The 56,357-nt window shown below is 72.2% G+C and carries 50 protein-coding genes and 2 pseudogenes (2 of these 52 only partly in view); 23 read left to right on the plus strand and 29 right to left on the minus strand.

What is annotated here, in order from left to right:
• The 4 genes and pseudogenes from HHX30_RS32080 to HHX30_RS32090 all read right to left on the minus strand — a co-directional run.
• Positions 1-1,937 carry the 5' portion of a DEAD/DEAH box helicase family protein gene (locus tag HHX30_RS32080; RefSeq protein ID WP_169986690.1) on the minus strand. It extends 1,504 nt beyond the left edge of the window, so only the first 1,937 of its 3,441 coding nucleotides appear in the window; the start codon lies at positions 1,935-1,937; its stop codon lies off the left edge, out of view.
• Positions 1,938-1,960: 23 nt separating this feature from the next.
• On the minus strand, positions 1,961-2,662 hold the full coding sequence (locus HHX30_RS42115) for a restriction endonuclease subunit S (protein ID WP_249350678.1): 702 nt from the start codon (positions 2,660-2,662) through the stop codon (positions 1,961-1,963).
• Positions 2,663-3,178, minus strand: a pseudogene (locus tag HHX30_RS43850) (restriction endonuclease subunit S); the annotation flags it as partial.
• On the minus strand, positions 3,175-4,692 hold the full coding sequence (locus tag HHX30_RS32090) for a class I SAM-dependent DNA methyltransferase (protein WP_169986694.1): 1,518 nt from the start codon (positions 4,690-4,692) through the stop codon (positions 3,175-3,177). The pseudogene HHX30_RS43850 and the gene HHX30_RS32090, both read right to left, overlap by 4 nt.
• Before the next feature lie 170 nt (positions 4,693-4,862).
• On the opposite strand from HHX30_RS32090, the gene HHX30_RS32095 reads away from it, so the two are divergent.
• From HHX30_RS32095 to egtD, 5 genes are all read left to right on the plus strand, one after another.
• Positions 4,863-5,516 (plus strand): hypothetical protein, encoded by a 654-nt coding sequence (locus tag HHX30_RS32095; RefSeq protein WP_169986696.1) that lies wholly within the window; start codon positions 4,863-4,865, stop codon positions 5,514-5,516.
• Positions 5,517-5,623: 107 nt separating this feature from the next.
• Positions 5,624-6,748 carry an ergothioneine biosynthesis glutamate--cysteine ligase EgtA gene (egtA, locus tag HHX30_RS42120; RefSeq protein ID WP_169986698.1) on the plus strand — a complete coding sequence of 375 codons (1,125 nt, stop codon included), beginning with the start codon at positions 5,624-5,626 and terminating at the stop codon, positions 6,746-6,748.
• Positions 6,745-8,055, plus strand: a complete 1,311-nt coding sequence (egtB, locus tag HHX30_RS32105) for an ergothioneine biosynthesis protein EgtB (RefSeq protein WP_310742294.1) — start codon at positions 6,745-6,747, stop codon at positions 8,053-8,055. The genes egtA and egtB overlap by 4 nt, the downstream gene beginning before the upstream one ends.
• Before the next feature lie 4 nt (positions 8,056-8,059).
• A complete protein-coding gene (gene egtC / locus HHX30_RS32110) occupies positions 8,060-8,761 on the plus strand; it encodes an ergothioneine biosynthesis protein EgtC (protein ID WP_169986700.1) in 702 nt (233 codons plus the stop codon).
• Between the two features lie 9 nt (positions 8,762-8,770).
• Positions 8,771-9,751: an L-histidine N(alpha)-methyltransferase gene (gene egtD / locus HHX30_RS32115; protein ID WP_169986702.1), complete on the plus strand. Its 981-nt coding sequence runs from the start codon at positions 8,771-8,773 to the stop codon at positions 9,749-9,751.
• Between the two features lie 54 nt (positions 9,752-9,805).
• Here the strand turns inward: egtD and HHX30_RS32120 are convergent, their stop codons facing one another.
• From HHX30_RS32120 to HHX30_RS32130, 3 genes are all read right to left on the minus strand, one after another.
• Positions 9,806-11,119, minus strand: a complete 1,314-nt coding sequence (locus tag HHX30_RS32120; RefSeq protein WP_169986704.1) for a HAMP domain-containing sensor histidine kinase — start codon at positions 11,117-11,119, stop codon at positions 9,806-9,808.
• A gap of 202 nt (positions 11,120-11,321) precedes the next feature.
• The gene (locus HHX30_RS32125) at positions 11,322-13,739 is read right to left on the minus strand and encodes an ABC transporter permease (protein WP_211592871.1); all 2,418 of its coding nucleotides are present in this window, start codon (positions 13,737-13,739) and stop codon (positions 11,322-11,324) included.
• Entirely contained in the window at positions 13,736-14,494 is a 759-nt protein-coding gene (locus HHX30_RS32130; protein ID WP_169986706.1) for an ABC transporter ATP-binding protein, read from the minus strand. Before HHX30_RS32130 ends, HHX30_RS32125 begins: the two co-directional genes overlap by 4 nt.
• A 125-nt stretch (positions 14,495-14,619) precedes the next feature.
• Between HHX30_RS32130 and HHX30_RS32135 the strand changes: the two genes are divergently transcribed.
• Together HHX30_RS32135 and HHX30_RS32140 are read left to right on the plus strand one after the other, a co-directional pair.
• Positions 14,620-15,858: a histidine kinase gene (locus tag HHX30_RS32135; RefSeq protein ID WP_169986708.1), complete on the plus strand. Its 1,239-nt coding sequence runs from the start codon at positions 14,620-14,622 to the stop codon at positions 15,856-15,858.
• Positions 15,846-16,493 (plus strand): response regulator transcription factor, encoded by a 648-nt coding sequence (locus HHX30_RS32140; RefSeq protein WP_169986710.1) that lies wholly within the window; start codon positions 15,846-15,848, stop codon positions 16,491-16,493. The genes HHX30_RS32135 and HHX30_RS32140 overlap by 13 nt, the downstream gene beginning before the upstream one ends.
• A gap of 55 nt (positions 16,494-16,548) precedes the next feature.
• On the opposite strand, the gene HHX30_RS32145 is transcribed toward HHX30_RS32140, so the two are convergent.
• The 3 genes from HHX30_RS32145 to HHX30_RS32155 form a co-directional block, all read right to left on the minus strand.
• Positions 16,549-17,166: a DedA family protein gene (locus HHX30_RS32145; protein ID WP_169986712.1), complete on the minus strand. Its 618-nt coding sequence runs from the start codon at positions 17,164-17,166 to the stop codon at positions 16,549-16,551.
• Between the two features lie 220 nt (positions 17,167-17,386).
• Entirely contained in the window at positions 17,387-18,034 is a 648-nt protein-coding gene (locus HHX30_RS32150; RefSeq protein ID WP_169986714.1) for a response regulator transcription factor, read from the minus strand.
• Positions 18,031-19,152, minus strand: a complete 1,122-nt coding sequence (locus HHX30_RS32155; RefSeq protein ID WP_311922959.1) for a histidine kinase — start codon at positions 19,150-19,152, stop codon at positions 18,031-18,033. Before HHX30_RS32155 ends, HHX30_RS32150 begins: the two co-directional genes overlap by 4 nt.
• A gap of 110 nt (positions 19,153-19,262) precedes the next feature.
• On the opposite strand from HHX30_RS32155, the gene HHX30_RS32160 reads away from it, so the two are divergent.
• On the plus strand, positions 19,263-20,366 hold the full coding sequence (locus tag HHX30_RS32160; RefSeq protein ID WP_169986716.1) for an alpha/beta hydrolase: 1,104 nt from the start codon (positions 19,263-19,265) through the stop codon (positions 20,364-20,366).
• Between the two features lie 18 nt (positions 20,367-20,384).
• Here HHX30_RS32160 and HHX30_RS32165 read toward each other — a convergent pair whose 3' ends face one another.
• The 4 genes from HHX30_RS32165 to HHX30_RS32180 form a co-directional block, all read right to left on the minus strand.
• Complete coding sequence (locus HHX30_RS32165; protein ID WP_211592873.1) at positions 20,385-20,909, minus strand: DUF6789 family protein; 525 nt, start codon at positions 20,907-20,909, stop codon at positions 20,385-20,387.
• A 443-nt stretch (positions 20,910-21,352) separates the two neighbouring features.
• Positions 21,353-21,640 (minus strand): hypothetical protein, encoded by a 288-nt coding sequence (locus HHX30_RS32170; protein ID WP_169986718.1) that lies wholly within the window; start codon positions 21,638-21,640, stop codon positions 21,353-21,355.
• Positions 21,641-21,748: 108 nt separating this feature from the next.
• Positions 21,749-22,702, minus strand: a complete 954-nt coding sequence (locus HHX30_RS32175) for a glycosyltransferase (protein ID WP_169986720.1) — start codon at positions 22,700-22,702, stop codon at positions 21,749-21,751.
• A 60-nt stretch (positions 22,703-22,762) separates the two neighbouring features.
• On the minus strand, positions 22,763-23,341 hold the full coding sequence (locus HHX30_RS32180; RefSeq protein WP_311922960.1) for an HAD family hydrolase: 579 nt from the start codon (positions 23,339-23,341) through the stop codon (positions 22,763-22,765).
• A gap of 186 nt (positions 23,342-23,527) precedes the next feature.
• Here HHX30_RS32180 and HHX30_RS32185 point away from each other — a divergent pair, with 186 nt between their 5' ends.
• The 9 genes from HHX30_RS32185 to HHX30_RS32225 are packed head-to-tail and all read left to right on the plus strand — an operon-like array spanning position 23,528 to position 32,991.
• Positions 23,528-25,168 (plus strand): carbamoyltransferase C-terminal domain-containing protein, encoded by a 1,641-nt coding sequence (locus tag HHX30_RS32185; RefSeq protein WP_169986722.1) that lies wholly within the window; start codon positions 23,528-23,530, stop codon positions 25,166-25,168.
• A gap of 8 nt (positions 25,169-25,176) precedes the next feature.
• On the plus strand, positions 25,177-26,208 hold the full coding sequence (locus HHX30_RS32190) for a glycosyltransferase family 2 protein (protein WP_169986724.1): 1,032 nt from the start codon (positions 25,177-25,179) through the stop codon (positions 26,206-26,208).
• Positions 26,205-27,257, plus strand: a complete 1,053-nt coding sequence (locus HHX30_RS32195) for a glycosyltransferase family 9 protein (protein WP_169986726.1) — start codon at positions 26,205-26,207, stop codon at positions 27,255-27,257. Before HHX30_RS32190 ends, HHX30_RS32195 begins: the two co-directional genes overlap by 4 nt.
• Positions 27,254-28,447 (plus strand): glycosyltransferase, encoded by a 1,194-nt coding sequence (locus tag HHX30_RS32200; protein WP_169986728.1) that lies wholly within the window; start codon positions 27,254-27,256, stop codon positions 28,445-28,447. Before HHX30_RS32195 ends, HHX30_RS32200 begins: the two co-directional genes overlap by 4 nt.
• 3 nt (positions 28,448-28,450) lie before the next feature.
• Positions 28,451-29,002, plus strand: coding sequence for an SIS domain-containing protein (locus tag HHX30_RS32205; RefSeq protein ID WP_169986730.1), 552 nt, complete (start codon positions 28,451-28,453; stop codon positions 29,000-29,002).
• Entirely contained in the window at positions 28,999-30,381 is a 1,383-nt protein-coding gene (gene rfaE2 / locus HHX30_RS32210) for a D-glycero-beta-D-manno-heptose 1-phosphate adenylyltransferase (protein ID WP_169986732.1), read from the plus strand. Before HHX30_RS32205 ends, rfaE2 begins: the two co-directional genes overlap by 4 nt.
• A 32-nt stretch (positions 30,382-30,413) precedes the next feature.
• On the plus strand, positions 30,414-31,094 hold the full coding sequence (locus HHX30_RS32215; protein WP_169986734.1) for an SDR family oxidoreductase: 681 nt from the start codon (positions 30,414-30,416) through the stop codon (positions 31,092-31,094).
• Positions 31,085-32,032, plus strand: a complete 948-nt coding sequence (locus tag HHX30_RS32220; protein ID WP_169986736.1) for a glycosyltransferase family 9 protein — start codon at positions 31,085-31,087, stop codon at positions 32,030-32,032. The genes HHX30_RS32215 and HHX30_RS32220 overlap by 10 nt, the downstream gene beginning before the upstream one ends.
• 14 nt (positions 32,033-32,046) lie before the next feature.
• Positions 32,047-32,991, plus strand: a complete 945-nt coding sequence (locus HHX30_RS32225; protein ID WP_310742292.1) for a UDP-glucuronic acid decarboxylase family protein — start codon at positions 32,047-32,049, stop codon at positions 32,989-32,991.
• 39 nt (positions 32,992-33,030) lie between these two features.
• On the opposite strand, the gene HHX30_RS32230 is transcribed toward HHX30_RS32225, so the two are convergent.
• Positions 33,031-35,538: a LuxR C-terminal-related transcriptional regulator gene (locus tag HHX30_RS32230; RefSeq protein ID WP_169986740.1), complete on the minus strand. Its 2,508-nt coding sequence runs from the start codon at positions 35,536-35,538 to the stop codon at positions 33,031-33,033.
• A gap of 134 nt (positions 35,539-35,672) precedes the next feature.
• Between HHX30_RS32230 and HHX30_RS32235 the strand changes: the two genes are divergently transcribed.
• Entirely contained in the window at positions 35,673-36,275 is a 603-nt protein-coding gene (locus tag HHX30_RS32235) for a carboxymuconolactone decarboxylase family protein (protein WP_169986742.1), read from the plus strand.
• 111 nt (positions 36,276-36,386) lie between these two features.
• On the opposite strand, the gene HHX30_RS32240 is transcribed toward HHX30_RS32235, so the two are convergent.
• From HHX30_RS32240 to HHX30_RS32260, 6 genes and pseudogenes are all read right to left on the minus strand, one after another.
• Positions 36,387-37,007, minus strand: coding sequence for a DUF6461 domain-containing protein (locus HHX30_RS32240; protein ID WP_169986744.1), 621 nt, complete (start codon positions 37,005-37,007; stop codon positions 36,387-36,389).
• A 175-nt stretch (positions 37,008-37,182) separates the two neighbouring features.
• Positions 37,183-37,842 (minus strand): hypothetical protein, encoded by a 660-nt coding sequence (locus HHX30_RS32245; RefSeq protein WP_249350680.1) that lies wholly within the window; start codon positions 37,840-37,842, stop codon positions 37,183-37,185.
• 106 nt (positions 37,843-37,948) lie between these two features.
• Positions 37,949-38,110: pseudogene (locus HHX30_RS42125) on the minus strand (MerR family DNA-binding transcriptional regulator); the annotation flags it as partial.
• A gap of 40 nt (positions 38,111-38,150) precedes the next feature.
• Entirely contained in the window at positions 38,151-39,116 is a 966-nt protein-coding gene (locus HHX30_RS32250) for a pirin family protein (protein ID WP_169986746.1), read from the minus strand.
• Positions 39,117-39,189: 73 nt separating this feature from the next.
• The gene (locus tag HHX30_RS32255; protein ID WP_249350681.1) at positions 39,190-39,924 is read right to left on the minus strand and encodes a Mut7-C ubiquitin/RNAse domain-containing protein; all 735 of its coding nucleotides are present in this window, start codon (positions 39,922-39,924) and stop codon (positions 39,190-39,192) included.
• Between the two features lie 4 nt (positions 39,925-39,928).
• The gene (locus HHX30_RS32260; RefSeq protein ID WP_169986748.1) at positions 39,929-40,390 is read right to left on the minus strand and encodes a MarR family transcriptional regulator; all 462 of its coding nucleotides are present in this window, start codon (positions 40,388-40,390) and stop codon (positions 39,929-39,931) included.
• Positions 40,391-40,459: 69 nt separating this feature from the next.
• Here HHX30_RS32260 and HHX30_RS32265 point away from each other — a divergent pair, with 69 nt between their 5' ends.
• Entirely contained in the window at positions 40,460-41,335 is an 876-nt protein-coding gene (locus tag HHX30_RS32265) for an alpha/beta fold hydrolase (protein WP_169986749.1), read from the plus strand.
• A gap of 1 nt (position 41,336) precedes the next feature.
• Here HHX30_RS32265 and HHX30_RS32270 read toward each other — a convergent pair whose 3' ends face one another.
• Together HHX30_RS32270 and betA are read right to left on the minus strand one after the other, a co-directional pair.
• Positions 41,337-42,794, minus strand: a complete 1,458-nt coding sequence (locus HHX30_RS32270; RefSeq protein ID WP_169986751.1) for an aldehyde dehydrogenase family protein — start codon at positions 42,792-42,794, stop codon at positions 41,337-41,339.
• Position 42,795: 1 nt separating this feature from the next.
• On the minus strand, positions 42,796-44,430 hold the full coding sequence (betA, locus tag HHX30_RS32275; protein ID WP_169986752.1) for a choline dehydrogenase: 1,635 nt from the start codon (positions 44,428-44,430) through the stop codon (positions 42,796-42,798).
• Between the two features lie 29 nt (positions 44,431-44,459).
• Between betA and HHX30_RS32280 the strand changes: the two genes are divergently transcribed.
• Complete coding sequence (locus HHX30_RS32280) at positions 44,460-45,302, plus strand: IclR family transcriptional regulator (protein WP_169986754.1); 843 nt, start codon at positions 44,460-44,462, stop codon at positions 45,300-45,302.
• Positions 45,303-45,308: 6 nt separating this feature from the next.
• On the opposite strand, the gene HHX30_RS32285 is transcribed toward HHX30_RS32280, so the two are convergent.
• The 5 genes from HHX30_RS32285 to HHX30_RS32305 form a co-directional block, all read right to left on the minus strand.
• Positions 45,309-46,475, minus strand: coding sequence for an NAD(P)/FAD-dependent oxidoreductase (locus HHX30_RS32285; RefSeq protein WP_169986755.1), 1,167 nt, complete (start codon positions 46,473-46,475; stop codon positions 45,309-45,311).
• A gap of 7 nt (positions 46,476-46,482) precedes the next feature.
• Complete coding sequence (locus tag HHX30_RS32290) at positions 46,483-46,839, minus strand: bifunctional 3-phenylpropionate/cinnamic acid dioxygenase ferredoxin subunit (protein ID WP_169986757.1); 357 nt, start codon at positions 46,837-46,839, stop codon at positions 46,483-46,485.
• A 267-nt stretch (positions 46,840-47,106) separates the two neighbouring features.
• A complete protein-coding gene (locus HHX30_RS32295; protein WP_169986759.1) occupies positions 47,107-47,451 on the minus strand; it encodes an SPW repeat protein in 345 nt (114 codons plus the stop codon).
• 300 nt (positions 47,452-47,751) lie between these two features.
• Positions 47,752-50,487: a M14 family metallopeptidase gene (locus HHX30_RS32300; protein WP_169986760.1), complete on the minus strand. Its 2,736-nt coding sequence runs from the start codon at positions 50,485-50,487 to the stop codon at positions 47,752-47,754.
• A gap of 221 nt (positions 50,488-50,708) precedes the next feature.
• A complete protein-coding gene (locus tag HHX30_RS32305; protein ID WP_169986762.1) occupies positions 50,709-51,371 on the minus strand; it encodes an SDR family oxidoreductase in 663 nt (220 codons plus the stop codon).
• A gap of 140 nt (positions 51,372-51,511) precedes the next feature.
• Between HHX30_RS32305 and HHX30_RS32310 the strand changes: the two genes are divergently transcribed.
• The 3 genes from HHX30_RS32310 to HHX30_RS32320 are packed head-to-tail and all read left to right on the plus strand — an operon-like array spanning position 51,512 to position 53,849.
• On the plus strand, positions 51,512-52,279 hold the full coding sequence (locus tag HHX30_RS32310) for a DUF4239 domain-containing protein (protein ID WP_169986763.1): 768 nt from the start codon (positions 51,512-51,514) through the stop codon (positions 52,277-52,279).
• A 1-nt stretch (position 52,280) separates the two neighbouring features.
• Positions 52,281-52,943 (plus strand): hypothetical protein, encoded by a 663-nt coding sequence (locus tag HHX30_RS32315; protein ID WP_169986765.1) that lies wholly within the window; start codon positions 52,281-52,283, stop codon positions 52,941-52,943.
• Between the two features lie 45 nt (positions 52,944-52,988).
• The gene (locus HHX30_RS32320; protein ID WP_249350682.1) at positions 52,989-53,849 is read left to right on the plus strand and encodes an SAM-dependent methyltransferase; all 861 of its coding nucleotides are present in this window, start codon (positions 52,989-52,991) and stop codon (positions 53,847-53,849) included.
• A 52-nt stretch (positions 53,850-53,901) separates the two neighbouring features.
• Here the strand turns inward: HHX30_RS32320 and HHX30_RS40935 are convergent, their stop codons facing one another.
• Positions 53,902-56,357 carry the 3' portion of a helicase HerA domain-containing protein gene (locus HHX30_RS40935; RefSeq protein ID WP_249350683.1) on the minus strand. 982 nt of this gene lie beyond the right edge of the window, so 2,456 of the gene's 3,438 nt are visible here — the last part of the coding sequence; its start codon lies beyond the right edge, outside the window — the gene reads right to left on this strand; it ends in the stop codon at positions 53,902-53,904.

Raw genomic sequence — 56,357 nt, forward strand, 5'->3', positions numbered from 1 at the left:
AAAAGTTCGTTAAAGCGCTGGGCGATGAACTCGGCGTGGTTGTTGTTCCGGGCGAAGACGATGGTCTTGCCCAGTCGCTCCCCACCCTCGACCTTCGCGCCGTACGTCATCAGAGTGATGAGCGTCTTGTCGATCGTGTCCGCGTTGAACAGGAACTTGTTGATCTCGTCGGCGCTGATCTCGTCGGGAACGTCATCGTTCTCCGACCAGTCGAGCGCGTCCCACTTCTCCTTGTCCTCGTCGGAGAGGTCGTCGTACTTGATGCCGCCGCGCTGGAACTTCAGCGGCACGTCCACGGCGGTCGGGGCGACCAGATAGCCCTCGGCCACGGCCTCGTCCAAGCCGTAGACGTCGGTGGGCACGCCGTCTTCTAGGTGGAAGAGCCGGTAGGTGTTGCGGTCGATCTCGTCCTTCGGGGTGGCGGTCAGTCCGACGAGCAGCGAGTCGAAGTAGTCGAAGATCGCGCCATATTTCTGGTAAACGGACCGGTGCGCCTCGTCGATGATGACGAGGTCGAAGTAGCCGGGGCCGAACCTGCGCACACCATCGGCGGTCTCGTTGATGAGGTTCATCATGCTCGGGTACGTCGAGACGTAGACTCGGCCTTCGTCGTTCTTCTCGTTCAGCAGGTTCACCGTGGGCACGCCCGGCAGGTGCTCCTTGAACGCGTTGGTGGCCTGGGTGACCAGGGCCTTCCGGTCGGCCAAGAACAGCACTCGCTTGACCCAGTTAGCACGGATCAACTGGTCGACCAGGGCGATGATCGTGCGGGTCTTGCCGGAACCGGTCGCCATTACGAGCAGCGCGTGCCGCAGGCTGTCCTTGTCGAACGTCTCGTCGATGCGGCGGATGGCCCGGCTCTGATAGTGACGGCCGGCGATCTCTTCGTTGATCGGCTCCGTCGTCAGCGGTCGGCGGCTGCTGCGGCGATGGATGAGGGTGCGCAGCTCGTCCTTGGTGTAGAAGCCCTGGATCTTCCGGGGCGGATAGTTCAGGTCGTCCCAGATGAAGGTGTCGTAGCCGTTGGTGTAGAGGATCACCGGCCGCTGGCCGTACATCTGCTCCAGGCAGTCGGCGTACGTCTTGGCCTGGTGCTGGCCGACGGCCGCGTCATGGCTGGTGCGCTTGGCCTCAACCAGGCCGAGGGGCTTGCCGTTGTCGTCCCACAACACGTAATCGACCTTGCCGGTCCCGGTCTGGGTGTTGGGCATGCCGGTGATGGGAAACTCCCGGTCCTCTTTCTTGTCGAGCGGCCAGCCCGCCTCCTGCAGCAGGAGGTCGATGAGGAGTTCCCGGGTTTCGGCTTCGTTGTAGTCGTGCGTGTCCTGAGCGGTTGCGTTGGCCGCCTTGGCCTGCTTGATTTCGGCGCGGAGTTTCGCCAGCTCGGCGTCCAAGTCCTGGTTCTTCCGGAGCTGTTTGGCCAGCTCGGCCTGCTGCTTGGCGAACTCCCCGGCCATTTCTCGGAGTTCGTCCTGCTTCTTCTGCCTGACCTCGGCAGGAATGGGCTTGGGAATCAGCGCCTGATCGAAGGCCAGGCCGGCGGCTGGCATCGCATTCTGGTTGCGGGCGTACCGCCGGGCGAGCCAGTACATGACGTGGAACAGCTCGGCCACGGTCCGGACCGCGTCCCTGGGCGGCACCGGCCCGTGCCGGTGTACGGCCGTGTTCCCCTGGCGCCGGATGAGGTCCATCTTGGTGCGGATCACCGGGCCGACCAGTTTCACCATGGTCGGCTCCGTGATCAGCGCCGCGAGGTCATCGCGGTAGGGCATCGTCAGCGTGTCATCGGCCGTGTAGAGCCAGGTGACCGCCAGCTCTAGCGTTCGCCGGGCATAGAAGCACGACACCCGTGGATCCGCGATCGCGAGCCGCTCCGCTCGACTCGCTTCTTCGCATAAATCGGACCATTCTGGACGAAGGAACTCGAAGTTGCCCAACGAACACCCTCCGGGGGAAGAATTTAATTATCCCGATTGTCCCACAAGTCCCCCTGAAACGCGCGCTGCTGCAGCGACCCGAACAGGGCATCAAGTTTTTGCAGCTGATGCACGTGACCGAGCTTCAGTGAATCAATCGCCTTCACTCTCGCAGTGAACTCCAATTGGAGAGATATGGGCGGCGAAGGGACTTGGATGCTTCGGCAAGCGGGTAAGGGAAGATGCTTTACCGTCGAACCCGAACTGCTTCGATCGAGTTGTTTCTGGACGAAGGGGCTACGAAAAGCGGCCAAGAGATATTCAGGGGTTGCATATTTGGGGTCGACGCGGTAGAGCATCAGTCGCTGTCCAAGAAACACTTGATCGTCAGTTTTAATAATTCCCACCTCGCCTACGGGTGCTTCTCTCGTCAGGATTACATCGCCAGGCAAGGGTGTGGTTCGCCTATTCCATCGTTCAAAAGTCTCCCTCTCAACGTATCGAACTTCTGAAAGGTTCACTTTCCCGTTCTTGACGTTCGTCGTTCGAATCATCTTGTAAGGAGTGACATAATCTACTGTTGGTGCGGTCCTGTTAACGCAGTCTACAATCAGCGAGCAGACATCTTCGATGCCTCTAATTTTCCAAGGAGAACTTGCGCCGCCAGGTGTCGTGAACATTTCAAGGAAGATGGACTGGGCGAGATCCTCTAGGAGGGCGATCGCCTCATGGCGTTTCGTGCGCATCGCATCTACGCGGTCCAGGATGCTTGCGATTCTGTGCTGTTCTGAAAGAGGGGGGAGGGTGATAGTTATTTTTCCAAGGTTGCTCCTTGAGATTCGAGATCGAGTCGTTCCGGTGGCTAGTCGAACTATCTGATTGCGCACGGCGGGAGTGTTTAGATGGTGCATCAACCATCTAGGGTCAATACGACTGGATTCTGGTCGAATTATGCAGACGTCGACTACGGTGACCGAACGTTTTGAATCTCCTGGGAAGATGCACGCGCGCCCGATCGGGTCGGGCATGCGCGCGACTAGTACGTCTCCTGGCTCTAAGAACGTGCAGCGGAGCTCCCGGGCCTTCTCTTTGGTGAGAAATCTTGCGGATTTGTTGACGTAAGTTCCATCTCCCACGTCTGCAAGCTGAATAAGGCGAACGTTCCCCTCGGGATCTTGATCCTTAGATTCGACCCAATCGCCATCGGTAAAAAGCGTTGACGACCCCAGTGCTTCCGCAAGGCTCACGCGTGGCCATTTCATGCCAATAGTCCCTTCAAGTCGGACATGCCCTGCTGGATGTCGGCCTCGATGCACTCCAGCTCTTCTAGTATTTCCAGCGGGGGGCGGTGCTCGATCTCCTCGTGGACGACTTCCTTGTATCGGTTGAGGCTCAGGTCATAGCCCTGGGCGGCGATGTCGGCCTTGGGGACGCAGAAGCTCTGCTCAGTCCTGGTCCGTTGCTGTTCGCTGCCATTGCGGAGTGCCCATCGCGCGAGCACATCCGGGAGGTTGTTCTTGGCGTGCTCGACCTCGTCGAGTTGAGTTGTCGGCGTGGGGCCGAGTTTGCTGTCCGTCAGCAGCGGGGTCCGCCTGTCGTCCAGGCTGAAGCCGTCGGCGGTGACCTCGTAAAACCAGACGTCGTCCGTGCCGCCATTGTTGGTCTTGGTGAAGAACAGGATGGCCGTCGAGACTCCGGCGTACGGCTTGAAGACACCGCTCGGGAGTTTCACCACCGCGTCGAGCTTGTGGTCTTCGACCAAGATGCGGCGAAGTTCCTTATGAGCCCCTGTTGAACCGAAGAGCACACCCTCCGGAACGATGACGGCTGCACGGCCACCTGGTTTGAGCAGGCGAAGGAAGAGCGCCAGGAACAGCAATTCGGTCTTCTTGGTCTTGACGACCTTAAGGAGATCCTTGGCGGTGGTCTCGTAGTCCAGGCTCCCTGCGAAAGGCGGGTTGGCCAGGATCATCGTGTAGCGCTCGGCCTCGCTCGCGGTGCTCTCGGCCAACGAGTCGCGATAGCGGATGTCCGGCCGGTCGATTTCGTGCTGCAGCATGTTCATGCTGGCGATCCGTAGCATCGTGCTGTCGAAGTCGAAGCCGTGGAACATGCTCTCGTTGAAGTGACGCCGCTGCGCGAGGTCGAGGAGCGCGTCCTTGTGGGTCCGGTTGACGTACTGAGCCGCCGCCACCAGGAAGCCAGCGGTGCCGCAAGCCGGGTCGCAGATCTCGTCCTGCGGGCCGGGGGCCATCATCTCCACGATGAGTTGGATGATGTGGCGCGGGGTGCGGAACTGCCCGTTCTGCCCGGCGGTAGCGATCTTGCTGAGCATGTACTCGTACAGATCGCCCTTGGTGTCCTGCTCGCCCAAGCGGATCTCGTTGAGCATGTCGACGACCTTGGTGAGCAGGTTTGCCGTTGGGATTGTGAACCGAGCGTCCTTCATGTGGTGGGAGTAGGTGGAGTCTTCCCCTCCCAGCTCGCGTAGCCAGGGGAAGACCGCGTCCCGCACCACCTGGTGCATGCTCTCTGGGTGCAGTTCGGTGAACTGCGACCAACGAAGGGCGTTCGTCTCCTCTGTGTAGATCGGGTTCTCGATCGGCTTCCCGCTACGGCTTGCCTTGCGCTCCTTCGCGGTCTGGATGTCCTCCAGCCGCCGGATGAACATCAGGTAGGTGATCTGCTCGATGACTTCCAGAGGGTTGGAGATCCCGCCCGACCAGAAGGCGTCCCAGATCCGGTCAATTTTGCTTTTCAGTTCACCCGTAATCACGATGCGTCAGCGTAGCGGAGCGGCTCAACACTCCATCGGCTTCCGCCACAGATCGTGACCTACGGCCAAGGGTGGCATCCCCTTCCAGGCGAAAATCCGCCTCAAGGCGGACAGAGCGTCAACGTGTGCTTTGACGACACCGCGGGGGACCGATCCGTACGGTCCTCCGCATGCTTACCAACGCGAACTCCTTCCGCCGCGTCGCGGCGGGCACGAGCCTTGTCCTCGCCCCGCTCTGCCTGCTCCTCGGCATGGCCGCCGATCCGTCCGAGCCCGGGGTCGAGGACCCTCTCGTGTACGCGAACAACCCGGGTGCCGTGGGCGTCAGCGCGACGCTCCTCCACTACGCGTGGATCCTGTGGGTCCCCGGTGTGATCGGCCTCGTCCACCTCGTACGCAAGAAGGGCGTGGTGCTCGCCAACATCGCGGGCGTGGTCGCGGTCCTCGGCCTCATCAACTTCTCGGCACTGATGATCTCGGACTTCTTCGACATCGTGGCGTTCCGGATGCTGCCGGTGGACCAGGCCGAGAAGCTCATGCAGGACGCGGCGCAGCCCGCGATGACGATCGCCTGGCAGATGCCCGGGATGATCGGGTCGTTCCTCGGCCTCGTGCTCGTGGCCGTCGCGTACGCCTGGGGAGGCCGGGCCGGGTGGTGGTTCCCGGCCGGCGTGCTCGTCGGCATCCTCGTCTGGCTGTTCGGCGCGAGCGCGTGGAACCTCGTGCTGGGCCTCGGCGGCCCCGTCATCCTGCTCGTGGTCTTCGGCATCGTCGGCGTCTCGATGATCCGGATGCGCGACGAGGACTGGGCAACCGCCGCGTGACCAGGGTTAACGCCCTGTTTCAGTGGGTTTCAGGTTGAAAGAGGTGATTACGGGGAAAGTTGACTCGGCACCACCGAGTCGGCAAACCTCGGCCCGTTGGGGGGCGAATGACCGACGTGCAGAACTACGCCCGGGACTGCTTCCGCGGAGTCACCTCCGACCGGCTGGGCGTCGAGCTGGAGTTCCTGGTCTTCGACGCCGAAGACCCCGCGCTCCACGTTCCCGTCGCCCGGATCGCGGACGCGCTCCCCACGCTCCCCGGCGGCAGCCGGGTGACGTTCGAACCGGGCGGGCAGCTCGAACTGTCCGCCCCGCCGGACGTCCTGCCTGACGCGATCGCGAAGCTCACCGCCGACGTCGGCGCCGTACGGCTCGCGCTCACCCGGGCCGGGCTGCGGCTGGGCGGCCGGGGCCTGGACACGCTCCGTCCGCCCCTGCGCCAGTTACGAGAGCCCCGATATGAGGCGATGGCCGCCTTCCTGGGCCGCCCGCACGGCCTCACGATGATGTGCTCGACCGCGTCCGTTCAGATCAACCTGGACTTCGGCGACGATCCCCGGGTCCGCTGGGAACGCGTCCACGTGCTCGGCCCGGTGCTGGTGGCGGCCTTCGCCAACTCGCCCGCGGGCGGATGGGCCTCGGGCCGCCAGGCAGTGTGGGGCAGGCTCGACCCGAGCAGGACCGCGCCCGTCGCGCGCGGAGGCGATCCGGTGGACGACTGGGCGCGTTACCTCCTCGACGCCCGTCTCATGCTGATCCGGGGGGACGGCGGCTTCCTGCCGGTCCTCGACGGCTCGGCGTTCCGGGACTTCGCCCGCGTGGCCGGGCGTCCCCCCGACGAGGACGACCTCGCCTACCACGCCACCACGCTCTTCCCGCCCGTGCGCCCCCGGGGCTGGCTGGAGGTGCGCTACCTCGACGCACAGGGGGCCGCCGAGTGGCCCGTGTGCGTGGCCGTCGTCCACGCGCTCGTCACCGACGACCGGGCCGCCGGAGTCGCCCTCGAAGCGGCCCGGCCGGTCGCGCACCGGTGGTCGGACGCCGCCCGGCTCGGTCTCGCCGACCCCGAGCTGCGCCGGTCCGCCTCCGTCTGCTTCCGCGCCGCCGCCGAGGCCCTGCCCCGCCTCGGGGCCGAGCCCCGGCTGGTCGCCCGGGTCCGCGCGTTCGCCTCCCGGCACATCGAATCCGGCCGATCGCCGGCCGCCGACCAGATGGAGGAGATGTACGCGTGACCGATCTCGACGCCGTCCTGGGCAACGCCGGCCCGACCGGACTGAAGGAGCGGATCGCGGCCGAGCTCGAGGCCGTACGCGAGCGCTCGCTCGCCTACACCGACACCGACGACGACATGCTCGTGCGCCAGCACTCGCCCCTGATGTCGCCGCTGGTCTGGGACCTCGCGCACGTCGGGAACTACGAGGAGCTGTGGGTGCTTCGGGAGGTGGGCGGCATCGAGCCGCTGCGCCCGGAGATCGACCACCTCTACGACGCGTTCAAATACCCGCGCAAGGACCGGCCCTCGCTGCCGCTGCTCGGCCCGGCCGAGGCCAGGAAGTACATCTCCGGCGTACGCGGCCGGGTGCTCGACGTCCTCGACCTGGTGGACCTGACCGACCCCGCCCCGCTGCGGTCCGGCGGCTACGTCTTCGGGCTGGTGCTGCAGCACGAGCACCAGCACGACGAGACGATGCTCGCCACGCTCCAGCTGTCCCGGCGGCCCGGCCTGGTCCGCGACGGGGAGCTGCCGCCGGGCCGGCCCGCCGGTGAGCCGGAGGTGCACATCCCCGCCGGGGTCTTCACGATGGGCACCGACACCGTGGCCTGGGCGTACGACAACGAACGGCCGGCCCACCGGATCTACCTGCCGGGCTACTGGATCGACCGCCGTCCCGTCACCAACGGGGCGTACCTGGAGTTCGTCGAGGACGGCGGCTACCGCGACCCGCGCTGGTGGCTGCCCCAGGGCTGGGAGTGGGCCGAACGGACCGGCGTGGAGGCCCCGCTGTTCTGGATCCGGGACGGGGACACCTGGTGGCGGATCCGCTTCGGCCGGGAGGAGCCCGTGCCGCCGGACGAGCCGGTGCAGCACGTCTCGTGGTACGAGGCCGACGCGTACGCCCGGTGGGCGGGCAAGCGCCTGCCGACCGAGGCCGAGTGGGAGAAGGCGTGCGGGGGCCGCACGTATCCCTGGGGTGAGGCCGACCCCGGCCACCTCGGGCGCTGGGCCAACCTCGGCCACCGCGCCGCCCGGCCCGCGCCCGCCGGGGCGTTCCCGGACGGCGCGAGCCCCTACGGGGTGGAGCAGCTGATGGGGGACGTGTGGGAGTGGACGGACTCCTGGTTCCAGCCCTATCCCGGCTACCGCTGCTTCCCCTACGAGGAATACAGCAAGGTCTTCTTCGGGGAGACCTACCGGGTGCTGCGCGGCGGGTCGTGGGCCACCCACCCCTCCGCCGTGCGCACGACCTTCCGCAACTGGGACTACCCGATCCGGCGGCAGATCTTCGCCGGGTTCCGCTGCGCGCGCTCGGAGGACTGAGGGGATGTGCCGCCACGCGGCGTGGCTGGGCCCGGCGCGGTCCCCGGCCTCGTTGATCAGCGACCCGGAGCACGGGCTGCTGCGCCAGTCGTATGCGCCGCGCATGCAGAAGTTCGGCACGGTGAACGCCGACGGGTTCGGCTTCGGCTGGTACGACGGCCCCCGGCCCGTCCGGTACCGCCGTACGGTGCCCATCTGGGCGGACGCCAACATGCCCGGCCTCGCCGCGGCGGCGCGGTCGTCCTGCCTCATCGCGGCGGTCAGGTCGGCCACGGCCGGCATGCCGATCGAGGAGAGCGCCACCGCGCCGTTCGCCGACGGGCCCTGGCTGCTCAGTCACAACGGCCGGGTGCGGCGCGAGGCCGTCAGGCCCCTCGCGGCCGACGCGGAGAGCGTGTGCGACTCTGCGTGGCTGGCCGCGGCCGTGTTCACCCGGTTGCGGGACGGCCTGCCGCTCGCCGGCGTCCTGGCCGACGTCGTCCGCGCGGCGGCCGAGGGCGACCGCGAGGCCCGGCTCAACCTACTCGTCACGGGAGGTTCGCACCTGGCCGCCGTCGCGTGGGGCGACACGTTGTTCACGCACCTGGAGCAGGGGGTGCTCGTCGCGAGCGAGCCGCTGGACGACCGGCCGGGCTGGCGGGCCGTGCCCGACCGGAGCCTGCTGCTCGCGTCCCCCGACGGCGTTTCGGTGACACCCATCGATTGAGAGGCGACCATGGTTACCGATCATCTCGGCGGCGACTACCCGCGCCAGGCTCTGGAGAACGACGTACGCGCCGGGCTCACCTCGTCACCCAAGTGGCTGCCCCCCAAGTGGTTCTACGACGAGGCGGGCAGCGAACTGTTCTCCCGGATCACCCGGCTGGCGGAGTACTACCCCACCCGGCGCGAGCTGGAGATCCTGCGCCGCCGCGCCGTCGACGTCGCGGGCCTCAGCCGCGCCGACACGCTCGTCGAGCTGGGCTCGGGCACCAGCGAGAAGACCGTGCTCCTGCTCGACGCGATGGCCAACGCCGGGACGCTGCGGGCCTACACGCCGGTCGACGTCGACGCCGTCACGCTGGCGGCCGCGGTCGAGCGGCTGGCCGTACGTTATCCGGGCCTGGACGTGCGGCCGGTCCGCGCCGACTTCGAGCAGCACCTGGCGCTGCTGCCCAGGACGGGCAGGCGGCTGGTGGCCTTCCTCGGCGGCACGATCGGCAACCTGCCGCCCGCCGCGCGGGAGGTGTTCCTCAAGGAGTTGCGCGCGACGCTGCGGCCGGGCGACACCCTGCTGCTGGGCACCGACCTGGTGAAGGATCCCGTCCGCCTGGTGAAGGCGTACGACGATCCGGGGGGTGTGACGGCCGCCTTCAACCGCAACGTACTGCACGTGCTCAACCGGGAGCTGGACGCCGGGTTCGAGCCGGAGGCGTTCGAGCACGTCGCGCTGTGGGACGAGGACAACGACTGGATCGAGATGCGGCTGCGGGCCACCCGGCCGATGGAGGTCCAGATCAGAGCGCTCGGCCTCACGGTGGCCTTCGCCGAAGGCGAGGAGATGCGGACGGAGATCAGCGCCAAGTTCCGCAGGGAGGCGGTGCTCGACGAGCTGTCCCGGGCCGGGTTCGCGGTCTGCCGCTGGTACACCGACAGCGCCGGCGACTTCGCGCTGACCCTCGCCGCCGTGCCGGCGCCGGGGAGGCTCGCCGGCTGACGGCGCCCGGCCCGCCGGACCGGGGTCAGGGGGCCCGGGGGTCAGGGGCCGGGGTCAGGAGCCCGCGGGCAGCGGCAGGCGCAGGACGAAGCGGGCGCCGCGCGGGGAGTCCTCGACCCGCAGCGTCCCGTGGTGGGCGTCCGCCGTGACGCGGCACAGGGCGAGGCCCAGCCCGGTGCCCTTCGGGTCGCGGCGGCGCCCGTCCTTCAGCCGGACGAACGGTTCGAAGACCCGCTCGCGCTCCTCCGGCGCGATGCCATCGCCGTCGTCGAGCACGGTGACGACCGCCTCGTCGCCGGCCCGCTCGACCGTGACCGCCACTTCGCTGTACGCGTGCCGTTGGGCGTTGACCAGCAGGTTGGTCAGCACGCCGCATAGCTGGACCCGGTTGCCCAGCACGGTCACCTCGTCCTTGACCTCGGTCCGCACGGGCACGCCGTCGGTGCGGGCTGCGGCCTCCTCGCGCGCGAGCGCCCCGAGGTCGACCGGCTCGGGTTCGGCCGTCGCGGCCGTGCGGACGCGGGCGACCGTGAGCATCTCGTCGATGATCGCCTGGCATCGCTCGGTGGTGCGCACCGCCGTCCGGATCGTCTCGTACGGATCGGTCTCCTCGCGGTAGAGCAGGGCCTCCTCCAGTTGCGTGCGCAGCCCGGCGAGCGGGGTCCGCAGCTCGTGGGAGACCATCGAGGCGAAGTGCCGCTGCTGGCGCACGGAGGTGTCGAGGCGCTCGAGGAAGTTGTTGGAGGCCCGGGCGAGCTCGGCGATCTCGTCACGCCCGGACGGCTGGGGGACCCGCAGACTCAGATCACGCACGCTGATTTCCGTCACCCTCTCGCGAATCTCTCTGACCGGACGCAGCGTGCGCCCCGCGGCACGCCAGCTCGCCCAGGTCCATCCGGCGGTCATCAACAGCACTCCGATCGCGATGAACAGCTCCAGCCGCCGCGAGGCCAGGAGGCCGGGCTCGGTCCTCCCGGCGTACACGGCGTGCGGCTCGCCGTTCCAGAACAACCGGGACTGCACCGGCAGAACCCGTACGGCGGTGAGCGCGACGCACCGGCCCTTGTCCGGGCACTCGATGCGGTACTGCAGGCGGTCCTGCCCGGTGGGGAAAGGGGAGGTCAGCGGGGGCCTGCCGCTCGCCGCCCGGCTGGCGGTGATCACCCGGTTGCCGGAGTCGACGAGCTGGACGAGATCGTCGCGAGTCGCCGACGGCGCGGGGATGCCGTTGGGGCCCATCGAGGCGATCCAGTCGGTGGCCACGCGCTGCGTGTCCATGAAGAGATGGCTGTGGATCCGGTTCCGGATGGCGATGTCCAGGCCGGCCCCGATCACGGTGAGGACGACGAGGGAGACGATCGCACTCATCAGGGCGGTCCGTGCCTGGATCGAGCGTAGGCGTAAAAGGTTGGGCATGCGCCCGCCCGTCATGAACCCTCCCTTGTCGTGCGTAATGCAATGCTGAGGAAAAAAAGGTTAATAAGAGATGTCCGGAATCAGGGCCATCCGCACGCTTTGGATCACAACCCTTGCTGTTTCACGGTGAAGCGTTGACGTTTTCTTTGCCTGATCATGCGTCTGGCCTGGTAGACGGCATTTGATCCGCTCTTGTCGGTCTTTTACGATTAGTGGCATAAGTGTTAAATGTGACAAAAGTGCTCGAAGTGGTGGCCAGGGCGAGACATAGGGCGACGATCGCCCCCGCGGCCGGCCAGGGGACGACCAGGGGGACGGCGCCCCCGGCCATTTCCGCCAGCCCGGCGCGCATTCCCAGCAGTGCGGGAACGGCCACCGCGAAGCCGAGCACGGTGCCCGTCCCCGTGACGAGGGCCGCCTCGGCGGCGGTCGCCGCGATCGCCTGCCGCCGTGTCGCGCCGGTCAGGCGCAGGACCACGACGTCGCGGACCCGCGCCGACGCCGCCATGACCTGCGCGTTGACGATCGCGAGGCCGGCGTAGCCGGCCGAGACCCCGACCAGCAGGAGCGTGAACAGCCAGACGAGCCGGTCCTCCTCCGCCTGCTCGCCGGCCGCGCGGTCGGCGACGCTCACCGTCTTCGCCCCCAAGCCCGGGAAGGCGCGTCCGGGCGGCCCGGACACGTACGCCTCGGGGGTCAGCGCCGACGGGTCGTGGGCGCGGAGCGTGTCCCTGGAGACCAGCACCTCCGCCGGAGCTTCGGCCAGGACCGCCGTGACCCGCAGGCGTACGGTCCGGCCGTCCTCGAAGGTGATCGGCACGCGGTCTCCCGCCCGCCAGCCGTGATCCCGCGCGGCCCATCCGGCGACCGCCATCGCGTCGCCGTCGAGACCGCCGAGGTCGCCGCCGGGGTCGGCGCCGCCGAGCGCGGCGAGCGGCCTGTCGCCGTACACCGTGGCGGGAAGCGGGGCGGTGGCGGCCGAGGCCGCGCGCAGCGCCGCGTCCGGGAGGCCGGGGGCGGTGTCAGGCACGAGCACCGCGGTCGCGCCGCCGCCCGCGGCCCCCTCCACGGTGTACGCCGCGGCGGTCGTGCGCACCATGCCGGTGACGAGCACGGCGAAGCCGACCGTGAGCAGCACCGGGGCCGCGGTGGCGGCGGTGCGCCGCACGGCCGTCGCCGCGCCGCGCCCCGCCAGCGTGCCCACCGCCGACCTCGCGATCGGCCACGCGAGAGCCCGGACGAGCGGCGGGACGACGACGGGCGCGAGCAGCGTGAGCCCGGCGATCAGCGCCATCGCGGCGAGCAGGACGTCGTTCACCAGCGCGTCCTCCCGGGCGGAACCGCTCGCCACCGCCATGGCCAGGCCACCGGCCACGGCCACGGTCCCCGCGATCCACCGCGTCCGCGTCATCGGCCCGCCGCCCGCCGCGTGCTCGCGCAGCGCCTCCAGGGGACGGACCCGGGCGGCCCGGCGTGCCGCCGACCACGCGCCGAGCAGGGCCGCCGCGGTCCCGGCCGCGACCGCCCCCGCAGGCGGCCACGGCGTGAACCGCACGCCGAACGAGGACGGCTCGACGCCCGCCGTGACGAGCACCTCGCCCACCGCGGGCGCGACGGCCGCCCCCAGCAGGGTCCCGGCCGTGGCCGCGACCACGCCGACGGCGAGCGCCTCGCCGTACACGATCAGACGGATCTGCCGCGGGGTCGCCCCGGCCGCCCGCAGCAGACCGAACTCACGGCGCCGCTGGTTCACCCGGAACGCGAAGGTGGACGCCACCAGGAACACGGACACGAAGCCGCCGAGCAGCGCCATCGCGGTCAGCACCTGCATACCGATCCAGCGGGTCCGGGCGTCGGCGGCGGATTCGGCCGCCGCCCGGTCCGGTCCCGCGAGCACCCGGCCGGATTCGCCGGCGACCCCGCGTACGGCACGCGAGACGGCGGCCCGTACCGCGGCGAGATCGGCCCCAGGCCGGACGAGCAGCCCGACGACCCGGACACCGCCCCCGAGCCGCCCGGCCTCGCCGTCCGACACGTACGGCCCGGGGCCGTCGGTGAGGCCGGTGACCGTGTACGGCGCCGGTCCGCGTGCCGTGAGCAGGGTGACGGGCGAGCCCGGCGCGAGCCCGAGCGCCCGATCGAGCACCACCTCTCCGGCGCCGACCGGCGCCCGGCCCGCCACCAGCCGGTACGGCGCCAGCGCGGCGACGCTCCAGCTCCGGGCCTCGTGCGCGCCCGCCGGCCTGCCGCCGACGACGGCCTGGGCGTAGAAGGCGCGGTCGGGCACGGCCGCCGCGACGCCGGGCACGGACGTCAGCGCGCGGACCAGCGATCCGGCGGTTTCCGGGGACCAGGGCCGGTGCTCCCTGAAGGCGTTCTCCTCGCCGGGCGTGCCGGGGGCGCGTACGAGCAGGGGCGCGGCGGCGTACCGCTCGGGCACGCGCGGACCGGCGGAGGCCAGCAGCAGCGTGGTCGCGGAGAGGATCACGGTGCCGAGGCACAGCGCGACGAAACCGCCCACGAGCCCCGTCCACCGGCCACGCAGCAGGGAGCGCTGCAGGGCGAGGCTCAACACGCCTCCTCCAGCAGGGTCATGCGCGAGGCGATCTCGGCGGCGCTCGACCGGCCCAGCTCTTCGGCGAGCCGGCCGTCCGCCAGCAGCACGACCCGGTCCGCGTACGCCGCGGCGGCGGGGTCGTGGGTGACCATGACGACGGTCTGCCCGCGGGTGTCCACGAGCCCGCGCAGAAGTTCCATGACCGTGCGCGACGTGGCGCTGTCGAGCGCGCCGGTCGGCTCGTCGGCGAAGAGCACGGCGGGCTCGGTTCCTTTTGACCGGGCGATGAGCGTGCGGGCGATCGCGACCCGCTGCCGCTCGCCGCCGGACAACTCGGCGGGCCGATGCCCGGCCCGGTGGGCCAGACCGACCTCGCCCAGCGCGTCGCGCACCGAGGCGGGAGCGGGCCGGCGGCCGGCCAGGAGCAGGGGCAGCGCCACGTTCTCCTCGGCGGTGAGCGCGTCGACCAGGTTGTACTCCTGGAAGACGAAGCCGACCCGGTCCCGGCGCAGCAGGGTGAGCGCCTTCTCGTCCAGAGGCCCGAGGTCGATGTCGTCGATCAGCACGGTCCCGGCCGCCGGACGGTCGAGCCCGGCGGCGCAGTGCAGCAGTGTGGACTTGCCGGAGCCCGACGGCCCCATCACGGCCGTGAAGGTCCCCCGGCCGAAGCCGAGGGTCACGCCGTCGAGAGCGGTCACCGCGCCCGGCCCGGTGCCGTACACCATGCGGACCGAGTCGAGCAGGACCACCTGCCCGGTTGTCCGTGTCATGTCGGTTGGCGTCATGCCGCTCAGCCAAGCGGCGGCGGGCCCGCGAGACATTGGCGCTGGGGCGAGAACCGAAGGTATTCCCAGCACTACCGACACCGGCGCGTCCAGCGGCTAGCGTCGATGCCGTGGCCGCCCCCGTCCTCGTCCCCGCCGTCGCCCCCGCAGCCCTCGCGCCCCGGACCGCGCTGGACGCGCTCGCCGGGCCGCCGGGCCGCTTCCTGACCTCCGTCTGGCCCTGGCGCTCCCTGGCGTACCTGCTGACCGGGGCCGTTCCGGGGTTCGCGTTCGGCACCGTGCTGTCGTCGGCGCGGGCGGTGGGCGACGTCGCGGGCGCGATCACCGCCGTGCCGGTGGCCGCTCTGGTGGCCGCCGCGCTGCTGGTGCCCGTGGCCTGGTTCGAGCGGTGGCGGCTGCGGCTCGCGGACCGGCAGCCGGTGCGCGGGCTGCCGGGCGGCAGGTGGCCGGGGTGGCGGGAGGCGGGGCACGCCCTCGTGGCGCTGGTCGTGCTCGGCTGGGTGGACCTGCTGGTGGCGGTGGTCGCGATCGCCGGGCCGGCCGTGCTGATCCTGTCTCCGGTCGTGCAGCCGATCAGCCCCGAGGGTGAGGCCACGCTGGGGGAGACCTTTATCGGCTCGGCCGCCGGACTGCTGCTGGTGCCCGTGGCCGCGTACACGGTCAGCGCCTGGGCGGGCGCCCGGGCGGCGATGGCGCGGGCGATGCTCGTGCCGCAGGAGGCCGAGACGCGCGAGGTCGCCCGGTCCCGGGCGCGCCTCGTGGACGCCTTCGAGGCCGAGCGCCGCCGGATCGAGCGCGACCTGCACGACGGCGCACAGCAGCGGCTGGTGGCCCTGTCGATGAAGCTCGGCCTGGCCGGGCTCGACCTTCCGCCGGGCTCGCCCGCGGCCCTGCGGCTGGAGGAGGCCCGCGAGCTGGCGGGCCAGGCGCTCGCGGAGCTGCGCGAGCTGATCCGCGGGGTCCATCCGCAGGTGCTCGCCGACCGAGGGCTGCCCGCCGCCGTACGCGACGTCGCCGGAAGGTCGCCGGTGCCCGCGCGGGTGGACATCGCACTGGACGGGCGGCTGCCCGCCAGGGTGGAGGCGGCGGCCTACTACGTCGTCTGCGAGACGCTGGCGAACGTGGCCAAGCACAGCGGCGCGCAATCCTGCACGGTGCGCGGCCGGCTGCGCCGGAGCGTGCTCGTGCTGGAGGTCGCCGACGACGGGCGCGGGGGAGCGGACCCCGCGCTCGGCACCGGCCTGACCGGGCTCGCCGACCGGGTGGCGGCCGTGGAGGGCACGCTCAGCGTCGAGAGCCCGTACGGCGGCCCGACCACGGTCAGGGCGGAGATCCCGTGCGTGTGGTGATCGCCGAAGACTCGGTGCTGCTCCGGGAGGGCCTGGCCGGCCTGCTGGAACGCTTCGGGCACGACGTCGCGGCCGCGGTGGGCGACGCGCCCGCGCTGATCGCGGCCGTCGCCGAGCAGGACCCGGACGTCGTCATCGCGGATGTGCGCATGCCCCCCGGCTTCGGTGACGAGGGGCTGCGGGCCGTGCTGGAGCTGCGGGCGGCGCGGCCGTCCCTTCCGGTGCTCGTGCTCAGCCAGTACGTCGAGCAGACCTACGCGGCCGAGCTGCTCGACCAGGCGGGCGCCGGGGGCGTCGGCTACCTGCTCAAGGACCGGATCGGCGACGTCGCGCAGTTCGCCGGCGCGGTGACGACGGTCGCGGGCGGCGGCACGGTGATCGACCCGGAGGTGGTCAGGCAACTGCTGCGCGGGCGCGGTGACCCGCTGGCCCGGCTCACGCCGCGCGAGCGCGAGGTCCTCGCCCTGATCGCGGAGGGCCGCTCCAACGCCGCGATCGCCCGCGCGCTGTTCGTCTCCGAGGCGGCCGTCGCCAAGCACATCGCGAGCATCCTGGCCAAGCTCGACCTCCCCCCGGACGCCGACGACCACCGCCGGGTGCTCGCCGTCCTCGCCTACCTCCGCGCCGCCGTGTGAGCGGGGCCCGGCGGCCGGCGCCGCCGGTGCCCGGGCGTGAGCCGTGACGACAGGGTCAGGCGGACGTGCGCGCGGGAAGACGTTCCGGGGAGAGCCGGAGGGCGCGTCGTCTCCTGAGCCATCTCACCAGCTCGACGACCATGGCGATCGACAGCGCGATGCCGAGACCGAGGAGCAGGCCCTTGATCGGGTCGTTCTCGAACGCCATCCCGCCGAAGAAGCCGATCAGCCCGGAGTACACCGCCCACGAGCCCGCCGCGATCGCGTCGAAGAGCGTGAAGGAGCGCAGCGGGTGCCGTACGGCGCCCATGGTGAGCGTGGTGGCGGTGCGCCCGCCGGGGATGTACCTGGCCACGACCAGGACGAGACCGCCCCGCTCGGCCAGCGCGTTCCGCGCCCAGACGAACGGCTTCTTCTCCCGCAACCTGCCCGCCGATCTGTTTCCGATCAGGTAGGAGATGTGGTCACCGGCGCAGGCGCCGAGCGCCGCGACCAGGATGACCAGGGCCAGGTTGGTCTCGCCCGACGCGGCGAACACCGCGGCGGTGATCACCGAGGTCTCGGCCGGCACGACAGGGAAGAACCCGTCGAGCAGCGCCAGGGCGAAAAGCGCCGCGTACAACCAGGGCGACGACATCACCTGCTGCACCAGGTCGAGGAGGGCGTGCGACATCAGCGTGACTCCGATCGTTGGAACCCATACACCGTGTCGGCCCGGGAGCATCGGGGACATCCGGGAGATCCCGGATCGGACGCGGGCCCATCCCCCACAGGGGTCAGGGCCGACACCCCATGAAGTTAGGCACTCCGCAGGTCACGGCACATCGGACGATCGGCGGGCGTCACCCCCTACCTTCGTATGCGAAGCCCGGCCGGGCGACGGGACGCCGGCGTCAGGCGAGGTCGGCGTCGTGCACGAGGATCGCCGCCTGCACCCTGTTGGCCAGGCCCAGCTTGGCGAGCAGCCGGCTCACGTGCGCCTTGACGGTCGGCTCCGACAGCTTCAGCTCCCGCCCGATCTCGGCGTTCGACAGGCCGCGTGCCAGCGCCCTGACCACGTCCTCCTCCCTCGCCGTGAGTGCGGCGAGCCGCTCGCGCGCGACCTTGGCGCGCGAGGGCGCCTTGTGCACGAACGAGCCGAGGAGCCGCTTCAGCACGGCGGGGGAGAGCATCGCGTTGCCCTCGGCGACCGTGCGGACCGCGGCGATCAGCTCACGTGGCTGGGTGTCCTTGAGCAGGAACCCCACGGCGCCGAGACGCAGCGCCTCGTGGACGTACTCGTCGAGGTCGAAGGTGGTCAGCATGACCACCTTCGGGCCGCCGGCCGCGCCCAGGAGCCGCCCCGCGGCGGTCAGGCCGTCCATGCCGGGCATCCGCACGTCCATGAGCACGACCTCGGGCCTGAGCCGGGCGGCCGCGCCGATCGCCTCCTCGCCGTCGCGGGCCTCGCCCACGATCACCACGTCGCCCGCCGCTTCCAGGATCATCCGCAGCCCCGACCTGACCAGCGCCTCGTCGTCGACGACCAGTACGCGGATCATGCGGCGGGAATCCTCGCCAGCACCTGGAAACCCTTCCCACGCGGGCCGGCCTCCAGGGTGCCTCCGAGCAGTTCGACGCGTTCGCGCAGGCCGACCAGTCCCCAGCCGGACCCCGGTAGCGCCCCGCTCTTGGGGGACGGCGCGTTGCGGATGACGACCTCCAGCCCGGCGGGCAGGTACCGGACGAGCACGTCGGTCTCGGCGCCGTCCGCGTGCTTGTGCACGTTGGTCAGCGCCTCCTGGACCACCCGATAGGCGGTGCGTTCTGCGGACTGCCCGAGCGTGCGGGCCGGGCCCTCGTCGCGCCGGTTGACCACGAGGCCGAGATCGCGGGACTGCGCGAGCAGCCGGTCGAGGTCGGCCAGCGTGGGCTGCGGGTCGCGGGAGGCGTCCGGCGAACGCAGGACGCCGAGCACCTCGCGCAGGTTGGTCAGCGCCTCCCTGCCGACGTCGCCGATCAGAGCGGCCGCCTGGGCCGTACGCTCGTCCGGCGCGCCGACCTCCAGCGCGCCGGCGTGCAGGACCATCAGCGACACCCGGTGCGCGACCACGTCGTGCATCTCCCGCGCGATGCGGGCGCGTTCCTGGGCGCGTGCCTGCTCCGCGCGCAGGACCTGCTCCCGCACCAGCTGTTCGGCCTGCTCGCGCATGGCGGCGAGCACCTGCCGCCTGGCGTGGCTCCACAAGCCGGCCACCAGCGGAAGCCCGACCAGCGCACCGCCCAGGATGAGCACGTTGGGCGAAGAGCCCATCGCCAGCGCCCGGTGGCCGCCGCCCAGAGAGGAGACGACTCCGCCCAGCGCCCACACGGCGGACGCTCCGGCCGCGTAGAGCCACAGGGCCCGGCGGCGCCCCAGGTGAAGGCCCGCGTAGTAGGAGGCCACGACCGCGGCCGGCCACATGGCGAGCCAGACGTAGCCGACGGCCGCCACCACGGTCACCGGCCACACCGAACGCCTGGCGACGATCGTGGCCGCCGCCCCGGCCGCGGCGACCGCCAGGGCCACCGGGGCGGGCAGCGTCGTCGCGACGCCGGCCCAGCCGTACGCGGAGCCCGCGCAGAGCAGGAACACCGCGCCGCCGAGCACCCACGGCAGGGCCCGATTCAGGATGTTCACGATCAGAGGCTATTGGGGCGTCCGGCGGAGCGACCCCCTACGAAAGTCGCGTACGTCGCGTGACCTTCGCAGGGGACGGTACGGCAGCGCCGCCCGGCAGGGTGACGGGCATGAAGCATCTCGTGATCGCCGGCGTGATCGCCCTGGCTCCCCTGACCGCTGATACCTCTGCCGCCCCCGAGCCCGTCCTGCCCGCTCCGACCGGGCACTACGCGGTCGGACGGTCCGACGTCCATCTGGTCGACTCCCACCGGCCCGACCCCTGGGTCGACGGCAGGCCGCGGGAGCTGATGGTCTCCCTCTGGTATCCGGCCGCGAAGACGAAGGGCACGGCCGCGCCGTACGTCACCCCGCAGGAGTCGGCGCTGATCCTCAAGGGATTCCCCCAGCTGAAAGACCTCCCGCCGGACACGCTCACGAAGACGAAGACGTACGCCCGCGCCGGCGCGCCCGCGCTGCCGAACAAGGGCGGATGGCCGCTGGTGGTCATGTCGCCCGGCATGACCATGCCACGGGCCACGCTGACCTCGCTGGCCGAGGAGTTCGCGAGCCGGGGCTACGTCGTCGCGGGCATCGAGCACACCTACGAGTCGGTCGCCACCACGTTTCCCGACGGCAGGACCGTCACGTTCGAGGCCGGTGCGGGTGGTCAGACCCCGGAGCTGGGGGAGAAGGTCGCCCGGGTGCGGGCGGCGGACACGACCTTCGTACTGGACCGGCTGGAGCGGACGAGGCGCTGGAACCGGCTGGTCGACGAGAGCAGGATCGCGATGGTCGGGCACTCGGCCGGCGGCCAGAGCGCCGCCCACCTGCTTCCCGTGAGCGACCGCATCAAGGCCGCGGTCAACCTGGACGGCTCCTACAACCCCACCACCCCCGCCAAGCCGATCACCAAGCCGTTCATGATGATCGGCAACCCCCGGCAGCAGCCGGTCACGAGCGGCGCGCCGAGGTCGTGGGACCTGTTCTGGCCCCATGTCACGGGAGACTGGAAACGATGGCTCATCGTCACCGGTGCCGAGCACGTGAGCTTCGTCGACTACGCCGTGCTCGCTCCGCAGCTCGGCATGCAGGTGTCCCCGATCAACGGTGAGCGTTCCCTCCAGATCACCCGGGACTACGTCACCGCCTTCCTCGACACGCACCTGAAGGGCAAGCGGCGGCCCCTGCTGGACGGGCCGTCGGCGAAGTATCCGGAAGTCGGCTTCCGGTAGCCGGACGAGGGGGCCGGATCAGCGTGCGGAGACCGGCTGGGGGGTGGGCAGGACGCGCCGGACCTGTTCGCGCACGCGGGGAGCGATCTCGGCGGTCAGCGGCGCCTTCTCGGTACGCAACCGGTTGAGCGCGAGGGCGAGCGCGGTGCCCCACAGCAGGTGTCCCGCCAGCAGCGCGGCCTGGCGTCCCATGCGGTCCTTCGGCACGGGCGGGTGCGCGCCGATGCTCGGCGCGAGGCCCTGGCAGCCGAAGTACCACACCAGCAACCCGTACGCCGTGCCGATCGGGACGGGCACCCGCTGACCGGCCGACAGCAGGCCGAGCATGGAGCCGCAAGAGGAACCGAACGCGAAGTGCGCGATCGTCCCGAGCACGTTCTCGCCCCTCCTGGGCTTGTCACGCCCGGGAAGGGTCAGCCGCGCGAACCGCCGCGGCGGCGGCTCCTCCATCAGGCCGGCCCTGTCCGCGGCCATCAGCATCGCGCTGTACATGGCCGTCGCGAGCGCGCCGCCGACGGCGCCGTTCACCAGGTTGCGCATCATGAGGAGCCTCTTCCCACCCTGGCTGGATCACCTGCCCTCGCGGTGCCCCGTTCTCGGTAAACAATCAAGGCTCCGCCTCGACCGGCGTGGCTGTCGTGCGTCGTCCGGCCGCGGCGCCGCCTCGGGGGCATCCGGCGGCCGGGCTCCGGCGTCCCCTCCTGTGATCCCTCACACCGCGTCCGGAGGACCCATGTCCCAGCCCACCGTGAGCTGCTTGTTTCCCGGCGCCCCGCAGGGTCGCGAGCTGGCCGACCTGCTGCTGCCCCGGCTGGCGGCACGCGGATGCGACGTGAGGGAGCGCGTTCTCACGCCGGCGGAGTTCGCCTCCGCGTGCTGGAACGACGACGTCTTGATCGTGGACGGCACCGTCGACGGGGACGGCGGCGCCCCCGACGTCTACGGCGTGGCGAGCGCCCTTCTGCGGATCACCCTCGCAGGGACGGTCACAGGCCGACGAGCCTGCGGAGGATCCGGCGGATGGCGCCAGCGCGCGACTCGGCGGCGGACGCGGGTCCGGTCTCCGGATCAGGGGTGCCCACGCGGACGGGAGCGACCGCGGAGCCGGGCTCGGTCCGTACGAGCCGGCAGCCCAACGACATATAAGCGGCCAGTTGGTCGTAGTAGATGCGCCCGGTGACGAATTTGTCGTCTTCCACCGTCCACATCCCGCATCCCGTCCAGCGGACGGGGTGGCCGGTGCCGGGGATCTCGGTGCCGTCCGGAAGCCGCATCCCCGCCGTCTGGCTCCCCGAGGTGACCCATTCGACGGCGACGGTGTCACCGTGGACCTAAGGCCTTCTCCAGGAACGCCATAGGCGATGGGCCGGCCCGTGAACGGGTCAGGCCGGGACGATCGAGGTGAGCAGGCGGTCCCAGTCGGCGAGGAAGCGGTCGAGGTTGTAGTGGGCCAGCGCGGCCGCGCGGGCCGCCTTGCCGGCCTGGACGGCGAGTTCGGGCTCGCCTGCGAACCGGTCGAGGGCGCGCAGCAGGGTGGGCAGCTTCGTCGAGACGACCCCGGCCTCCGGCGGCACCGCTTCCACGGCCTCGGTGGTGGCGAGCGCGACGATCGGCATGCCGATCATCATGGCCTCGATGAGCGACAGGCCGAGCGAGGTCCAGCGGTAGGGGTGCAGGTAGACCCGCCGCCGGGCCAGCTCGGCGTGCATGGCGGCCTGAGGGAGATCCTCGAACGCCTCCATCTCCCTGTCCAGGCCGAGCTTGGACGGCAGGTTCGTCACCTTCATGCCGAACACGTCGAGCGGGGCCGTCGCGGCGAACGTGGGCAGCAGGTCGGTCCCCGCGACCCGCCAGCGCCTGATCGGCTCGTTGACGACCACGCCGGCGCGGGCCAGCTCACCGGTGTAGAGGTAGCCGGGATCGACGACGCCGTGCTCGATGACATGGGTCGGGGCACGCCCGGAGTCCCAGAACAGGTCGTTGAAGTGGGTGACGTGGACGAGCGGGATGTCGTCCCGGTCGGCCAGCGGGTGGCGGCTCTTGGGCACGTCCCCCGCCGGGGTGTTGTGCTCCACGTAGACGCCGGGCACGTCGCGCCCCAGCCACTCGCGGGCCAGGTCGATCTCGTGCGGCCGCTGGTAGACGACCACGTCGACGTCCTCGGCGGCGAACCGGTCGTACGGGACCTCCCGCACGCTGCCGGGCCAGGGATAGGTGTCGGCCCGGCCCCGCCCGTCGGGACCGCGGTCGGGGGTGAGCGGCACCAGATACTCGTGCGCCCCGTGCACGAAGGAGGTGGTCCACGAACCGTGGACGTGCCAGACCATGATCTTCATCGCGTCGCTCCCCGTCCGTCGTCCTGCCGGCCTCGGAACACCGTGCCTCCTGCCGCTGCCTCACCCACCTGCCCTGGTCATGCCCTCCTCATCCTCAGCTGTGAGCTGAATTCCCCCGAGCACCAGGTCGATCGCCGCGGCGAGGTCGGACGCCACCTCGGGGGCGGCCGCCACCTCCTCCGCCAGCGTCACCGGGGTCGGCACGAGAATGCCCCTCGCGCCGGCGGCGCGGGCCGCCTCCACGTCCCGACCGATGTCGCCGATCACCACGCAGTCCTCCGGAGGGACGCCGAGCCGCCGGGCCGCGCGCAGCACGAGGCCGGGCGCGGGTTTGCGGCAGTCGCAGCGGTCGCCGTCGTCGTGCGGGCAGATCTCCCACACGTCGAACGGGCCGAGCAGGGCGTCCACCCGGTCGTTCACCGCCCGGAGGGCCTCCGGCGCGATGATGCCCTTGGCCACCCCGGACTGGTTGGTCACGACCCCCACCGGGATGCCCTCCGCGCGGAGCCGTGCGAGCGCCTCCCGGGCCCCCGCGACAGGGTCGACGCGATCAGGGTCGGAGTTGTACGGGACGTCATGAATGATCGTTCCGTCACGGTCGAAGAGCACCGCGGCGGGCCGGCGGGCGGGATCTTGCACGGGCGACCTCCTGTGCGAATCGCCCGCCGGGCTACCCGTGGGACAAAGCGGCAAACAGCGGCCGATAGTTACGCAGAGTAGCAGTTATTGAGTGCATCACCCACATACGTCGACTTCTCTACAAAGGAGTGTTTAGTAGCGCTTCTCTCGGTAACCAGACCTCCACTGCGCAACGGAGGGAAACCGATGCGGTTCTTGGGGATAAACGCGATCTTTCATGATCCAGCCGCCGCGCTGGTCGTGGATGGTGAGGTGATCGCCGCAGCGGAAGAAGAGCGCTTCAGCCGTCGCAAGCACGGCAAGCGTCCGGTCCCTTTCTCCGCCTGGGAACTGCCCGAGCTGGCCGCCGCGTGGTGCCTCGAACAGGCCGGCCTGCGGCCCGAGGACCTCGACGGCGTCGCCTACTCCTACGACCCCGCGCTCGTGGTGCCCGGAGGGCCCGGACAGGACGAGCGCTGGGAGGACCTGCGCACCGCCTACGCCCGCCGCGCGCCCAACTTCCTGGCCACCGCGCTGCCGGGTCTCGACGCCGCCCAGGTGCGGTTCGTCCCCCACCACATCGCGCACGCCGCGTCGGCCGGGCTGGCCGCGCCGTACCGCGAGTCGGCGGTGCTGGTCTGCGACGGCCGCGGCGAGGCCGTCTCGCACCTCGCCGGGCACTACCGGGACGGCGAGCTGACCGTCCTCGCGAGCCAGGCGCTGCCGCACTCCCTCGGGCTCATGTACGAGGACCTCACCGAGCACCTCGGGTTCCTCCGGTCGAGCGACGAGTACAAGGTGATGGCCCTCGCCTCCTACGGCGAGCCGCGCTTCCTGCGCGAGATGCGCGAGCTGATCCACACGACGGGCGACGGGGGCTTCCGGGTCGAGCCGATCGACTGGAGCGTCTACGCCAAGGGGCTCGGCAAGGGCGAGAAGTGGACGGCCGACCACGCCGACCTCGCGGCGAGCGTCCAGGTCCGCCTGGAGGAGGTGCTGCTCGACCTCGCGAAATGGCTGCACGAGCGGACCGGCGCCCGCTGTCTCGCGATGGCCGGAGGAGTGGCGCTCAACTGCGTGGCCAACACCCGGCTGTTCGCGGAGGGCCCGTTCGAGGAGGTGTGGGTGCAGCCCGCGGCGGGCGACTCGGGCACCGCGCTCGGGGGAGCGCTGCACCTCGCGCAGGCGAGCGGCGACCCCGTCACCCCGATGCCCGGCGCCGACCTCGGCAGGAGCTGGAGTGACGAGGAGCTGCGCGCGTGGCTCGACGTGGCGCGGGTGCCGTACGAGCGCCCCGCCGACCTCGCCGCGACCGTGGCCGCCGAGCTCGCCGCCGACCGCGTGATCGCCTGGTTCCAGGGACGCGCCGAGTACGGACCCCGGGCGCTCGGCCGCCGGTCCCTGCTCGCCCACCCCGGCGACCCCCGCAACACCGAGCGGCTCAACGACGTGAAGGGGCGCGAGCAGTTCCGCCCCATCGCCCCGATGGTGCTGGCGGAACGCGCCTCCACGATCTTCGGCAGGGGCCCGATGTCGAGCCCCTACATGCTGTTCGTCCACGACGTGCGGCCGGAGTGGCGCGACCGGATCCCCGCGGTCGTCCACGTCGACGGCACGGCCCGGATCCAGACCGTCGAACGCGGGCGCGACCCGCTGCTGGCCCGGCTGCTCGAGGAGTTCGAGGCCCGCACCGGGCTGCCGGTGGTGGTCAACACGAGCCTCAACACGGCCGGCCGCCCGATGGTCGACGACCCCCGCGACGCGCTGGAGTGCTTCGGCTCCGCCCCGGTGGACGTGCTCGTCCTGGGTCCGTACGTCGTGCGCAGGGGGGCGGTGTTCGCCGGATGACGACAGAGATGACCCGGAAGACGAACACGGCGCCGCGCGGAGAGACGGGGCCGGCGGTCACGGTCGTCATCCCGACGATCGGCCGGCCGAGCCTGGCCGCCACACTCGCCGCCGTCGGCCCCGCCCATGGTCACGGGCCCGAGGTGATCGTGGTGGACGACCGGCCGGGGGAGAGCCCGGAGCCGCTGCCGGTGCCCGATCGCGTACGCGTGCTCAGGTCGGGCGGGCGGGGCCCGGCCGCCGCGCGCAACGCCGGGTGGCGGGCCGCGACGACGCCGTGGGTGGTGTTCCTCGACGACGACGTGGTGCCCGGCCCCGGCTGGGTGCGCGCGCTGACGGAGGATCTCGCCCGCCTGCCCGAGGACGTCGGCGGGAGCCAGGGACGGCTGGAGGTGCCGCTGCCCGCGGGCCGCCGCCCGACCGACGCCGAGCGCAACACCGCCGGCCTGGCCGGCGCGCACTGGATCACCGCCGACATGGCGTATCGCAGGACCGCCCTGGAGGCGACCGGCGGGTTCGACGAGCGTTTCCCGGGGGCGTACCGCGAGGACGCCGACCTCGCGCTGCGCGTCGAGCACGCGGGGTTCTCACTGGTCAAGGGGGAGCGGCTGACCCGCCATCCGGTGCGTGACGACGGCTTCTGGTCCAGCGTGCGCTTCCAGCGCGGCAACGCGTCGGACGCGCTCATGCGCCACGTGCACGGCCGCGACTGGCGGGTGATCACCGGCGGCCATCCGGGCAGGCTCAAGCGGCACGCCCTCACCACCGGCATGGGCCTGCTCGCGCTCACGCTGGCCGCCACCGGGGGGCGCCGGAGGCGGCTCGCCGCCGCCGCGGGGCTCGCGTGGCTCGGCCTCACCGCCGAGTTCGCCTGGGCCCGCGTCGCCCCGGGTCCGCGTACGCCGGAGGAGATCGTGCGCATGGCCGTGACCAGCGTGGTGATCCCGCCGGTGGCCTGCGCGCACCGGATCGCCGGCGAGGTGAGAGTGCGGACAGCCGAGGTGCGGACAAGCGGGATGCGGACGGGGAGGCGCTCGTGATCGGGACCGCTCTGGTGGTGCGGCCCGACAACGCGGGCGACGTCCTGCTCGCGGGGCCCGCCGTGCGCGCCGTCGCCGCCGGGGCGCGGGAGGTCGTCCTGCTCGCCGGCCCGTACGGCCGGGCCGCGGCGGAGCTGCTGCCCGGCGTCGACCGCGTCCTGGAGTGGCGCGCCCCGTGGATCGACCCCGACCGGGTGCCGATGACCTCCGAGCACGCGGCCCGCCTGGTGGAGCAGATCCGCGCCGTCGGCCCGGACGTGGCCGTGATCTTCACGTCCTTCCACCAGTCGGCGCTGCCGACGGCGCTGCTGCTGCGGCTGGCCGGGGTGCCGCGGATCGCCGCGATCAGCGAGGACTACCCCGGCTCCCTGCTCGACGTGCGTCACGTCGTGGACGAGGGCGTGGACGTCCCCGAGCCGGAGCGGATGCTCGGCCTCGCCCGCGCGGCCGGCTTCGACCTGCCGCCGGGCGACGACGGGCGGCTCGCCGTACGCGGGCCGCTGCCGGACGTGGAGTACCTGACCGGCCCGCCCGGCCACGTGGTCGTGCATCCCGGCACGACCGCGCCGGCCCGGGCCTGGCCCGCCGAGCGATGGGCGGAGGCGGTCGAGGCGCTGCTGGCCGCCGGGGAGCGGGTCGTCGTCACCGGCAGCCCGGGGGAGCGGGCGCTGACCGCGCTTGTCTCCGGCCCCGCCCTGGACCTCGGCGGGGCGACCACGTTCGCCGAACTCGCCGCCGTGCTGGCCGGGGCGTCGGCCGTGGTGGCCGCCAACACCGGCCCCGCCCACCTCGCGGCGGCGGTCGGCACGCCCGTGGTCAGCCTGTTCGCGCCGGTCGTGCCCGCCGCCAGGTGGGCGCCGTACGGCGTGCCGGCGGTGGTCCTCGGCGACCAGGGCGCCCCCTGCCGGGGGAGCAGGGCGCGGATCTGCCCCGTGCCCGGGCATCCGTGCCTGACCGCGGTCGGCGGCGAGCACGTCGTGGACGCCGTCCGCCGCCTGGCCACGGCGGAGGTGACGCTGGGCGAGGCGGTGAAGGAGGGGGTGTCATGAGGATCGCCCTGGTGTCGGAGCACGCGAGCCCGCTGGCGAACCTCGGCGGCGTGGACGCCGGTGGGCAGAACGTGCACGTCGCCGCGCTGGCCCTGGCCCTCGCGGAACGGGGCAGCGAGGTCGTCGTGCTCACGCGGCGCACCTCCCCCGACCAGCCGGACGCCGTGCCCATGGCTCCCGGCGTCACCGTCGAGCACGTGCCGGCCGGGCCGGCGGAGCCGCTGCCCAAGGACGAGCTGCTGCCGTACATGCCGGAATTCGGGGCGGATCTGGCCCGCAGGTGGAAGGCCGAGCCGCCCGACGTGGCGCACGCGCACTTCTGGATGAGCGGCCTCGCCACACTGACGGCGGCGGAGCCGCTCGGAATCCCGGTCGTGCAGACCTACCACGCGCTCGGCACGGTCAAGCGGCGCTGGCAGGGCGAGGCCGACACCAGCCCGCCGAGCCGGATCGCGATCGAGCGCGACATCGGCCGCCAGGCGGTCGCGGTCGTCGCCACCTGCTCCGACGAGGTGCGCGAACTCGTCGCGATGGGCGTGCCGCGCGACCGGATCGCGGTCGTGCCGTGCGGCGTCGACCTCGGCCTGTTCCGCCCCGACGGCCCTGTCTTCCCGCGCGGCGACCGGCCGAGGGTGCTGAGCATCGGCCGCATGGTGCCGCGCAAGGGGGTGGACACCGTCGTCCGCGCCCTGCGCCACGTGCCGGACGCCGAGCTCGTCATCGCGGGCGGCGACCCGGGCGACGAGGAGAGCGCGCGGCTGCGCACGCTGGCCGGCGGTCTCGGCCTCGGCGACCGGGTCCGGCTGATCGGCAGCGTGAGCCGGCCCGAGGTGCCCGGCCTCATGCGCTCGGCCGACGTCCTGGTCACCGTGCCCTGGTACGAGCCGTTCGGCATGGTGCCCCTGGAGGCCCTGGCCTGCGGGGTGCCGGTGATCGCCTCGGCGGTCGGCGGTCACCTCGACACCGTCGCGGGATGCGGAGTGCTCGTGCCGCCCCGGCGGCCGCGTGCGCTGTCCCGCGCGCTCGTCGACCTGCTGACCCGGCCCGACCTGCGGGCGGCACTGTCGGCCGCCGGGGCCCGCCGGGCCCGGGCCCGCTACGGCTGGCCCAGGATCGCCGAGCAGACCGAGTCCGTCTACCGAAACCTGGCCGGCGGGTGCCTTCGCACCCTCGCCGCCGCGGGAGGCTGAGCGATGCATCCTCACCTGGCCCGGCTGAGCACCGCGCTGACGGCGGTGGACCCGGAAACACCCAAGATCCACGCCTGGGGTTACAAGCTCGCGGCCGTGCTCAGCGGCGGTGGGCGGCTGCTCGCGTGCGGCAACGGCGGCTCCGCGGCCGAGGCGCAGCACCTCACCGCGGAACTGGTCGGACGCTACCGCGCCGACCGCCGGCCGTACGCCGCGATCCCGCTGCACGCGGACACCTCGTCGCTGACCGCCATCGGCAACGACTTCGGCATGGCCGAGCTGTACGCGCGGCAGGTGCGGGCGCACGGCCGCCCCGGCGACGTGCTGATGTGCCTGTCGACCAGCGGGACGAGCCGCAACGTGACCGAGGCGGCCGAGGCCGGGCGCCAGTGCGGCCTGACGACCTGGGCGCTGACCGGCCCCGGCCCGAACCCGCTGGCCGAGTTGTGCGACGAGGCCCTGACCGTGCCCGCGGACGACACCGCGACCATCCAGGAGGTGCACCTCACGGTGATCCACATGCTCTGTGACGTGATCGAAAAGGCAGCGGTGTGAGCGGACCACTCGTCATCGTCGGAGACTCCCTGCTCGACGTCGACGTCGAGGGGACGGCCGACCGGCTGTGCCCCGACGCTCCCGTCCCGGTCGTGGAGGGGCAGGCGGAGCACCACCGGCCGGGCGGGGCGGGCCTCGCGGCGCTGCTGGCCGCCCGTGACGGCACCCGGGTCGTGCTGATCACCGCCATGGGCGACGACCCCTCCGGCCGGTGCCTGGAGGGCCTGCTGTCGCCCGCCGTCGAGATCGTGCGGCTGCCGCTGCGGGGCACGACCGTGCGCAAGACGAGGGTCCGCGCCCGCGCGCAGACACTGGTCAGGATCGACACCGGTGACGGGCGGGCGATGGGACGGCCCGGCCAGGTGGCCTCCGCCTCCGCGTTCGCCCGCGCGGCCGACGCCCTCGCCTCGGCGAGCGCGGTTTTGGTCGCCGACTACGGGCGCGGCGTGGCCGACCTGCTGCGCGAGCCGCTGCGCGGCCTCGACGTGCCGCTGGTGTGGGATCCCCATCCGCGCGGGTCGCTGCCCGTGCCGGGATGCGCGCTGGTCACGCCCAGCGAGGCGGAGGCGCGCGGGATGTGCCACGAGCCGTACGTCTCGCCGGAGCGCACCGCCCGCAGGCTGGTGCGCGACCTCGACGCCGAGGCCGTCGCGATCACGCTGGGGGAGCGCGGCGCGATGCTGGCCCGCCGCGGCGGCAGGTTCGGGCCGGTCCCGGTGCCGCACGTCGCGGCCGGGACGGACGCCTGCGGCGCGGGCGACCGCTTCGCCGCGGCGGCGGCGCTCGCCCTCGCGGACGGCGCGTACACCGAGGACGCCGTCGCCCGCGCGGTCGGCGAGGCCACCAGGTTCGTGGAGGAGGGCGGCGCCGCCGCGCTGCGCCTGCCGCGCCCGGCCGCCGAGTCGCCGGTGCCGTTCCCGCCCGGCGCGTCCGCCTTCGAGGTGGCCGCCGCCGTACGCGCCGCCGGGGGCCGCCTGATCGCGACCGGCGGGTGTTTCGACCTGCTGCACGCCGGGCATGTGAGCCTGCTGCGGCGGGCCCGGGCGTTAGGCGACGCCCTGGTGGTCTGCGTGAACTCCGACGACTCGATCCGGCGGCTGAAGGGCCCGAGCAGGCCGCTGGTGAGCGAGCGCGACCGGGTCGAGGTGCTGCGCGCACTCGGCTGCGTGGACGCCGTGACGGTCTTCGACGAGGAGACGCCGTCGCAGGTCATCGAACGGCTGTACCCGGACGTGTGGGTGAAGGGCGGCGACTACGACGAGCGGTCGATGCCCGAGGCCGAGGCCGTGCGCCGGACCGGCGGGGAGGTCGTCATCCTGCCGACCGTGCCCGGCTACTCCACCACCGGCCTCATCGCCGCCGCCCAGGCCGCTTCGTGACAGCGGCCGCTCATGGAAAGGGACTTGCCTCAATGCTGGGAAACGTACTGATCACCGGGGGCGCGTCCGGCCTGGGCCGGGCCACCGCGACGGCGGTCGCCAAGGCCGGCGGCCGGCCGCTGGTCGTCGACGTCGACGAGCCGGACGGCGGGTTCGAGCACGTACGCGCCGACCTGGCCGACCGGGAACAGGCCGAGCGGGCCGTACGCGAGCTCGCCGAGCGGACGGGCGGGCTCGACGGCGTCGTGACGGCGGCGGGCATCGACGCCTGCGGCCGGCTGGAGGACGTGGCCGCCGAGCAGTGGGAACGGGTGATCGCGGTCAACCTGCTCGGGACCGCGGCGGTGGTCAGGGCTGCCCTGCCGTACCTGCGCACCTCCGGCGGCAAGGTCGTCACCGTCGCCTCCACGCTCGGGGTGCGCGCGCTCAGCGACGCGACGGCCTACTGCGCCTCCAAGTTCGGCGTCGTGGGCTTCACCCGGGCCCTGGCGGCGGAGCTGGCCGGGCAGGTCGGGGTGACCCTGCTGATCCCCGGCGGCATGCGGACGAACTTCTTCGACGACCGTCCGGAGCAGTACAAGCCCGGTCCCGACGCCCGGCTGAACCAGCCGGAGGACGTCGCCTCCGCGATCCTGTTCGCGCTCGGCCAGCCGCAGGGCTGCGAGGTCAGGGAGCTGGTCGTGTGCGCCTCGACGGAGACGTCATGGCCGTAGAAGACGCGGGCGGACCGGTCCTGCTCGCTCTGCGCGGGCTCGGGCTCGGCGACCTGCTGGCCTCGGTGCCCGCGCTCCGTGCGCTGCGGCGGGCGTATCCCGGGCACCACTTCGTGCTGGCCGCCCCGGCCTACCTCGGCGGGCTGCTCCCGCTGATCGGCGGCATCGACGAGGTGCTCGACGTGTCCGGCCCGGGGCCGGTGCCGTACGAGACGCCCGACGTCGCGGTCAACCTGCACGGCAGCGGCCCGGAGAGCATCCAGGCGCTGCGCCGCACCCGGCCGGGCCGCCTGCTCACGCACACCCACCGCCTGGTGCCGGGCTCGGACGGGCCGCCCTGGGCGCCGGAGACGCACGAGAGGCAGCGGTGGTGCTCGCTGCTGGAGTGGTACGGCATCCCGGCCGACCCCCTGGACCTCGCGCTGGGCGACCCGGGACCGAGCCCGCTCGCCGGAGGCGAGGTGGTCATCCACCCGGGGGCGGCGTTCCGGGCCAGACAGTGGCCGCCGGACCGCTTCGCCCAGGTGGCGGCCGAACTGGCCGCTCAGGGGCACCGGGTCGTCGTCACCGGCGGCGTGACCGAGATCGCGCTCGCCCGGCACGTCGCCCAGCTCGCCGGCCTGCCGGAGGAGTCCGTGCTGGCGGGCCGTACGAACCTGGCCGAGCTGGCCGCGCTGACCGCGCACGCCGCGCTGGTCGTCTGCGGCGACACGGGCATGTCGCACCTGGCCGTCGCCGCGGGCACGCCCTCGGTCATCCTGTACGGCCCGGTGCCGCCCGCGCTGTGGGGGCCGCCGCCGGGAGGCCCGCACATCGCGCTGTGGGCCGGGCGCAGGGGCGACCCGCACGGCGACCGGCCGTCGGAGGGCCTGCTCGAAATCGGCGTGCCCGAGGTGCTCGACGCGGTCAGGAGATTGCGGGGGGTGGGAGTGCGGTGAAGGGGTCTCGTGTCGTGGTCACAGGGGGAGCCGGGTTCCTCGGCTCCTACCTGTGCGAACGGTTGGTGGAACGCGGTGCGGCGGTCGTCTGCCTGGACAACTTCCTCACCGGGTCGCCGCGCAACGTGGAGCACCTGATCGGGCGGCCGGCGTTCCGGCTCGTGGAGTGCGACCTCACCGGGTTCGTCCACGTGCCGGGCCAGGTCGACCTGGTGCTCCACTTCGCCTCGGCCGCGTCGCCCGCCGATTACCTGCGCCATCCGATCGAGACGCTGAAGGTCGGCAGCATGGGCACGCTGCACACCCTCGGGCTCGCCGCGGAGAAGGGCGCGCGGCTCGTCCTCGCCTCCACCAGTGAGGTGTACGGGGACCCGCTGGAGCACCCGCAGAAGGAGACGTACTGGGGCAACGTCAACCCGGTCGGCCCGCGCAGCGTGTACGACGAGGCCAAGCGCTTCGCCGAGTCGCTGACCACGGCCTACCGCGACTCGCGGGGGACCGACACCGCGATCGTACGGATCTTCAACACGTACGGCCCGCGAATGCGGCCCCACGACGGCCGGGCGATCCCGACGTTCATCCGTCAGGCGCTGCTCGGCGAGCCGATCACCGTGACCGGCGACGGCAGCCAGACGCGGTCGATCTGCTACGTGGACGACACGATCGACGGCGTGCTCGCGCTCGCCGAGAGCGACTTCGCCGGGCCGGTGAACATCGGCAACCCGGCCGAGATGTCGATGGCCGAGCTGGCGGAGACGATCCGCGACCTGGCGGGCTCGCCCTCCCCGATCCGGTTCGTCGAACGGCCCGTCGACGACCCCGCCGTCCGCCGTCCCGACACCTCGCTCGCCGAGGAGCGGCTCGGCTGGCGTCCGCGCGTCGACCCCGTCACCGGCCTGCGCCGCACCATCGACTGGTTCGAGAAGGAGCTGAACTCGTCCTGTCCGGCCGCCTCCTGAAGTCCGCCGTCCCTTGATCGGGCCCGCCCACGGCTTGGTTCAGCCGGGTTCGCCGGACGGTACGAGCCGCAGCGCCTCGGCGGGCGTCAGTCGCTCGCCCTGGCCGTGGGCGCTGTCGAAGGACTCGGCGCCCAGGGCCCGTACGAGGGCGTCGCGCAGCTCCCGGCCGGGCGGCCGGACGGGCCGCATGTGCGCCCCGGCCGCCTCGCGCACGCCGTACGCGGTGCCGAGAAGCACGGCCGCGCTTCGAGGGCGGTGCCGCGCGGCGTACACGGCCGCCAGGGCTTCCAGCGCCGACACGAGCACGGACGACTGACCCGCGAGCGCGACGGCCTCGACACCGGCGCGCAACAGCTCCTCGGCGCGGGCCGGCTCCTGCCTCTCGTACGCCCGCTCACCGAGGATGTACAGCGCCCGGCCGGTGCAGCGGCGGTCGCCGAGCCGGCGCAGGGTGGGCAGGCACTCGCTCATGAGCTCGGCGGCGTGCTCGTGGTCGCCCCGCAGCCACGCCAGCTGCCCGAAGCCGACCGTCGCGTGCGCCAGGTCCGCCTCGCTGCCGGCGGCCTCGGCCAGGGCGCGGCTCTCGGTGAGCCACCCGTGCACCTCGTCGTCGGCGACACCGGCGAACATCGACCGTTGCGCCATGATGAACAGGGTGTTGGCCGCGTACATGTGATCGCCGGCCGCGCGGAACAACGCGACGCCGTCCCGTCCCCACCGAAGCGCCCGGGACAGGTCGCCGGCGCCGGTCGTGAGCCCCTGCATCGTCAGCGCGCTGTCCCACGGGTGCTCGTCGCCGAACCCGGCCAGCGCCTCCTCCAGCGCCGGGGCGGCCAGCTCCGGCCGGACCCAGGTCGCGGTCATCCCGACCGCGCGCGCCGCCCTGGCGCGGGTGAGACCGTCGAGGCCGGCCGCCAGTCTCGCCGCCTTTCGGGCCAGGTCGAACGCGGCCCGGGAGTCCCGGGAATCCAGGATCGCGCTGGCCTCGGTGAGCCCGGCGACGACGGCGGGCGTCGCGGGCGGGTCGGCGACGGCCAGCGCCCGCCGGATCCACTGGTGCGCTTCGCGGCGCCGCCCGGTGACATCCCAGAACCGCTGCAGCGCCGCGATCATCCGCCAGGCGGACTCGACGTCGCCGGTGCCGGTGCTGTGGGCCAGCGCGGCACGCAGATTCGGCTGCTCCGCCGTCAAGCGGTCGAGCCAGTCGCGCTGGCCGGAGGTGCGGAGCCGCTCGGCCGCCTCTTCGGCGAGGGCGAGGTAGTGGGCGGCGTGGCGGCGCCTGGCGGCCGCCTCGCCGCCGGAGCCCGCCAGCCGCAGGGCGGCGTAGGCCCGGATCGTCTCGAGCAGCCGGTAGCGCCGGGTGCCGTGCCCGAGAGGGGAGACGAGCGACTTGTCCACCAGCCTGGGCAGCAGCGTCATCACAGCGTCGTCACCGAGATCCGCGCACGTCGACGCGATGGCCGTCAGGTCGAAGTCGGCGGGGAACACGCCGAGCCGCTCGAACATGGCTCGCTCGTCGTCGTCCAGCAGCCGGTAGCTCCAGTCGATGGTGCTGCGCAGGGCGCGGTGCCGAGGCGGGGCGGTACGGGCTCCGGCGGACAGCAGTTCGAAGCGCCGGTCGAGGTGCTCCACGAGCTCGACCGGCCCGAAGGCGCGCAGCCGGGACGCCGCCAGTTCGATGGCCAGCGGCAGCCCGTCGAGGCGCCGGCACAGCGCCGCGACGGCCGGGGCGACGGCGTCGTCGAGGGTGAAGCCGGGCGACGCGGCCGTCGCCCGGTCGACGAACAGGCGTACGGCGTCGTAGGCCGCGATGCTTTCGGCGCGCTCGGGCGCGTGCGGGGCGGGGAGGTCCAGCGTCCGCACCTGGTAGGCGACCTCGCCGGGGATGCCGAGCGGTTCGCGGCTGGTGGCGAGCACCCGCAGCGGCCCGCCGGCGCCGAGCAGGTCGGCCACGGTCTCGGCGGCCTCCGCGACGACGTGCTCACAGTTGTCCGCGAGCAGCAGGCAGCCCGTCTCCGCGGCGACCTCCCGCAGGATGTCGCGTAACGGCCAGTCCGGCTCCGGCACCACGCCCAGCGCCCGCGCGAAGGTGCCGCCGACCGACTCCGGCTCCACCGGAGCGAGATCGGCGAGCCGGACGCCGCCGGGGAACCGGCCGGCGAGGGCCGCGGCCACACGCAGCGCGAGGCGGGTCTTGCCCACGCCGCCCGGGCCGACGAGCGTGACCAGGCGGTGGGAGCCGAGCAGCGCGACGAGTTCGCTCGTCTCGCGGTCCCGGCCGACGAGGCTGGTCAGGGGCGAGGGAAGAGCGGAGCCGGCACGTCTCAGCCGTACGGCCGTCCCGGCCAGTGCCGCCCGGTCCGGGGCCCCGAGCTTACGCAGCAGGGCGGCGATGTGGCTCTCCACCGTGCGGACCGAGACGTGGAGCCGCTCGGCGATCTCGCGGTTGCGCAGCCGCTCGGCGACCGCCCAGAGAACCTCGGCCTCGCGCCGGGTGACGCCGGCGCGAGCCAGCCGATCGGGCAGGCCGGCCTCATGGTGCCTCATGGGTGCATTGTCCTTCCCCATCGGTACGGAGACCGCGTCCGTAGGAGGATCCGTGCGAAACACGGATGCGCCGGCGGCGGCGAGCGGCGACGCTGGTGGCGCGGGAATGCCCAGCGAGCGGTGGAGAAGAGACCATGGACAGGATCGGTTTTCTCGGTGTCCCCGACGTCAGCGACGAGGCCCGGCAGATCTTCGACGAGGACATCGCCGAGGTGGGTTACGTGATGAGCACCTCACGCCTGTGGGCCTATCAGCCGGCGACGATGACCGGGCTGTTCGATCTGCTGCGGCAGGTGAACGCCGGGGATCACCTCAGCCTGCGTCAGCGTTCCGTCCTCGTCACCGCGTGCGCGTCGGCGTTCGGCGACTCCTACTGCTCGCTCATGTGGGGCACCAGGCTGGCCCAGGCGAGCGACGCGGAGACCGCCGCCGGCGTGCTGAAGGGCGTCGACGACGGCCTGAGCGGCAGCGAGCGGGCCATGGCCGCGTGGGCCCGTAAGGTGGCCCGCGACCCCAACGGCACCACCGCGGCGGACGTGCAGGAGTTGCGCGACGCGGGATTCAGCGATCCGCAGATCTTCACGATCACCGCGTTCGTGGCTCTTCGCATGGCGTTCTCGACGGTCAACGACGCGCTCGGGCTGCGCCCCGACGCGCCTCTTCGCTCCACCGTGCCCGCTGCCGTACGCGACGCGGTCACGTTCGGCCGCCCGATCGACGCCGAGGACGGGGCGTAGCCGCGCGGACGCCGGGTTCCGCTCGGACGACATGTCGTCCGCCCGCACCGCGGCCCTCGGCTTCACCTCTGGGTCGATCCGGTATTCGGCGAGTTCCTCGGGTGAGGGCGGCTACGACGCCACGGGCCACTGGAAGGTGATGTAGGGATACGCTTCGGCGAGCCATTCCGCGGTGAGCCGCACCCCGGTCACCGACTCGACCACGGTCATCGCGGCGGCCTGCCAGTCGCCCTCGTCCTCGGTCAGCATTTCGGTCATGGCGCGCAGCTCCGGCTCCAGGACCGCGAAGATGTCGTCGTCCCATTCCTCGCTGAACATCGCGTCGAGGGAGACCAGCACCCGTCCGTCGGCCGCGTAACTGAGCCGGTTGTTCCCCTCCACGTTCCAGTAGACGCCGCACACCCGGCCGTCACGACTGAGCCGGCGCAGGACCTCGGGCAGGCTGCCCAGGAAGCCGTTGTTCTCGAACAGCGTCACAGCCGGGCCCGCGGGCGCCGCCGACATCGGGTGGACCCCGTCGTAGTAGGGGAGCGCCTCCAGCGGGGCGGCCTCGTGCACGTCGTGCGGGCTTCCGCCGCTCACCCGGGCCCCGATGTCGGCGACGGAGAACGGCCGGTGGTCGTGCGGGACGACGACCGTCCAGCAGACGGCGGTCTCCAGCCATGGCTCTTCGCGCAGCAGTTCCCGGTAGTGGGCGAACACCTCAGTGGGGGCTGAGCGGCCATCGGTCACGGCGGGCACTCCGGAGCACACGGGGACATGTCGGAGTGATCTTTGCAGAAGGAACCGGGGCGCGCGGGCGGAGCCACATCATCCACCTCAGTGGCTCCGTATCGTCCCAGTCCGCAGACCGGCGGCATCATGAGCTGTCCCCGCGGCTCGGCCGTCGCTGCTCAGCCGTACCGCGTCAGCCGGGTGTCCGTGTGCGCAGGGCGCCGGCGAACCAGGTGAGGGCGGGGGCCGGATCGCCGGGGGGCGGCCAGCCGTTGACCACGGCGAGCAGCCGGAGGTACGTATGGCGGCGCGGGTCGCGGGCGGTATCCACCAAGGCGAGCAGCCGGCGTCGAAGGGCGGTGTCGTCCGGCCGGCCGACGAGGGCGGCGTACCGCGCGGTGACGGTGGCGATGATCGCGTCGGCCTGCGGTGAGGCGCTGCCGAGGTCCGCGGCCAGTGCGGGGGCGACCTGGTCGCGGACGATCGCGACGGCGTCCGGGCGCGGGCCGTCCGCGTGGGCGTGGTCGGCCAGGTGCTGCTCCGCGAGGCGCCGCATGAGCGCACAGAACTCCGGGTCGCGGACCAGCTCGGCCAGCTCGATCCAGGCCTCGATCTGCTCGTCCTCCGGGTCGTCCGGCAGTTCGGGGGTCATCGTGCGCCTGATTCCCGCCAGGTCGGCGTCCAGCCCGCCGAAGACGGAATCGAGGAAGTCGCCGGTCAGTCGGCGTCGCTCGTCCTCGGAAAGCCTGGCCAGTCTGTGCATGAGATCCATCTCCTCGGGGGTGGAGCCGCGCCGTGCCACCGCCGTCGCCACCGCGCGCCGCAGGCGCAGCACCCGGATTCTGCACCGCAAGCGCCTCGGCGTGCGCCGCCGCGACCTGGGCCAGGGAGAGCTCCCCGTCCACGACCTTCCGGATCGTGGGCAGGCCGAGGCCCAGGTCGCGCAGCGTGCGTACGAGGTCGAGGCGGGCGAGGGCGCCGATGTCGTAGAGGCGATAGCCGGCCGGGCTGCGGCCGGTGGGCGGCACGATCCCGCAGTCGGAGTAGAACCGCACGGCCTTGACCGTCAGTCCGGTCCGCCGGGCCAGTTCCCCGATCGAGTAGAGCGTGCCGCCGTCCATGCCCCCACCTTCGCGTCTCCTCCTACGGGAGACTCAAGCTTCAGGTGTGGGGGACCCGCTCGGCGGGGATGACGCCGAGGCGCCCCGCCTGGTAGTCCTCCATGGCCTGGATGATCTCGGCGCGGGTGTTCATCACGAACGGGCCGTAGTGCACGACCGGCTCACGGATCGGCTGTCCGCCGAGCAGCAGCACCTCCAGGTCGGGCTCGGCCTGGGGCTGGGCGGTGTCCGCCGCGAGGGTCAGCGACCCGCCGGGGCCGAAGAGGGCGAGTTGCCCCCTGCGCACCGGCCGCCGGTCGGCGCCCACGGTGCCCTGACCGGCCAGCACGTAGGCGAGGGCGTTGAAGTTCGGGTTCCACGGCAGGTCCAGCCGGGCGCCCGGGCTGACGGTGGCGTGCACCATCGTGATCGGGGTGAACGTGACGCCCGGGCCGGCGTGCCCGTCCAGTTCCCCGGCGATCACCCGCAGCAGCGCGCCGCCGTCGGCCGAGGCGAGCAGCGCCGCCTCCCGCCCCCGGATGTCCTGGTAGCGCGGCAGGTGGAACTTGTGCGCGCGAGGAAGGTTGACCCACAGCTGGATGCCGTGGAAGAGCCCGCCCGAGACCACCAGATGCTCCGGGGGCTTCTCGATGTGCAGCAGGCCGGACCCGGCGGTCATCCACTGGGTGTCGCCGTTGGTGATGGTGCCGCCGCCCCCGTTGGAGTCCTGGTGCTCGAAGACGCCGTCGATGATGTAGGTGACGGTCTCGAAGCCGCGGTGCGGGTGCCACGGGGTGCCCTTCGGCTCGCCCGGGGCGTATTCGACCTCGCCCATCTGGTCCATGTGGATGAACGGGTCCAGCAGGGACTGCGGCACTCCGGCGAAGGCGCGCCGTACGGGGAAGCCCTCGCCCTCGAAGCCGCTGGGGGCGGTCGTGACCGACCGGACGGGGCGCGGTCCGGCGGCGGCCGGGTCCGGTATGGCGACGCGTGGCAGCGTCAGGGTGTCGGCGGTGACGGCGGGCATGACCCCTCCTAATTGAAATTTCAACTGCTGTGCTCTGGAACCACCCGCGGCCGCCGGACATTCCCGGCTCGCCTCAGACTCCCGAGACGGCGTGGAGGGCACGGTCGACGACGGCCGCCAGGCTGCCGCTGTGGGCGCCGCGCCAGTAGATCCGGCCGCAGGCGAGGCAGCGGGCGAACTCGTCGTAGCTGCGCCGCGTGCCGGGCTCCAGCGAGGCCTCCACCTCGGCCTTGACGACCGGCGCGAGCCGCCCGTTGCAGGCCGTGCAGCGGGTCCACGGGGCCAGCGGCGGCCGGAAACGGTCGAGCACGTCGAACAACTGGTCGTCCGGCCGGGCCCCTCGCACGTACGCGCCGCACCGCAGCGACCGCCGCCGCAGGATGCCCCGGTCCTGGGTGAGCAGCACCCGGCCCTCGGCGCCGGCCTGCTCGATGAGGGCGTCGTCGTCCATGTCGTTGCGGTACGCCGTGTCCAGGCCGACCAGGCGAAGCCGCCGTGCCAGCGTGCCGAGGTGGACGTCGAGCACGAACCGGCAGTCCGGCACGGCCTGCGGCCTGCGCACGGCCGGCACCTCCACCGTCTCGTCCGGACCCGGCCGGTATGACGGGCCGACCGGGCGGCCCCCTGCGGCCGGTTCGCCGATCTCGGTCAGCGGAACGCCGGCCGACTCGATCAGGTGGCCGAGCGAGGACGTCCCGTCGTACGGCAGGAGCACCTCGGGCCGCCGGTTGCGCGGCGCGAGGAAGATCCACAGCTCGGGCGAGAAGCGCGCGGGCACCTGCATGCCCTCCAGCATGCCCCCCCGCATCGGCTCATCGGCCCTGCGCCGTCAACGCGTCCAGCGTCGTCCGGAGGAAGAGCCGCACGGCGGCCGTCTGCCGTTCGTCGAAACCGGACAGGACCGCGACCGCCCCGTCGATGAGCGGGCCGAAGTGGCTCCATCCCAGTTCCTTGGCGCGCTCCTCGACCTTCAGCAGGACCCGGCGCCGGTCCCTGACGTCGCGGACCCGGCTGACCAGGCCGAGCCGTTCGAGGCGGTCGATCACGGCGGTGGTGCCGGCCGAGTTCAGGCCCAGGCCCGCGCCGAGGAAACCGGCGGTGGCGCCGGTCCCGGCCCGCTCCGCGTCCAGCAGGCAGATGAGCGCCCGCACGTCGGTGACGTGCATGCCGTGTTCGGCCGCGAAGTCGGCCTGGCGCAGGCCGTACTCCACCGCGACCGCCCGGAGCAGATGGAAGATCTCCACCTCCGGGCCCTCGTGCCCGCGCGTCGCCATGGAACCTCCTATTATCTCGCTCAACGAGACTATCGCTCAGCGAGCTACTTTGGTGTCACGGAGGTGGTCATGGAGAGCACTGACGACGGATTTCTCGCGGCCTACGACGCCGTCCTGGCGGCGCGCTGGCCCGCCTCCACGGAGCCGGCCGCGATCCGCACGCCCTACGGCACGACCCACGTCAACTCCGTCGGGCCCGCGGACGCGCCGCCGGTGGTCCTCCTGCACGGCGGCGGGACCACCTCGACCGTCTGGTTCGCCACGGCGACGGCGCTCGGCGGTGCATATCGGGTGCATGCGGTCGACACCGTGGGCGAGGCGGGCCGCAGCGTCGTGGGCGAGCGCGCGATCCGTACGGTCGACGACATGACGGCCTGGCTCGACGCCGTGCTCGACGGGCTCGGGACGTCGGCGGTGTCCCCGGCAGTGTCTCTGTGCGGCCATTCCTACGGAGCGTGGAGCGCACTGCACTACGCGGCGCACGCCCCCGGCCGGGTGCGGGCGCTGGTGCTGGTCGACCCCACCAACTGCTTCACCGGCTTCTCCCTTCGCTACCTGCTGCGGGCCCTGCCGATGCTGCTTCGCCCGACCGTACGGCGACGCCGCGCGTTCCTCGAATGGGAGACCCGGGGCGCGGCCCTGGACGAGACGTGGCTCCGCCTCTACGACCACGCCGCCGATTTCCCCGCCGCCCGCCCCCTGACCGGGCCGCGTCCCGCCCCGGAGGCGCTGCGGGCGCTGCGGCTCCCGGTGCTGCTCCTGCCGGCCGAGCGCAGCCGGTCGCACGACGCCGGCCGGGTGGCCGCCTCCGCCGCGGCGCTGCTGCCCCGGCTGGAGACGGCCCTGCTGCCCGGGGCCACACACCACACCCTGCCCCTCGCGGCGCCGCCCGAGATGGACGCGCGCATCGCGGAGTTCCTCGCCGCGCACGGGCGGGACGACTGATTCAGGGACGGAACCAGTGCTGGGGACGGGGGTCGGTGTTCTGCCAGATGTGCTTGATCTCGCGGTACTCGTTCAGGCCGGTCGGGCCGAGCTCCCGCCCGACGCCGGACTGCTTGAACCCGCCCCACTCCGCCTGCGGCAGGTAGGGGTGGTAGTCGTTGATCCACACCGTGCCGTGCCGCAGCCGGGCGGCCACCCGCTGCGCCCTGCCCGCGTCCGCCGTCCACACCGCCCCGGCGAGGCCGTAGTCGGTGTCGTTGCCCAGCGTGACGGCCTCGTCCTCACCGGAGAACCGCTCCACCGTCAGCACCGGGCCGAACGACTCCTCGCGGACCACCCGCATGCCGCGGTGGCACTCGTCCAGCACGGTCGGCCGGTAGAAGTAGCCCTTCCCCTCCACCCGCCGGCCGCCGCAGCGCAGCTTGGCTCCCTCGGCGACGCCCGCCTCGACGTACGCCTCCACCTTGGCCAGGTGCCCGGCGGAGACGAGCGGCCCGGCCTCGGCTTCGGGGTCGAACGGCCCGCCCAGCCTGATGCGCTCGGCCCGCCGTACGACCTCGTCCACGAACGCGTCGTGGACGGAGTCCTCCACCAGCAGCCGGGCGCCGGCCGAGCAGACCTGGCCCGAGTGCAGGAAGACTGCCGTCAGCGCGAAGTCGACCGCGGTGTCGAAGTCGGCGTCGGCGAACACGATGTTGGGGTTCTTGCCGCCCAGCTCCAGGGCGACGCGCTTGACCGTCCGCGCGGCCGTCGCCATGATCCACCGCCCGGTCGACAGCCCGCCGGTGAACGACACCATGTCGACGTCCGGGTGCTCGGCGAGCGGCGCCCCCGCCTCCGCGCCGGCCCCGAGCACCAGGTTGCCGACGCCCGGCGGCAGCCCCGCCTCCTCCAGCAGCCGCATGAGCAGGATCGCCGTGGACGGGGTCAGCTCGCTCGGCTTGAGCACGAAGGTGTTCCCGGCCGCCAGCGCGGGGGCCACCTTCCACGAGGTCTGCAACAACGGGTAGTTCCACGGCGTGATGAGCCCGCACACGCCGACCGGTTCGTAGACCACCCGGCTGACCGCGTCGGCGCGGCCGGTGTCGACCACCCGACCGGCGTCGGTGCCCGCGATCCCGCCGAAGTAGCGGAAGCACGCGATCACGTCGTCGACGTCGTACTCGCTCTCCACGAGGCGTTTGCCGGTGTCCAGCGACTCAGCCCGTGCGATCTCGGCCTTGTCCCGCTCCAGCAGACCGGCCACCCGCAGCAGCAGCGCGCCGCGCTCGCGCTCGGGCGTGCGCGGCCACGGGCCCTCGTCGAAGGCCCGCCGGGCCGCCGCGATCGCCGCCTCCGTGTCGGCGCGGCCGGCCTCCGCCACGGTGGCCACGTGCTCCTCGTCGGCCGGGCAGCGGATCTCCCGCCGGCCGCCCTCGGCGGCGTCGCGCCACTGCCCGCCGATGTACAGGTCCTTCATCTCACGCGTCCTTACGGTGCCGGTAGAACTCCACCGGCTCGGGGGCCAGGGGAGTGTTCCCGAGGATCAGGTCGGCGGCCTTCTCCGCGACCATCATCACCGGCGCGTAGATGTTGCCGTTGGTGACGTACGGCATGACCGAGGCGTCGACGACGCGCAGGCCCTCCAGGCCGTGCACCCCCATGGTCAGCGGGTCGACCACGGACATCTCGTCCACGCCCATCTTGGCCGTGCAGGAGGGGTGCAGGGCGGTCTCGCCGTCCCTGGCCACCCAGTCGAGGATCTGCTCGTCCGTCTCGACCTCCCGGCCGGGGGACAGCTCGCCGCCGTTGAACCCGTCCAGTGCGGACTGGTTGAGGATGTCGCGGGCCACCCGTACGGCCTCGACCCACTCGCGGCGGTCCTGCTCGGTGGACAGGTAGTTGAACCGCAGCGCCGGCTTGACCCGGGGGTCGGCGCTCTTGATCCTCACTGAGCCGCGGGCGTCGGAGTACATCGGCCCGATGTGCACCTGGTAGCCGTGGCCTCCGGCGGGCGAGCTGCCGTCGTAGCGCACGGCGACGGGCAGGAAGTGGAACATCAGGTTGGGGTAGTCGACGTCCTCGTTGCCGCGGACGAAGCCGCCGGCCTCGAAGTGGTTGGTCGCGCCGGGCCCCTTGCGCAGGAACAGCCACTGCGCGCCGACCATCGGCCGGTTGATCCACTTCATCGCGGGCTGCATCGAGACCGGCTGCTTGCAGGCGTACTGGATGTAGACCTCCAGGTGGTCCTGGAGGTTCTGGCCGACGCCGGGCAGGTCGTGGACCACGTCGACGCCGTGCGCCTTCAGATGGTCGGCGTCGCCCACGCCGGACAACTGCAGGAGCTGCGGGGAGTTGATCGCGCCGCCGCAGAGGATGACCTCCCCGGCTCGCACCCGCTTGCCGTCGAACTCGACGCCGACCGCGCGCTTGCCCTCGAACAGGATCTTCGTGACGAACGCCCCGGTCTTCACCGTGAGGTTCGGCCGCTTCATCACCGGGTGGAGGTAGGCCCGGGCGGCCGACAGGCGGCGCCCGCGCCGCACGTTGCGGTCGAACGGCGCGAACCCCTCCTGGCGGTAGCCGTTCACGTCGTCGGTCAGCGGGTAGCCCGCCTGCTGCACGGCCTCGAAGAACGCCTTGAACAGCGGGTTCCTGGCCGGCCCGCGCTCCAGCACCAGCGGCCCGTCGTGGCCGCGCATGGGGTCGGCGTCGTCGGCCGCCAGGCAGTTCTCCATCCGCTTGAAGTACGGCAGGCAGTGCGCGAAGTCCCAGGTCTCCATGCCCGGGTCGGCGCCCCAGCGCTCGTAGTCCAGCGGGTTGCCGCGCTGGAAGATCATGCCGTTGATGCTGCTCGACCCGCCGAGCACCTTCCCCCGGGCGTGGTAGATCCGCCGGCCGTTCATGTGCGGCTCGGGCTCGGACTCGTACTTCCAGTCGTAGAACCGGCTGCCGATGGGGAACATCAGCGCGGCGGGCATGTGGATGAACACGTCCCACAGGTAGTCGGGACGGCCCGCCTCCAGTACGAGGACGCGGTTGGAGGGGTCGGCCGACAGCCGGTTCGCGAGCGCGCTTCCCGCTGATCCACCACCGACGATGACAAAGTCATACATGTCCGCCTCCCGGGCAGGATGATATTGATATGCGCAATAGAGTGCAGCATTCGCAACGTCATGGGCCGGACCCCGAGCCCGCGGGGACCGACGAGGCCGCCGCGCGGTCCGAGGGGAGCGGCGGCGTCCAGTCGGTGGACCGTGCCGTGACGATCCTGGAGATCCTCTCCCAGCGCGGCGAGGCCGGCGTGAGCGAGGTCGCCGCGGAGATCGGCGTCCACAAGTCCACCGCGTTCCGGCTGCTCGGCGCCCTGGAGGCGCGCGGCCTGGCGGAGCAGGCGGAGGACCGCGGCAAGTATCGCCTCGGCTTCGGCGTCGTCCGTCTCGCCGCCGGGGTGGCCGCCCGGCTCGATCTCGTCCAGCAGAGCCGGCCGGTGTGCCGGCGGCTCGCCGAGGAGATCGGCGAGACCGTCAACATCGCCGTCGCGCGGTCCCACTACGCGATCAACCTCGACCAGGTGCGCGGGCCGGCGGCCGTGACCGCGCACAACTGGGTCGGCCAGCCCACCCCCCTGCACGCCACGTCGAGCGGCAAGATCCTGCTCGCCCACCTCGACGAGCGGCACCGCGAGCGGCTCATCGCCGCCGCCGGGCTGGAGCGCTTCACGCCCGCCACGGTGACCGACGCCGCCGAGTTGCGGCGGCAGCTCGACGAGGCGGTGCGGCGGGGTTACGCGGTCACCGTGGAGGAGTACGAGATCGGGCTGAACGCCATCGCCGCGCCCATCCGCTCCCACGAGGGCGAGGTGGTGGCCGCGGTCAGCGCCTCCGGCCCGGCCTACCGGTTCAGCGAGGAGCGCATGCGGGAGCTCGCGCCCGTGCTCGTGGCGGGCGCCGGCGACATCAGTCACCGTCTCGGCCACGCGGGGTGACGGCGCTCATCGCGCCACGGCGGGCTCGTTCACGCGGCGGCGCCACCGGGTGAACGAGCGGGGCTGGTCGACGCCGAGCACCGCGACCGTGCGGCCCTCCCGCCGGTAGACGGCCAGGAACCGGCGGGACGCGAGGTCGCCCTCCTCCACGCTCACCTCGTCTCCCGGCAGCGTGTGCCCGGCGAACTGCACGCGCAGGCCGTACTGGTCGGACCACAGGTAGGGCGGCGCGAGGGCGTCGGGCACGGCGGCGCCGCCGGACAGCAGCGTCGCAGCGGCCGTCGCGGGACGCCGTGCCGCGCCGGTCCAGTGCTCCACGCGCAGGTGGGCGCCGAGAGCGGGGTCGAACCAGGCGGCGCAGTCGCCGACCGCGACGACTCCCGGCACGCTCGTCGCGCCGCCCGCGTCGCAGACGACGCCGTCGCCGACCTTCACCCCGCTGCCGTCGAGCCACTCCACCGCCGGCCGCGCGCCGATCCCGGCGAGCACCACGTCGGCGTCCAGGCGGCGGCCGTCCTCCAGCAGCACGCCGTCGACGCGGCCCTGGCCGCTCAGGGCCCGTACGGCGGCGCCGCAGATCAGGCGCACTCCGTGGTCCTCGTGCAGCCCGGCGAGCGCGGCGCCCATCTCGGGCCCGAGCGCGCGGGCGAACGGCGCGGGCGCCGCCTCGACGATCGTCACGTCGAGCCCGAGGGTGCGGGCGACGCAGGCGACCTCGGCGCCGATGAAGCCCGCCCCGATCACCACGAGCCGCCGCGCGCCGTCGAGGTCGGCCCGCAGGGCCGCCGCGTCCTCGACCGTGCGCAGCGTGTGCACTCCGGCGAGGTCGCCTCCGAGGGTGCGGGCGACCGCGCCGGTGGCGATCACCACGCCGTCGGCCTCGACGGCGGATCCGTCGGCGAGCGTGATCCGCAGCGGCTCGCCCTGCCGCAGTCCGGTGGCGGCGACGCCCAGGCGCCATTCGGCGTCGAGGTCCTCGCCGTCGCCTTCCAGAGCGAGGTCCGCCGTCGTCAGCTGGCCCGCGAGGAACTCCTTGGACAGCGGGGGCCGGTCGTAGGGGCGGTGGGGTTCGGCCCCGACGATCGTCAGGCGCCCGCCGAAGCCCTGCGCGCGCAGCGCGCGGGCCGCCGACAGCCCCGCGAGCGACGCGCCGACGATAGCGACGGAATTCACGGCACCCTCACGCGTCTGCGGCCGACCCGGTACGGACGCCGGGCGGGAGGTTGGGCGGCAGGTCCGACGGCACGACGTAGACGGTCTCGTCCCGCACCACCACCTGGTGGGTGCGCACCGGCAGCTTCGCGGGAGGAGCGTCCACCCGGCCCGTGCGCAGGTCGAAGCGCGACGCGTGCAGGGGGCACTCCACCTCGCACCCTTCCAGCCACCCGTCCGCGAGCGAGGCGTCCTGGTGCGTACAGGTGTCGTCCACCGCGTACAGTTCACCGTCCTCGGTGTGGAAGACGGCGATCGGGGGATCTGTCTCGATTCGAAGGGCCTCGCCCCGGGGCAGGGCGGCGAGGGGGCACGCAGGAATCATTGCGGAGGTCCCAGTTTCGTAAAGTGGAACAGGAAGCGCTATGCGCAACAGATTGAGTGGAGATCGCGCCAAAGTCAAGGGGCGACATATCCCTTGATGGGTGATAAGCGCGACTCTGGCTCCCGGCTGTTCCTTACCAGGTGAGGACCTGCGCGAAGACGTACGGCCCCGCCGCCGGTCGCGGGAAGGGCGACGGGCGACGGGGCCGTACGAGGAGAGCGGGGCATCGGGCCGGACCGGGGTCCGGCCGGGGCTGGGATCGGTGGGTCAGGTGGTGACGGTCGTGCGGCCGCGCACCTGCAGGACGGTGAGCAGGCCGACGACGACGGTGACGGCGCCGGTGATCCAGGCGGTCCACGCCGAGGTGGCATCGCCGTCGAAGCCGAACGCCCAGGGGGAGACGACCAGCAGGGCGCCGAACGCGGCGGTCACCCAGGAACTGGCGCCGCCCGCGCCCAGGACGGACCACAGGGCGGAGACGACGAGCAGGGCGCCGAGGATGAGCAGCGGTTGCGCGGCGGCCTGGGCGTCGGCCCAGAAGAACGGCGCGAGTACCGCGACCAGCCCGGCGACGAGGGCGACGATGTCGGACAACGATCTCGTGAGATCCATCCGTGCCTCCGTACGGGGGAGAGGTGACCTATCACCCGACGGTGTGCCTGATTGACCGCCCGGTCAACAATCCGCTACGTCAGGATTACCTAACCCTGTGTCACCTCGTCCTGAACCGGGCGGGTTCGGCGCCGAACCGTCGGCGCCGGACGGGGCGGTGAATGCGACCAAGACGGTCGTGAAGGACGGCGCCTCCATAAATGGGGGCGGGGCCGGCCGGCTCATCGGCCGGCCGGCCCCGGGTCGTGCTGTCGCGGCGGTCCTCGTCGTGGGGACCGGGATCACCGCGGAATCAGCGGCTCAGCGGCAGCTGAGCGCGGTGTAGGCCGCGTCGTAGGACGTGGTGACCTGCTTGCCGTCGATCGTCGCGGTGCCGGTGACGGTCACCGTGCCCGCGTCGACCTGCCCGGCCCGGGTGTTGAAGGACTGGTAGGCCTGCGTGCCCGGAGCCACGTCGGCCACGGTCTTGTTGCCGTACGGGGTCGTCAGCGTCACCGTCGCCAATGCGTCTGAGCCGTTGACGGCCGTGACCGCGACGTACGCCGAGGTGCCGATGCAGCGGGACGAGGCGGTCACGGTCAGCGCGACCACCGGAGCCTTGTCGACCGTGACGGTCTCCGTGTTGTAGTTCTTGCCGTTGCCGTCCGGCTTGTAGTTCTTCTCGACGTTGCCCGCGAGGTCCATGGCGAACCAGTGCACCTCGGTGGTCTTGTCGATCGAGATCTTCGCGGCGCCCTCACGCATGCCCGAAGAGGTCAGCTTGGGCGAGCTCAGTGTCGGCCGGCTGCCGTCGAGGGTGTAGTAGACGTTCGCCGGCTCGTCCACCGTGAAGGTGAACGTCGCCGAGCCGTCGGCCCTGTCGGTCACCACGAGCTTCGACTCGGGCTTCTGCTTGTCCTTCTGGTACGTCTGGGCGACCTCGAGGATGCCGATCTGGCCGTTGGAGAACTCCATCGCCTCCTCGTGGCCCTCCTCGAACGGAGGCTGGAAGCCGACCGCGGTGTACCTGTTGGTCGCCGGGTCGTAGACGTCGGCGCCGACCTCGAAGTCCCAGCCGATGATGCCCTTGTTGTACCAGAACTCGTCGGCGCTGTTGCCGGCCGCCGAGTAGAGCACGTCGATCACCGGGCCGGTGCGCCCCGGCCAGATGGCCGTGCCGCGCCAGCCCTGGACGGCGGACAGGATGTGGTTGGAGGCGTTCCAGAAGTACTCCTCCGTGCCCAGGTCCGGGCGCGGCAGCGCCTCCCGCCCGGCGGTCTTGTACGCTCCCGGAGGCCACATGAAGTAGCCGCCGTAGGAGTGGGTGTTCATCGCGAACTTGATGTTCGGGAACTTCTCCGTGAGCCACACCTCGTTGCGCGTCTCCGGCTCCGACAGCTCCGCGGGCCCGGCGTAGGTGTCGCTGGTGCAGGTGGTCGAGCCGCCGTTGTATCCGTCGTAGACGCTGCCCACCGAGAAGTTGCGGTTGAGGTCGACGCCCCAGGAGTTGCGCCGCCCCGGGTCCGATCCGTCGGCGGCGCAGTGGTTGACCATGTTCCTGCGCTGCATGTTGTAGTCGTACATCGAGTAGTGGGCGCCGTCGGGGTTGATCGTCGGCACGATGAAGATGTCGAGGTTGTTCACCAGTTTCTTGGTGTCCGCGTCGAGCGCGTAGTTGCGCAGCAGCCGCTCGGCGGTCTCCACACAGGTGAGCGGGGTCACCCACTCGCGGGCGTGCTCCTGGCAGTAGAGGAACACCCCGGTCTTCGAGCCGTCCCGGCTCTTGCCGATGCGCAGCGCCTTCATCTGGAACGGCTGACGCGAGACGCTCGCCGGAGCCTTCAGGTTGTCGGTCAGCTTCGTCGCCGGAGCCGCGGCCACCACACCGGAGCCGTTGCCGGTCCGGTAGAGGCTGGCGGTCAGCAGCGCCGACGCCGCCGCGTTGCCGTTGACGGCGTCCACGACCTGAGCGGCCGTGCTGGTGACCGCGCCGGAGGCGTCCGTGGCCAGGTTGACCACGACGTCCTTGCCGTTGACGGCGACGGAAAGCGGGGCCGAGGCGGTCCCGGGGCTCACCAGTGCGACGCTGACGTCGTTGCCGCCCTCGCTGCCGTACGCCTTGGACGTCACGTAGAACGTGCTCGCCAGCGCGTTCCCCGAGCCCGTGCCGAACTGCGCCTGCGCCTGGCGGCGGTAGCCGTTCGTCTTGTACGGGAGGTCGACGATCTCCGAGATCTTCGGGAACTGCTTGGACAGCCACACCATCCGGCCGGTGACCTCGGTGGGGTCCATGTAGTGGTCGATGAAGTCCTGCACGTAGTGCTTGCCCGGCGCCTTGCGCGGCTCGCCCAGCCACTTGGTCACCGGCACGGTGATCGAGCCGCCCCGGTTGCTGGTGATCGTGACCTGGGTGGGGGCCTCCGTGATCGGCAGCGGCGAGTTGAACCGGTGGTACATGTACTGCCCCGCGTCGGTGAAGCGGGACATCGTCGTCGAGCCGCCGGAGTCGGGGGCCGTGCCGGGGCCGCTGTCCCAGGTGGCGGTGAGCACGGTCTGGGCGTCGGTCGCGCTCGTCTTCACCTCCACCGACAGGAAACGCTGGTTGTCGAGGCTGGTGAACCACTCGGCGCGCAGCGGGGTCAGCGTGTCGGTCGCCGCCGCGTCGGCCGACGCGGTGGCGAGGGCCTGCCGGCGTTCGGCCAGGTTCGCGGCGTAGTCGCTCTGGTCGGAGATGGCGTCGCGGACGTCGAAGCCCCGGTCGCGCAGGCTGCGCGCCTCGTCGGGACTGAGCACGGCGTGCACCTCGATGCCGCCGTCGACGGGCTTGCTGTATTCGGCCAGGTCGACGCCCAGGGCGATCAGCCTGTCCACGCCCGACTGGTCGGCGACGACGACGCGCATCAGCGCGACGCCGTTCTGCGCGGTGCTGGACGCGCGGTCGGGCGGGACCGGATCGGGAGAGGGATCGGCGAGCGCCGGGAGGGCGTTCAGGGTGATCGCCAGGGGGAGTGCGAGCGCGGCGACGTAGCGACGCGCCCTCCGGGGAGAGCTACTCATCGAGTTCCTCCGTCTGGCGTGCCTTCCGGGGAGGGGGGGTCAGCCCGGAGTGATCACGCGAGGTTGAGGGAAGTCTTTGCCACCGCGCAAACGGCGTCAAGGTGCATGAACACCCCAAATTTGGGATTTTTCCGTAATGAGATGAGTTAGTGCTCGATTGGGTATTTAGCGCCTCTTGCCTTATGGGAAGGCATGAGTAACGGACTGGAACGCTCCATGCGTCACCGCATCAGCGCGAGGCGTACGGCCTCGGCGACGGGCACGCCTCCGCCGATGAGTTCGAGGACGCGGTGCCGTGTCCGCGGTGCGTCGAGCAGCGCGGCGATCACGGCGGCGACGTCGTCACGCGGCACCTCGCCGGGAGGCAGTGGCGGGTCGGCCAGCGTGACCAGGCCCGTCTCCGGCCCGTCGGTGAGCCGCCCCGGCCGCAGGATCGTCCAGTCGAGCGGCCGGGCGCGCAGATCCTCCTCCGCCGCGGTCTTCGCCGTGATGTAGGCCGCCCAGACCTCGTCGCGTCCCGGGGCGGGCGGCGCTCCCGCGCCCATGGTCGAGATCTGGATGAAGCGGGACACTCCGGCTCGTTCCGCCGCTTCGGCGAGCAGTACGGAGGCGCCCTGGTCCACGGTGAACTTGCGTGCCGCGCCGCTGCCGGGTCCCGCCCCGGCGGCGAAGACCACCGCGCCCGCGCCGAGCAGCGTCTCGGCCACCTCCTCGGGCGTGGCCCGCTCCAGGTCGCACACCACCGCCTCGGCGCCGGCCGCTTCGACGTCCGCGACCTGGTCCGGATCGCGGATCAGCCCCACCGGCGCGTCACCCCGCCCGCCGAGCAGGCGGGCCAGCCGAAGAGCGATCTTCCCGTGCCCGCCCGCGATCACCACGCGCATGCGATCACCTCCGCGCCGATCCTGCCACGGCCCGCCCCGGCGACCGGGGCAGGCCGCGCCGTCGCTTTCGCTGGTCAATGGTTACTTGTTGTGATAGTCATCTCACTACATGTAATCAGCAAAGTTTCTGTGGAGATGCCATGCTCATAGGCGTACTGACCGTCGCGGCGGCCGTCGGACTGGTGGCCGTGGCGGCCCTTCTGTTCCGGGCGCTGGGCCGGGGCACCGACGACCGCGATCCCGGCGGCACGTCCGCCGGGCACGCCGGGTCGATGCTCTCCTCGCTGTTCCTGCTCGTGTTCGCCATCGCGATCGTCGTCCCGTGGACCTCGGCCGACTCGGCGCGGCAGAACACCTACTCGGAGACCCAGGCGCTCGTGGAGGCCTACTGGGCCGCCGCGCCGTTACCCGCCCCCGACGCCGCCCAGGTGCGGGAGGGACTGCGGGAGTACGCGCGGTACGTCGTCGAGGACGAGTGGCCGCAGATGGCGGCCGGACGCCTCGGCACCGAGGGGACGGCGCGCCTGGAGGCGCTGCGCGCCCGCGTGACCGAACTGCCGGTCACGACCGACGAGGCGCGCGACGCCAGGGACGCCGTGCTGGAGCGGATGACGGACATGTTCTCCGCCCGCCGGCAGCGCGCCGCCGACGCGGGCACCGAGCCGCCGCCCGGCGTCCTGCTCCTGACGGTCCTCACGGGCGTCCTCGTCATCGTCTTCCCGTTCCTGGCCGGGGCCCGGCCCCGGGGGCTCACGCTCGTGCCGGTGACGGCGATGGCGGTCCTGCTCGGCGTCGGCGTCTACCTCGCCTGGAACATCTCCCACCCGTTCAGCGGTGGCCTGGCGGTCAAGCCCGACGCGTTCGTGAGCGCCCTGCACGAGTTCCAGCGGATCCCCGAGGGCCGCTGACATGGGCAGGACGGCGGGCCCGCGCGCGGTCGTCGCGGTCGTCTCCGCCTGCGCCGCGCTGACCTGCGCCACGCTGACCGCCGCTGCTCCCACGCCGGTTCGGGCCGAGCGGCAGAGTGCGGGCACGGCCGGCAGCGCGGCGGGCAGCACGGCGGGCAGCACGGTGACCCGGACGGCGGGATCGGAACGGCCGGAAGCCAGAGGGGTGGTGCGGGCAGCCGCGGGCGTGTCCCTCAAGGCGGACGATCCGGACGGACCCGGCCTGCGGGTCGGTGTCTGCCTCGACGTGGACGTGATCGTCGGCCTGCACGCCGAAGTCGGCATCGGAGGGCCCGGCTGCACGCCGCCGACGCCCGTGCCGCCGCCCGCGCCCTCGCCTGAGCCGCCGCCACCGTCACGGGCACCCGAGAAGCCCGCACCGGCGCCACGGCACTCCCCGCACCGGGTGGCGGCCGCGCCCCGGCCGCCCGCCGCGGTGCCGTCGCCCCGCCCTCGCCCGACGCCGCGGCCCACCCCGTCGCCGTCGAGGTCACCGGTCTACCGCGTGCCGGCCATGCGCGCGGTCGCCCCGGTGCGGCACCGCAACCCTCTGGGGACTCTCACGGTCGTCGTGGTCCTGTCGGTGGCGATCGCCGCCGCCGGTGCCGCCGCCTTCCGGCGGTAGGAGAACACGGACATCACGCGTTACATTGGGCTCGCAATCTCGATCATGAAATACCGCGGTCGCGCGGTGAAGGACGTGAGCCCTATGACGGCCGAGCAGGCGCCTCGTGGAGTCGATCCGAGCATTCCGAACGCGGCCCGCATGTACGACTACTTCCTGGGCGGCAAGGATAACTTCCAAGCCGACCGTGACCTGGCGAACCTGGTGCTGAGCGTGCTGCCCGAGACCAAGGAGGGCACCAGGCAGAACCGCCGGCTGATCGGCCGGATCGTGCGTTACCTGGTGGACCAGGGGATCAGGCAGTTCCTCGACCTCGGGTCGGGACTTCCGGCGCAGGACAACGTGCACGAGGTGGCCCACCGGCTCGCGCCCGACACGCGCGTGGTCTACGTGGACAGCGATCCCGTGGTCTGCGCGCACGGCCGGGCGCTGCTGGCCGACCCCGACCGGGTGGCGATGATCCAGGCCGACGCGCGCCACCCCGCGGAGGTCCTCGGCGACCCGCGGGTGCGCGAACTGATCGACTTCGAACGGCCGGTCGCGGTGCTGATGATGTTCTTCGTGCACCTGGTGCCGGACGAGGACGACCCGCAGGGGTTCGTCGCCGCCTACCGGGAGGCCCTCGCGCCGGGCAGCTACCTCGCGCTCTCGCACGTCTGCGGCGACGCCGCCCCGGAGCGGATGGACAAGATCGCCGACTTCTATCGCCAGGCCAACGTGCCGTTCGTCCCCCGATCGCGTACGGAGATCGCCCGCTTCTTCGGCGATTTCGAGCTGATTCCTCCCGGCCTGGCCAGCGGCTCCGGGCCGGAGAACGTCTGGCCGTTCGGCGACGAGGAGACCTCGATGTTCGCCGACGAGGAGACGGCTCGCATGGGCTGTGCGGGAGTGGGCCGCAAACCCTGACGCGGGAGCCGGCGCCGCGCCCGAGGGCGGCGCCGGCTCCGCGCGCCTTCGTTCAGGACCGGTTCGCGCGGGCCACGACCTCCTCGCTCGTCAACGGGCTGCTCGGGTGATGACTCAGGCACAGCGGTGTGCGGACCTTCGTGAAGGACCCGCCCTCGAACGCCGCGTAGAACTGGCCGGACCGCAGCCTCGACACGTCGAGGACGTCGCCGCCCTTGGCCCTGGCCAGCTCCCGCGCCGCCGTGATCTGGGTCGGCGCGTTGAGCAGGCCGAAGAACTGGGTGGCGGCGTTGCCCGTGATCCGGTTGTGCAGGCCCTTCGGCGCCTGGGTGGCGAACACCAGCCCGAGGCCGTACTTGCGGGCCTGGGCGGCGAGGGCGAGCGTGCTCTGGGTGCACACGGTCGCCGTCCCCGACGGGGCGAACGTCTGGGCCTCGTCCATCACGAACAGCCCGCCGAGCGGGCGGTCTCCGGCGGGATGCCGCTTGATCCAGGAGAACAGCGCCATCTGCAGCTGGTTGACGAAGCCCTGCCGCTGAGCGTCGGAGGCCATGCCGGTGAGGCTGATCACCGACACGCGGGCCCGCTTCCCCTCCGGCGGCGTCAGCAGGACACCGGGATCGACGGGCGTCCCGGTCCCCGCGAACAGGGGATCGCTGATCGTCTCCGCCCTCAGGTGCTGGGCCATCTCGGTCGCGAGCCTGGCCGCGCCTTCGAGACTGCTCACGCCGTCCGGCAGGTCGTCGAGCAGAGCGATCAGGCCGCCCAGCCCCGTGCCGCCGCGCCGCCCGTAGTGGGCGACGGCCTCGCGGAGCACCGCACGGCCGAGGTGCGCCCTGGCCGCCCTCGTCTCCAGCTTCGCCCGGGGCACCAGCGCGGCGACCGCGGCGTCCACCGCCTCACCGAACTCGTCCGCGTCGTCGGCGATGCTCGCGAAGTCGGGCAGCGGCTGGAAGCTCAGCGGGCGTCCCGACTCCTTGCGCGGCGTCCAGATCACCACGTCGGTGTTCGCCAGGTAGTCGTCGGCCTTGGCCGCGTCGCCCTCGCCCCACTCCGCGGGTGGCTCCGGCCACCGGTCGCCGAGCCGCGCGAGGTCGTTGTTCGCGTCGAGGACGATCGCCGAGACCCCCTGAAGGGCGCACTCCTCCACGAGACGGCGGATCAGCACCGTCTTGCCGGAGCCCGAGCCGGCGAAGACCGCCGTGTGCTTACGCAGGGTCTCCATCGGGATCCGTACCGGCCGGTTGTCCGAGGTCGCCGCCCCGATCGTCAGGTACGGAGCCGTCGTGACCTCGTCCACCGGCGACGGCGTGGGCGGGTGGGGCTCGACCACTACCTCCACGACCGGCGGATCGGCCTGCGGCGTTTCATCGGAGGGCGGAAGCGGCGGCCAGACCTGCAGATCGGGATTGGTCGTGCCGGGGCCGCCGGGAAGTGTGACGCTCGGGCCGGCCGGTTCCGGCGTCCCCCCGGAGGCCGGTGACGGCGCGGTACCGGGGCCTTGCGACGGCGGGGTGCCGGGGGATGGCGCGCCGGTCGCCGGCCGTGACGTGAGTCGTGGCACGGCCTCCCACTGGAGCAGCTGCCGCTCGGGATTGGCGGTGCGCCGGGTGCGGCCCAGCGATCGGGGCGTCCGCGAGGACATCTCGCTCCCGGTGCCGGACACGCGCGGAACGGCCGCGTCGCTGAGCGCCTCGGCGAACAGCTTCACCTCGCTCGTCGGTCTCCGGGAGACGAGCCAGGCCTGGAGCTCCGGCGGGTTCGCGGCGATCAGGTCACGAAGCGCCGCGAAGATCCGGAGGTCGTCCTCCTCGATCTGGAGCACACGGCCGCCCGCCTGCTCGAAGGCCGTGAGCGCCTCCTGCGTCACCGGTCCCTTCGCCCAGCTCTGGTTCCTGAGCACGAACAGTTTGCGCGCGGGTATCCGCTCGTCGAGCCCGGCCGCCGTCGACGCGGCCTTCAGCCGGTTCAGCGCGGCGATGTGATGGGACGCCGAGATGGCCCGGAAACACCAGTGGGCCTCGTTCTCCGTCGCCTCGTCCAGCGTTCTGCGAAGACGGGCGTGCAGGGGCGGCTTCGTGCTCGGCGGCGGGTCCTGGGCGAACAGGCGCCCGTCCTCGCCCTGCTCGGTGATCCAGGCGGACAGTCCGGCCGACAGCAGGCGCGGCATCACGGCGTCCTCCGTGATCGGGTCCAGCGCCTCCGCCACGTCCGCCCGCTTCCGCAACTCCGCGAAACGCTTGTCCAGCTTCGTGAAGTCGTTCGGCGGGCCGATAATGATCCGACGGTCTCGGTCAGGTGCGCTGCCGGTCAGCCGTTCCAGCTCCGTGACCTGCCCGCTCGCCAGGCACGACCGCACGTGCTTGTCGATCCGGATGAGCAGTTGGCGAGGGGTGTACTGGTTCGCCTCCTCGAACGCCTTCGGCTTCAGCGGCCAGGTCGGATACGGCGGCATGAACCCGGCCGCTGCGTACTGCGCCCCGAAGCGCTTCTCCACCAGCGCGATGC

Origin of the sequence: Microbispora sp. H10836 (assembly GCF_012999525.1) — a bacterium.
GTDB lineage: Bacteria > Actinomycetota > Actinomycetes > Streptosporangiales > Streptosporangiaceae > Microbispora.

What these genes read in the sequence shown, in the direction of transcription:
- HHX30_RS42115 (WP_249350678.1), bottom strand. Translation starts at nt 2,662, where the DNA reads ATGCGCACGAAACGCCATGAGGCGATCGCCCTCCTAGAGGATCTCGCC.
- HHX30_RS32095 (WP_169986696.1), top strand. Translation starts at nt 4,863, where the DNA reads ATGCTTACCAACGCGAACTCCTTCCGCCGCGTCGCGGCGGGCACGAGC.
- egtA (WP_169986698.1), top strand. Translation starts at nt 5,624, where the DNA reads ATGACCGACGTGCAGAACTACGCCCGGGACTGCTTCCGCGGAGTCACC.
- egtC (WP_169986700.1), top strand. Translation starts at nt 8,060, where the DNA reads ATGTGCCGCCACGCGGCGTGGCTGGGCCCGGCGCGGTCCCCGGCCTCG.
- egtD (WP_169986702.1), top strand. Translation starts at nt 8,771, where the DNA reads ATGGTTACCGATCATCTCGGCGGCGACTACCCGCGCCAGGCTCTGGAG.
- HHX30_RS32120 (WP_169986704.1), bottom strand. Translation starts at nt 11,119, where the DNA reads ATGAGTGCGATCGTCTCCCTCGTCGTCCTCACCGTGATCGGGGCCGGC.
- HHX30_RS32130 (WP_169986706.1), bottom strand. Translation starts at nt 14,494, where the DNA reads ATGACACGGACAACCGGGCAGGTGGTCCTGCTCGACTCGGTCCGCATG.
- HHX30_RS32145 (WP_169986712.1), bottom strand. Translation starts at nt 17,166, where the DNA reads ATGTCGCACGCCCTCCTCGACCTGGTGCAGCAGGTGATGTCGTCGCCC.
- HHX30_RS32150 (WP_169986714.1), bottom strand. Translation starts at nt 18,034, where the DNA reads ATGATCCGCGTACTGGTCGTCGACGACGAGGCGCTGGTCAGGTCGGGG.
- HHX30_RS32160 (WP_169986716.1), top strand. Translation starts at nt 19,263, where the DNA reads ATGAAGCATCTCGTGATCGCCGGCGTGATCGCCCTGGCTCCCCTGACC.
- HHX30_RS32165 (WP_211592873.1), bottom strand. Translation starts at nt 20,909, where the DNA reads ATGATGCGCAACCTGGTGAACGGCGCCGTCGGCGGCGCGCTCGCGACG.
- HHX30_RS32170 (WP_169986718.1), bottom strand. Translation starts at nt 21,640, where the DNA reads ATGCGGCTTCCGGACGGCACCGAGATCCCCGGCACCGGCCACCCCGTC.
- HHX30_RS32175 (WP_169986720.1), bottom strand. Translation starts at nt 22,702, where the DNA reads ATGAAGATCATGGTCTGGCACGTCCACGGTTCGTGGACCACCTCCTTC.
- HHX30_RS32185 (WP_169986722.1), top strand. Translation starts at nt 23,528, where the DNA reads ATGCGGTTCTTGGGGATAAACGCGATCTTTCATGATCCAGCCGCCGCG.
- HHX30_RS32190 (WP_169986724.1), top strand. Translation starts at nt 25,177, where the DNA reads ATGACCCGGAAGACGAACACGGCGCCGCGCGGAGAGACGGGGCCGGCG.
- HHX30_RS32200 (WP_169986728.1), top strand. Translation starts at nt 27,254, where the DNA reads ATGAGGATCGCCCTGGTGTCGGAGCACGCGAGCCCGCTGGCGAACCTC.
- HHX30_RS32205 (WP_169986730.1), top strand. Translation starts at nt 28,451, where the DNA reads ATGCATCCTCACCTGGCCCGGCTGAGCACCGCGCTGACGGCGGTGGAC.
- HHX30_RS32215 (WP_169986734.1), top strand. Translation starts at nt 30,414, where the DNA reads ATGCTGGGAAACGTACTGATCACCGGGGGCGCGTCCGGCCTGGGCCGG.
- HHX30_RS32220 (WP_169986736.1), top strand. Translation starts at nt 31,085, where the DNA reads ATGGCCGTAGAAGACGCGGGCGGACCGGTCCTGCTCGCTCTGCGCGGG.
- HHX30_RS32230 (WP_169986740.1), bottom strand. Translation starts at nt 35,538, where the DNA reads ATGAGGCACCATGAGGCCGGCCTGCCCGATCGGCTGGCTCGCGCCGGC.
- HHX30_RS32235 (WP_169986742.1), top strand. Translation starts at nt 35,673, where the DNA reads ATGGACAGGATCGGTTTTCTCGGTGTCCCCGACGTCAGCGACGAGGCC.
- HHX30_RS32250 (WP_169986746.1), bottom strand. Translation starts at nt 39,116, where the DNA reads ATGCCCGCCGTCACCGCCGACACCCTGACGCTGCCACGCGTCGCCATA.
- HHX30_RS32255 (WP_249350681.1), bottom strand. Translation starts at nt 39,924, where the DNA reads ATGCGGGGGGGCATGCTGGAGGGCATGCAGGTGCCCGCGCGCTTCTCG.
- HHX30_RS32260 (WP_169986748.1), bottom strand. Translation starts at nt 40,390, where the DNA reads ATGGCGACGCGCGGGCACGAGGGCCCGGAGGTGGAGATCTTCCATCTG.
- HHX30_RS32265 (WP_169986749.1), top strand. Translation starts at nt 40,460, where the DNA reads ATGGAGAGCACTGACGACGGATTTCTCGCGGCCTACGACGCCGTCCTG.
- HHX30_RS32270 (WP_169986751.1), bottom strand. Translation starts at nt 42,794, where the DNA reads ATGAAGGACCTGTACATCGGCGGGCAGTGGCGCGACGCCGCCGAGGGC.
- betA (WP_169986752.1), bottom strand. Translation starts at nt 44,430, where the DNA reads ATGTATGACTTTGTCATCGTCGGTGGTGGATCAGCGGGAAGCGCGCTC.
- HHX30_RS32280 (WP_169986754.1), top strand. Translation starts at nt 44,460, where the DNA reads ATGCGCAATAGAGTGCAGCATTCGCAACGTCATGGGCCGGACCCCGAG.
- HHX30_RS32290 (WP_169986757.1), bottom strand. Translation starts at nt 46,839, where the DNA reads ATGATTCCTGCGTGCCCCCTCGCCGCCCTGCCCCGGGGCGAGGCCCTT.
- HHX30_RS32295 (WP_169986759.1), bottom strand. Translation starts at nt 47,451, where the DNA reads ATGGATCTCACGAGATCGTTGTCCGACATCGTCGCCCTCGTCGCCGGG.
- HHX30_RS32300 (WP_169986760.1), bottom strand. Translation starts at nt 50,487, where the DNA reads ATGAGTAGCTCTCCCCGGAGGGCGCGTCGCTACGTCGCCGCGCTCGCA.
- HHX30_RS32305 (WP_169986762.1), bottom strand. Translation starts at nt 51,371, where the DNA reads ATGCGCGTGGTGATCGCGGGCGGGCACGGGAAGATCGCTCTTCGGCTG.
- HHX30_RS32310 (WP_169986763.1), top strand. Translation starts at nt 51,512, where the DNA reads ATGCTCATAGGCGTACTGACCGTCGCGGCGGCCGTCGGACTGGTGGCC.
- HHX30_RS32315 (WP_169986765.1), top strand. Translation starts at nt 52,281, where the DNA reads ATGGGCAGGACGGCGGGCCCGCGCGCGGTCGTCGCGGTCGTCTCCGCC.
- HHX30_RS32320 (WP_249350682.1), top strand. Translation starts at nt 52,989, where the DNA reads ATGAAATACCGCGGTCGCGCGGTGAAGGACGTGAGCCCTATGACGGCC.